Here is a 57671-nt window from a genome sequence, read left to right as displayed (position 1 = left end):
TATCATATTGCTTTAGATCAGGCCCGTGAGCTTGCTCGTGGTAAAAAAGCGATTGGTACGACTGGTCGTGGTATCGGTCCAGCTTATGAAGATAAAGTATCTCGTCGTGGTTTACGCGTTGGTGACTTATTCGATATGGCTTCTTTTGCTGAGAAGCTAAAAGAAGTAATGGAATATCATAATTTCCAATTGGTGAATTACTACAAAGTAGATGAAGTAAGCTACGAAGAAGTACTTGAACAAGCCAAAGGTTATGCAGATTTACTAACTTCTCTAGTGATTGATGTGACTGATGAGCTTGATGCAGCTCGCAAGCGTGGTGACAAAATCATGTTTGAAGGCGCTCAAGGTACATTGCTTGATATCGACCATGGTACTTACCCATATGTAACGTCTTCAAATACGACTGCTGGTGGCGTTGCTGCTGGTTCTGGTTTTGGTCCAAGTCATATTGGTTACATTCTCGGTATCGCAAAAGCATACTGTACTCGTGTTGGTTCAGGTCCATTTCCAACAGAGTTATATGATGGCTTAGATAAGCAAGATCCTATTGGTAAGCATTTAGGTACTGTTGGCCACGAATTTGGTGCAACTACAGGCCGCTTACGTCGTACTGGTTGGTTTGATGCTGTTGCGATGCGTCGCGCTGTTCAATTAAACTCAATAACTGGTTTTTGCTTAACGAAACTTGACGTTCTTGATGGTTTAGAAGAGTTAAAAATTTGTACTAGCTACCAAATGGAAGATGGTTCCGTTATGGAAGTTTCGCCATTAGCCGCTGATGCATTTGAAAAAGCGACTCCAGTTTATGAAACCATGCCAGGTTGGTCTGAAAATACTTTTGGTGCTAAATCAATCGATGCGCTTCCACAAGCTGCTCTTGATTACATTAAGCGTATTGAAGAGTTGACTGGTGTTCCGGTTGATATCGTATCAACTGGACCAGATCGTAATGAAACCATCGTCAAGGTTCACCCATTTAGCGTTTAATATGGCGTTAAAATGAAATATAAAAAAAGCCGACATCAACGTCGGCTTTTTTAGGTCTTGCATTTGTGAATTGAGCTGTAAGGTCAAGGAATATTAATGAATCTATTGCTCAATGTCTTATGCAAAATTAAAGTACTTTATGTGGTCCGAAGCATTCATAGTGAATACGATCTTCCATCACATTTAGCGCGATTAATTGCTTAGCAACATGTTGCATAAATACTACTGGACCACAAAGGTAGAAATCAGTCTCTAGCCATTTAACTTCATTTTGAATTTGTGATAAATCCATTAAACCAGAAAAATCGCCAGTATTCGTTTCTTCTTTATACCAAGTGTATTGATTTAGCAGGGTATTTGATTGTGTTAACTCATTAACACGAGCTTTAAAGCCATGGCGTTCTGTATTGTCAGATGCATGTAACCAATGGATTGGTGCTTGATGAGTAGTTTGAATACTTTCTAACATTGATAGCATTGGTGTTAGACCTACACCAGCCGAAATTAAAGCAATTGGTGTTTGTGGCAAAGTGGTAATAAAGAAGTCACCTGCTGGTGCTGCTAACTGAACCGTATCACCAATACTTACATGTGCATGTAAGTAATTAGATGCCACACCTTTATCTTCACGTTTTACTGAAATACGGTAAGTTTCACCATTTGGAGCATCAGATAAGCTGTACTGACGAATTTCTTGGAATTCTAATTTATCTGAATTTAAATAGATGCCGATATATTGGCCTGGATTGTAGCTGACAACCGCTTTACCATCAGTAGGCGCAAATACAAAGCTGGTGATTACATTGCTTTCTTGTATTTTCGCTATCACTTTAAATTCGCGAGTTCCACGCCATCCACCGACTTCTTGTTCTTTTTGCTGGTAAATTTCTTCTTCGCGATTAATAAATACATTTGCTAATAAACCATAAGCTTCAGCCCAAGCATCAAGTACTTCTTGCCCAGGGCTCATTAATTCATCAATAGTTGCTAGTAAGTGAGTACCAACAATTTGATATTGCTCTGGTGAAATATTAAAACTGGTATGCTTATGCGCAATCTTTTCTACCACAGGTAATAACACTTCAATATTGTCAATATTGGCAGCATAGCCATACACAGCATTAAATAATGCTTCTCTTTGGCTGCCTGTATCTTGGTGAGTTAAATTAAAGACGTTTTTTAATTCTGGATGATGTTTGAACATACGATCATAGAAATGAGCGGTAAGAGAGGGGCCAGCTTCGGCGATGAGAGGCGCGGTAGATTTGACGATATCAATAGTAGATTGACTTAACATAATAGTTACCTTTTAAAGTTGTATTTTAAATGCATGTTAACATTTTATCTAAAATTGAAATGTGAGTCAATGGAATATTTATTCTTATATACTCAAAAATACTTAATCCCTCAGTTTTAAAAGGTAAAATAGCGTTGGCAAGGAATCGAAAAATGTTAGCTTTCCGATAAATCTTATATACTATTTCTATTTTCGTGGAAACTTTGGCCCCAGTAAGGGCAGTATTCAATTTAGGAGCAGTGATGCAACTTACCTCATTTACCGATTATGGATTGCGAACGCTGATCTTTTTGGCGTCATTGCCTGAAGGACAGAGGACTAATGCACAAGTGGTAAGTGATCGTTTAGATATCCCTAAAAATCATTTAATCAAGATTATTCATAAATTGGCGTTACTAGGTTATGTGGAAGCGATTAGAGGTAAATATGGTGGGATTCTCCTTGGTATGCCAGCAGAGGATATTATTATTGGTAGTGTAGTCAGAGGCTTGGAGCCACTACAAATTGTGAACTGTGCTGAAAGCGCCTGTAATATGACATCGGCTTGTCGCTTAAAAGGTAAGCTGGCTGAAGCCAAGGAAGCATTTTTACAGCAATTAGATGATTGTACCATTGCCGATATGTTGACCGATAATAATGAACTTTTACTTCTTTTAACTCCAGCGTAATCATTAAGCTGCCACTTTCTTATATTTGTTTGAAGGCAGTTTATTAAACCATTTCTGTAGGTTAGCGCCTCACTCAGATATACTCATAGTTACACTTTGCGCATATAAGCAGGTTTGTCATGTCCGAACGTCCCGAAATTATTGATCCTTTTGCCAAACGAGAATCAGAAAAATATGAAAATCCGATTCCTAGTCGAGAGTTTATTTTAGCGCTCTTAACTAAGGCAAATGTGCCAATGAATCGTAATGATCTCTTTGAGGCGCTAAATTTAAAAGATGAAGAGGAATATGAAGGCCTACGACGTCGCTTACGTGCGATGGAGCGTGACGGTGAGCTGATTTTCACTCGTCGTCAATGTTACGCTTTACCTGAAAAAGTCGATTTGATTAAAGGTACGGTTATTGGCCATAAAGATGGTTTTGGCTGGGTTCGTCCTGATGGCAGTGTTGGTAAAGATAACGATGTCTTATTACCGTTTCACCAGATGAGAACCATCATCCACGGTGATTATGTTTTAGTTCAGCCAAATGGTGTGGATAAGCGTGGCCGTAAAGAAGGGCGCTTAGTTCGTATTCTGGAAGCTCGTGAAAGCAATTTAGTGGGTCGTTTCTTTATGGAAGATGGCCATGCTTATGTCGTACCAGATGATTCACGTATTAGCCAAGATATTCTGATCCCAGAAGAATTCCGTAGCGGTGCTCGTATGGGCAATGTCGTTATCGTGGAACTAACAGCTCGTGCTACGCGTTCTCGCGGTATGATGGGGAAAGTGCTGGAGGTGCTAGGCGAGAATATGGCACCTGGTATGGAAATTCAAATTGCAATTCATACTCATCAAATCCCCAATGAATGGCCTCTAGCTGTCGAAAAACAAGTTCAAAATTTAGCAGAAGAAGTTCCAGACGAAGCTAAAGAAAGGCGCGTTGATTTACGTGATTTACCTCTTGTCACCATTGATGGTGAAGATGCTCGTGATTTTGATGATGCCGTATATTGTGAAGCTAAAAAAGGTGGTGGCTGGCGTTTATGGGTGGCGATTGCGGATGTGAGTTATTATGTTCGTCCCAATACAGCACTTGATAAAGAGGCCATTAAGCGGGGTAATTCGGTTTACTTCCCTGCACAAGTGGTTCCTATGTTGCCGGAAGTATTATCGAATGGCTTATGTTCATTGAACCCACAAGTTGACCGTTTGTGCATGGTATGCGAAATGACGGTTTCTTCTTCTGGTAAGCTGTCAGGCTATAAACATTATGAAGCGGTGATGAATTCACATGCACGTCTTACCTATAATAAAGTAGGTGCGATATTAGACGGTAATGAAGAGCTGCGTGAACGCTATCAGAAAATGGTACCAGACCTTGAGCAGTTACATAAAATGTATCAAGTATTGAAAGTTGCACGTGAGCAACGTGGCGCGATTGAATTTGAAACGACTGAAACGAAATTTATCTTCAATGAATTACGTAAAATTGAACGTATCGAACCTGTAGTTCGCAATGATGCACATAAGATCATTGAAGAATGTATGATTCTTGCCAATATTGCTTCAGCCTCATTTGTTGAAAAAGCGAAAGAACCAGCGTTATATCGTGTCCATGATACGCCAGGTGAAGAGCGCCTTACTGGTTTCCGATCTTTCCTTGGCGAATTAGGATTAAGCTTAACGGGTGGGCTAGAGCCAACACCAACCGATTATGCCGCGCTCATTCAAGCCATTGGCGAACGTCCTGATAAAGAACTTATTCAGACGATGTTGCTACGCTCAATGAAGCAAGCGGTATATAACGCCGCTAATGGTGGTCACTTTGGTTTGGCGCTGCAGCGTTATGCCCACTTTACCTCGCCAATTCGTCGCTACCCTGATTTATTATTACACCGCGCGATTAAGTATCTTATTGCTAAAGATGCCGGTGTAAATACGGATCGTTCGACCCCTACGGGCGGCTATCATTATAATGTCGATGAAATGGACTTCTACGGTGAGCAATGCTCAACAACGGAGCGTCGCGCCGATGATGCAACTCGTGATGTGGCTGATTGGCTCAAATGTGAATACATGCAAGATCATGTAGGTGAAGAACTAGATGGTGTTATTGCCAATGTCACCGGCTTTGGGTTCTTTGTTCGTTTAAGTGATTTTCATATTGATGGTTTAGTCCATATTTCATCTTTGGCTAATGATTATTATCAATTTGATCCGATGGGGCAGAGATTAGTCGGCGAAAGTTCTGGTTTGATCTATCGTTTAGGTGATTCAGTTAAAGTTAAAGTCTTAGCGGTGAATCTAGATTCGCGCCAGATTGACTTCGAAATCGTAGGCTCAAGTCGCCCTGTTCGCGGTAAAGGAAAAACAGATAAAAAACGAGCTGCAAGTGCAGACAAGAAATCGACGACTCAAAAGAAGCAAGCAGTAAAAGAAAATAAGCCAGGTCAAAAAGCCAAACCATTAGTTGAACCAACGAAACGACCTGATGGCAGCGCCGATAAAGCTAAGAAGAAAAAGAAACGTAAGCCTAAAGCTGCGGAAGCGGGAAAGCCAGGAACAAAACCAAGGCGTAGTAAACCTTCTGCAGCAAAACGTGCGCAAAAATAAATCATAAAATTTAGGGTGAATAACCCCAAAAGGTAGACCATGAGTAACGAATTTATCTTTGGCATTCATGCCATTAATGCGGTGTTAGACAAAGACCCTGCACGTTTAATTGAAGCATTTGTTTTAAAAGGTCGTGAAGACGACAGATTATTACCTGTCATTAATCAACTGCAAAAATTTGGCGTTTCTGTACAACAAATGGGACGTAAAGCGCTAGATGACAAATCAGATGGTGCAAATCATCAAGGCATTATTGCAAAAGTAAAACCGGCAAAGCAGTTAAATGAGAATCACCTTGATGACATCTTAATTGCCTGTAAAGCTAAAGGTGAAACACCATTATTATTGGTATTGGATGGTGTTACTGACCCGCATAATCTTGGCGCATGTTTACGTAATGCTGATGCAGCTGGCGTTGCGGCGGTTATCGTACCAAAAGATAAGTCAGCTCCTTTAACCGGTACGGTAAGCAAAGTTGCTTGTGGCGCTGCAGAAACAGTACCATTTGTTCGTGTTACTAATCTGGCTCGGACTATGCGTGCATTACAAGAGCAAGGAGTATGGTTTGTTGGTACGGCTGGTGAAGCAACACATGACATCTATCAAGCTAAACTAACAGGTCCACTTGCTATTGTGATGGGAGCGGAAGGCGATGGTATGCGTCGGTTAACGCGTGAAACTTGTGATGGTTTAATTAAGATCCCAATGTCGGGCAGTGTATCAAGCTTGAATGTGTCAGTTGCTACTGGCGTTTGTTTGTTTGAAGCTGTGAGACAAAGACTGAGCTAAGTCTTAGTTCTATTGGTATGAGTTAATCGGTTCTAAATTAGTATTGAATAGATAAAGCGATCACTGAACAATGATCGCTTTTTATTTGTATGTTATTAAGCCACGAGTTTAACCCGCAAATTCGAATAAATCACAAACTGAATCGAATAACTGCTTAGTGGTGTAGGTTAAAGTTGGCGTAATGAAAAGAGTATCATCTCCTGCAACAACGCCTAAAATCCCTTCAGATTTTCCTAATGAATCTAAAAGGCGAGCGATTAGCTGTGCCGCCCCTGGACCGGTATGAATGACAACTAATGCATCATTATGACCAATATCCAGAACCAATTCGCGTAGCGAACTAGAGACCGTTGGAACGCCTAATTCTGCGGGTAAACAATACACCATCTCCATTTTTGCATTTCGTGTGCGGACAGCGCCAAATTTGGTCAGCATACGGGATACTTTGGATTGGTTAATATTATCAAAGCCTTCTTCTTTGAGCATATCAACAATCTCACCTTGTGAACCAAAACATTCTTCTTTCAATAATGCTTTGAATGAACGGATAAGCTGATCTTGTTTATCATTATTTCGCATGAGGGTTCGATCTTAAATATACATAGAATTGCATTATTTTCGCATAGATCGGCATTATGTACCAATAAGAAGTCGTCACTTTGTGTATTCAGCTAGAAATTAAATGTAACAACCGTTACTTGATGTTTTCTAAGGGACTCAATGCCATTAAGTTACAAAAATCAATATTAGATGAGGTGAGGATCTCAAAGCTGAGTTAATAAATTGTAATTAATTTGTGCATATTGTAATTTGGTTAAAGTCGTTATATTTACGTAAATCATAAAAATATTTTGTCAAAGGAGAAAGTTCATGAAAGTAGCTGTAATTGGTGCTGCAGGTGGTATTGGACAAGCATTGGCGCTATTGCTTAAAAACGGATTACCAGCAGGTTCAGATCTTGCGTTGTATGATATTGCACCTGTGACGCCAGGGGTTGCGGCTGATCTTAGCCATATACCAACACCTGTTTCTATCAAAGGTTATGCGGGTGTAGATCCAACTCCAGCCCTTGAAGGCGCTGATGTCGTTCTAATTTCAGCGGGTGTTGCTCGTAAACCTGGCATGGATCGTTCAGATCTTTTCAACGTTAACGCTGGGATTGTTAAATCATTAGCTGAAAAAATAGCGGTTACTTGCCCAACAGCTTGTATTGGTATTATTACGAACCCAGTGAATACAACGGTGCCGATCGCAGCTGAAGTACTAAAGAAAGCTGGCGTATATAATAAAAACCGTTTATTCGGTATTACAACGTTAGACGTTATTCGTTCTGAAACCTTTGTTGCTGAATTGAAAGGTGTTCCTCTTCAAGGTCTTGAAGTTCCAGTTATTGGTGGTCACTCTGGCGTAACGATTCTTCCTCTTCTTTCTCAAATTCAAGGGGTTGATTTTACCGCAGAAGAAACGGCTGCATTGACGAAACGTATTCAAAATGCCGGTACTGAAGTGGTCGAGGCAAAAGCGGGTGGCGGTTCAGCGACTCTTTCTATGGGTCAAGCCGCTTATCGTTTTGGTTTGTCTCTTGTGAAAGCATTGCAAGGTGAGCAAGGTATCGTTGAGTGCGCTTATGTAGAAGGCCCTGGTGACAATGCTCGTTTCTTTGCACAACCTATCCGTTTAGGTAAACAAGGAATTGAAGAAATATTAAGCTATGGCAAATTAAGTGATTTTGAGCAGCAAGCATTTGATAGCATGCTTGAAACGCTAAGAGGCGATATTGCTTTGGGTGAAGAGTTTGCTAAATAACAATTTACTAAGTAGCTTATTTGCTCAGTAGCTAAAAGCGAATCTGAATCAAATTAAAAACCCGTGGTTTGCTTAAAGCAATCACGGGTTTTATCTTTACTGGCAGTTCAATTAGTTTTTGTATGTTGAAATGAAACCGACTGAACTAGGAACAAATAGCGTTATTTTGTTCTTCTTACCGCCATGTGTGCCAATGTGATCAGTGCTTGCTTATATTCTGACTCTGGAATGATTGAAAGCTCTGCAATGGCTTTATCTGCTTCTTGCTCTGCACGTTCAGTGGTGTAGTCAAGTGAACCAGTTTCATGCATAGCCGCCATAATTGCATCGAGCTTTTCCATGCCATTTGAGTGTTCGATGGCTTCTCTAATCATAACGGCTTGTTCAGGTGTACCATTATGCATTGCATAAAGCAGTGGGAGCGTTGGTTTACCTTCTGCAAGGTCATCACCTACATTTTTACCCATCTCTTTACCATCAGAGGTATAGTCCATCACATCATCGATCAGTTGGAATGCTGTACCTAAATAACGACCATAGTTTTGTAGGGCAGTTTCTGTCTCTTTTGGAGCATCGACTAAAAGAGCACCAATTTGAGTGGCAGCTTCAAACAAACGGGCTGTTTTAGAGTAAATCACTTCCATGTAGCTTTCTTCGGTTGTATCTGGATTATTGCAATTCATTAACTGTTGCACTTCACCCTCAGCAATGACATTAACAGCGTCACTCATTAGTTTGAGAATTTTTAATGAGCCTAAACCTGTCATCATTTGAAATGAGCGAGTGTAGATATAATCACCAACTAGAACGCTAGCGGCATTACCAAATGCAGCATTAGCTGTTTCCTTACCACGGCGCATATCCGATTCATCAACGACATCATCATGTAGTAAAGTGGCTGTATGAATAAACTCAACAAAGGAAGCTGCAGTGATGTGATCTTGTCCCTGATAACCTAAAGCTTTAGCTGAGATAAGAGCAAGTAAAGGGCGTATACGTTTACCTCCACTGCTTACAATGTAAAACCCTAGTTGGTTGATTAGGCTGACATTAGAGTTAAGTTGTGCGTGAATAGTTTCATTCACTTTAGTCATGTCATCAGCGGTTAGCGCTTGGATAGCATTAAAATCCATGTTCATTCCAGCAAAGTTAATCATCACAATAAAAATATTATTGAATTCTACACTAAAAAATATTGATAAACACGGCTCTAAACGGCATCATTACACCACTTTTATTTGGCGATGATCTTTTCGCCATTTTCTTTAATATTTATCTTGTCAAAGGGTGAGCTCTCAAGTAGAATCTGCGCCCTATTGATGACAAGTTTAAGCGCACACCTGATATGTTTAAAATAACTAACATGATGCTGTGCGGAAAAAGCGGAGTAAAATATGTACGCTGTTTTCCAATCTGGTGGTAAACAACACCGTGTAAGCGAAGGTCAAACTCTTCGTTTAGAAAAATTGGACGTAGAAACTGGCGCAAACGTAGAGTTTGAATCAGTTCTTATGGTTGCTAATGGTGAGGAAATCACTATTGGTGCACCTCTAGTTGCTGGCGGTAAAGTAACTGCAGAAGTAGTTAAGCACGGTCGTGGCGATAAAGTTAAAATCGTTAAGTTCCGTCGTCGTAAGCATTCTCGTAAGCAAATGGGCCACCGTCAGTGGTTCACTGAAGTCAGAATTACTGGCATCAGCGCTTAATTAACATAACGGAGAAGCTAACACATGGCACATAAAAAAGCTGGTGGTTCTACTAATAACGGTCGCGATTCAGAAAGTAAACGCTTAGGTGTTAAACGTTTTGGTGGCGAATCTGTTCTAGCGGGTAACATCATTGTTCGTCAACGTGGTACTAAATTCCACGCTGGCACTAATGTTGGTATCGGTAAAGACCACACTCTATTTGCTTTATCTGAAGGTAAAGTTAAATTTGAAGTTAAAGGTCCTAAGAACCGTAAGTTCGTAAGTATCGAAACTGCATAAGTTTTTACTTACAACATGAATTCAAAGCCCTACCTTTATGGTGGGGTTTTTTATTTAGAACAAACAGATAAAGACCCTAGACCCTAGACCCTAGCCGTAATAGAAGAACTACTGGGATTTACAGTCTGTGGTCTACACTATAATAAACTTGCCAATATGCAGGTGGAGTAGCAAATGAAATTCGTTGATGAATCAACCATAAAAGTAGAAGCTGGCGACGGCGGTAATGGCGTAGTCAGTTTTTGGCGTGAAAAATTTGTAGAGAAAGGCGGACCTGACGGCGGTGATGGCGGCGATGGCGGTGATGTATATATGCAAGCCGATGAGAACCTAAATACACTTGTTGACTATCGTTTTGAGCGTTTCCATAAAGCTGAGCGTGGTAAAAATGGTAGCGGTGGTAACTGTACTGGTCGACGTGGCGCAGATAAAACCATTAAGGTTCCTGTTGGTACGCGTGCTGTTGATATTCATACCAACGAAGTGGTTGCTGAAGTAACTGAACATGGTAAAACGATCATGATCGCGAAAGGCGGTTGGCATGGTTTAGGTAACCAACGGTTTAAATCTTCAGTTAACCGTGCACCTCGTCAAAAAACGATGGGAACAAAAGGTGAAGTTCGAGAATTACGCCTAGAGTTATTGTTGTTGGCTGATGTCGGCATGTTAGGCTTACCTAATGCGGGTAAATCTACGTTTATTCGTGCTGTTTCTGCTGCCAAACCGAAAGTGGCGGATTATCCATTTACCACGTTGATTCCAAGTCTTGGTGTAGTTCGAGCCGGTGCTGAACGAAGTTTTGTTATTGCTGATATTCCAGGGCTAATTGAAGGTGCTGCGGATGGAGCTGGCTTAGGTATTCGCTTCTTAAAACACTTAGAAAGATGCCGAGTGCTATTGCACATGATCGATCTTCTTCCTATTGATGGTTCAGATCCGATAGTGAATGCATTAACTATTATTGATGAGCTTGAGCAATATAGTGAAAAAGTTTTTGCTAAACCGCGTTGGTTGATCTTCAATAAAGTCGATCTTATGACCGAAGATGAAGCGGATGAGAAGATCCAAGAGATCATCGATGCGCTGGGCTGGGAAGGGCATTACGCTAAAATTTCAGCGGTTAAAAAATTAGGCACCAAAGAGCTTAGTTTCCAGTTAGCCGAATTTATGGAAGGTTTACCAAAAGAAGAAGTTCAAGTTACTCTTGATGATGAGAAGGTTGACTTCAAGTGGGATGATTACCATAAAGATGCGATGAGCGGTAAGGATGTTATTACCGAAGAGTGGGACGACGAGGATTGGGATGACGACGAAGATGACGGCCATGTCATTTATGTTCGTGACTAATTCGGTCTGCTTTTAATTGCTTGATCACAAGAAAGCTGCAATTTCTCTTTGAGATTTTGCAGCTTTTTTATTTTAAATCATTCTTTTTGATAATGGAGTAAGGCAAACTTATATTACTTGGCCGGATGCCTAATGATTGTTCATTGTAAGGAAGAATGATTGTCATGGAAGCAAATCAGAAAAACATTACTCGATTTATTATTCATGCAGGGCAAATGCTATTAGCTCATGGAGCCGAAAGCACTTTGGTTTCAGATATTACTCGCCGCTTAGGTTTAGCTTGTGGTGTCGATGAAGTGGAAGTTTCATTATCTGCTAGTTCATTAATTGTAACCACTATTATGGATGGTAATTGTGTCACGACAGCAAGAAGAAGCCCTGACAAAGGTATCAATATGTCTGTCGTTACGGACATTCAGCGTGTTTGTATCATGGTTGAACGTCAAATATTAGATTTTTCGATGGCGCAGCGAAAACTAGAAAGAATTCAACCAACACGTTATAACCGTTGGCTTGTTGTGTTAATGATAGGTTTATCTTGCGCTGCTTTTTCTCATTTAGCTGGTGGGGATAAAATAGCTTTTGCCATTACCTTTATCGCTTCTTCAATTGGTATGATCGTTCGACAAGAGATTGGTCATCGGAATTTTAATCCGTTACTCAATTTTGCTGCTACGGCTTTTGTGACAACGCTTATTTCATCTCAAGCGGTGATTTATCAATTAGGCAGTCACCCATCCTTGCCAATGGCATCTTCTGTGTTAATGCTTGTTCCGGGGTTCCCTTTGATTAATGCTGTAGCAGATATGCTTAAAGGGTACATTAATATGGGAATTGCACGTTTTGTGATGGCTAGTTTACTTACCTTCGCAACGAGTATTGGGATAGTTGGGGCAATGACAATTACTGGAGCATGGGGATGGATACATTGATGTCACTTTTTCTTGCGCTACTCAATGATATGTTCTTTGCAGCAATTCCTGCTGTTGGTTTTGCTTTAGTCTTTAATGTTCCTGCTAATGCATTAAAATATTGTGCAATTGGAGGCGCTCTGGGTCATGGTTCTCGCTTCCTATTACTGCATTATGGTGTTGAGATTGAGTGGGCAACACTATTTTCAGCTACTTTTGTGGGAATGGTTGGTATCCATTGGTCTCATCGATTTTTGGCTCACCCGAAAGTGTTTACGGTTGCAGCCATGATTCCTATGATACCAGGCGTGTACGCTTTTAAAGCTATGATAGCGGTTGTGGAAATTAATCATATTGGCTACAACCCTGAATTATTTGCATTATTAATGGATAATTTTTTACAAGCTATGTTTATTATTGCTGGGCTTGCGATAGGGTTAGCGATGCCGGGCTTATTATTTTATCGCAGAAAATCAGTGATATAGTTTTATATTGTTATGAGTTAGGAGATTAACGTGAAAATTAGCATGATAGCCGCAATGGCAAAAAATCGAACGATTGGAAAAGACAATCAAATGCCGTGGCACTTACCTGCTGATTTTGCTTGGTTCAAACGTTGCACATTAGGAAAGCCGATTGTTATGGGCAGGAAAACCTATGAATCAATCGGTCGTCCACTACCAGGTAGGATGAATATTGTGCTTAGTCGTGATTCTAGTCTATTGATTGACGGTGTGACAGTAGTTAGCAATATTGATGAAGCTAAGCAAGTTACTGGTGATGCGGAAGAACTGATGATCATTGGTGGTGGCAGCATTTATGAAGCTTGCTTAGAGCAAGCTAATTGTTTGTACTTAACATTTATTGATGCTGAAATTGATGGTGATACTCAATTTCCTGATTGGCAAGAAGGCTGGACGGAAACTCACCATGATACTTATACCGCAGATGAGAAGAATAAATATGACATGGAATTTGTGATTTTAGAGCGTTAACTTATCTTTTCATTATCTGTATTTTAAGCAGAAGACGGACGTTTAGATCTTAGTCATCTGCTTAAATATGGGAAAATCACTGGATCGCTTGTTGAGTAAATAATTGCTTATCTTCCCATCTTAGCATTGATAAATACTCCCCCCACACGCAACCTGTATCGAGTCCTATTACATTAGCTTGCTGGTCATTGCACCCCATCAATGCTGCCCAATGACCAAAAATGACCGTTTTTTCTAATGAAATACGATTAGGTACTCGAAACCAAGGTAGTAGACCACTTGAATGAGCTTGTTCAGGAGGAAGTTTACATTCTAAATCTAATGTCCCATCACTAAGGCAAAATCGCATTCGAGTAAAAGCATTAATAGAATAACGATATAGTTCGATGCCTTGTAAAGACTCACTCCATTGAGTTGGTTGATTGGAGTACATATTCTCAACTAACCATTGCCAGTTATCGCTCTGTAAACATTGTTCAATATTTTTTGCTGCTTGGCGAGCGGTTGGAAGATCCCATTGCGGCGAAATACCGGCATGACACATTACAAATTCGGGATGTTCTGCGAGTAAAGGTTGTTGGCGTAACCAGTCCATCAGCTCATTTCTATCGGGGGCCGAAAATATATTAGCGGTTTTATCTTTTGGTTTACTGGTAAATAAGCCAAGGTGAACCGCAAGCAAATGCAAATCATGGTTGCCTAAAATACATTGAGCTGCATTTCCGAGAGATCGAACAAATCGAAGTGTTTCGAGTGATTTTGGCCCTCGGGCAACTAGATCACCAGCGAGCCAAAGAGTATCGTTTTGTGGATCAAATTGAACTTGATTGAGTAGCAACTGCAGCTCATCAAAACACCCTTGAATGTCACCTACAATATACGTTGCCACAATGCCTCCCTAATTAAGAATATTGGGAATAGCTAAACGAAAAGGGGATATCTCTGCGATAAAGGGGCTTCCTTGTTCATCCATCATCCCATAGTGTCCTTGCATGACGCCAACGGGGGTTTCAATCGCTGTACCACTGGTGTAAGTGTACTCTTGCATGGACTCAATCAAAGGCTGTTCACCAACCACTCCATCGCCTTCAATACTTAGTTGCTTGCCATTGGCATCGGTAATTAACCAACGACGCGTGAGAAGTTGAACCGAATGTTGGCTTAAATTACGGATGGTGATCGTATAGGCAAAGACATAGCGATGTTGTGCAGGTTGAGATTGTTCAGGAATATAGCGGGTTTGGACTTGGCATTTAATACAAGGGATGGTCTCGATTGACATAAGCGATCTCCTATCCTTAGGGGAAGACGATTAGCGCACCGTTTATGCTATAAAAATCGGTACGCTAATAGGTTTATTTAATCCTCAGACTCTGGTGAGGTCGATTTAGCATCAAGGTAATTAGCTAAATCAACAAATTGCACCAAGGTTAAGTTCTCAGGACGAACACCTGGGTTGATATTAAGTTGCTCTAATTCTTCAACGCTCGCGAGTGCTCTAAAGCAATTTCTTACAGTTTTACGGCGTTGGTTAAAACCTTCACGACACACTCGTTCAAGCCACTTTAAACTAGTTGCAGGATGAGGAAGAACCTCATAAGGCATTAGTCGTACCACGGCTGAATCCACTTTAGGTGGCGGGATAAAGGCGGTAGGTGGTACTTCCAACACCGGCATGACTTTACAATAATATTGCGCCATTACCGTTAAACGACCATAAGCTTTTGAGCCTGGCCCTGCCGCTAAGCGATTAACTACTTCTTTTTGAAGCATAAAATGCATATCTTGAATATCACTATGAAATTCAAATAAGTGAAACATCAATGGTGTTGATATGTTGTATGGTAAGTTACCAAAAATACGTAATTTATTGTTTGGCTTTACCAGTTGAGTGAAATCAAAACGCATAGCATCACCTTCATAAATGGTGAGTTTGCTCGCCAATTCAGGGTGATTACGTAAGCGATGTGCTAAATCCCTATCAAGTTCAATAACGGTTAGTTTGTCAACTTCACGTCCAACTGGTTCCGTGATAGCACCAAGACCAGGACCGATCTCAACTAAGTTTTGTCCTGGAAGTGGATTAATTGCCGATACAATACCATCGATAATGTAAGGATCATTAAGGAAATTTTGACCAAAACGTTTACGCGCTTTGTGACCTAAATGGACATCATTACTCATTATAATTTCTCATTTTATTAAATTAATACCGTATTGAATATAGGGTATTAATTGGTATTAGGATTCGAACTTTCAGCAAGCTCCAATGCATGGGTGATAGCAGTTAAGAAACTGCCTATGTCGGCTTTCCCTGTGCCAGCTAAATCAAGAGCAGTACCATGATCAACGGAGGTGCGTATAAAAGGCAAGCCTAAAGTGATGTTGACCGAATTCCCAAAGCCTTTGTATTTTAGTACAGGCAGCCCTTGGTCATGATACATAGCTAATACAGTGTCAGCTTGCTCTAAATATTTAGCATTAAAGATAGTGTCTGCTGGTAGCGGTCCAACAAGATTCATACCATCTTTTTGTCTTAACCTTTCCAATGTCGGCGTGATGGTTTCGATTTCTTCACGCCCTAAACATCCATCTTCCCCAGCGTGAGGATTGAGACCACAAACATAGATCGATGGATTTTCAATACCAAATTTATTGACTAAGTCAGTATGTAGAATATGAATAATACTTTCTAAACGTTCAGCGGTAACGGCTTGGCTGACATAGGCTAAAGGAATGTGAGTAGTCACTAATGCAACACGTAAACCTTCAGTCGCAAGCATCATGACCACCAATGGAGTCTCAGATTGCTCTGCAAAAAATTCGGTATGCCCGCTAAAGGCAACGCCCGCACGATTAATTACACCTTTATGAACAGGCCCTGTAACTAAAGCATCGAATTCTTTACTCATGCAACCTTCGCATGCACGTTTTAGCGTTTCTAGCACATAATGACCATTAGCTTCATTAAGCTGCCCGGCTACAACAGGAGAAGCTACATCGATATGCTCAACATACAATTGCCCTGCTTGTGAGGGCATCGCCTCTTGTTGCGCTTGGTATTCGATAAGTACAACATCAATATTAAGCTGCTCAGCACGCTGCATCAGCATGTTTTTATCCGCGCAGACGATCAATTGATGTGGCCAATCCTTTTGTGATAACGCTAAAACCAAATCAGGACCTATGCCTGCTGGTTCACCAGCGGTGATGACAATGCGTTTACTGCTTAGCATCGTCGTTTTCTCCGGTTGCATTATAATCTAATATTTCAACATAAGCACTGGCTCGGATTTCTTGTAGCCACGCGACTGCTTCATCATTAAATTTACGTTTAAATAGTATTTGGTAAGCTCTATTTTTCATTGATGATTCAGTTCTATCTACGGTTCTACGGTCAAGTACCTTGACAATATGCCAACCATAAGTCGTTTTGAAGGGCTCACTAATTTGACCAATAGCTAAATGATCAACTTGGTATTTAAATTCAGGTGCATATGAATCGGAGGTTTGATAACCCAGCTTTCCATCAGCAACAGCGGAGCCTGGATCTTGGCTATATTGTTGAGCTAGCTGGCCAAAAGTTCTTTTGCCTGATTTTATTTCGTCAATAAAACCATTTAGTTCTTCTTTTGCACCTTCATCACTTAATATTATCGATGGTTTGATTAAAATGTGTTGAGCATTAACTTCTGTAACGGCAACAGTTTTAAGGCCTTTCACATCTTCAATCATCATGATATGAAATCCTATACCACTACGAAATGGACCAATGATAGCGCCTTTTCCTTGAGTGGTGATTTGGTCAGCAAAAATAGTAGGCATTTCTTCTTTTCGCATCCAGCCCCAGTCACCACCTTCCAATGCTTTAGGTCCTTTTGAATAAGTATAGGCGAGTGTTGAAAAATCCTCTCCTTGTTTTAATCGTGCCACAAGTTCTTCTGCTTGCTTTTCAGTTGCTTGTTTATCATCACCAAACTTAAGTTGCAGTTGAGATATTTTATATTCAACGGTTGAGGTGCTTTGAGCGGCTAGTAGCCCTGATAAGGTTTCAACTTCTGAAGGTGATACGTTAATGCGACGGCGCACTTGAGCATTACGCGCTTCACTTATCGCCATCTCTTTACGGATCTGCTCACGAAAAATAGGATAAGTAAGCCCTTCACTTTTCACAGATGCAGTGAGTTCTTCTACGGTTTGATTATGATCTTTTGCTATGCCTTTTATCGCTTGTTCCAAGCGTTCATCATCAATCTGAATACCCATTTTTTTAGCTTCTTGAAGTTGAATCTCGTCAGTAATCAGCTTTTCTAATACTTGCTCTCGGAGTATTTTTTCATTAGGTAAACCTTTTTCACCTGCATTTGCTTTTACTGTTTTCATCGCGTTATCAACATCAGTTTGTAGAATCACACCTGTGTTAACAATAGCAATCACTCGGTTCAATTCTTGTGGCGCAGCTAAAGCTGAATGGCCGATGCCCAAAGTGAATAAGCTTAATATAGCTGGAATCCATTTTTTCATTATTGCGTCCAAAATAGTACTTAAGGAGAAGCCAGAAATTGAGATGCTGGCTTGTTCGTTTTATGCGTTCGATTGATTTTTAATTCAAGCTAAATGGTCTGCCATAGCTCAATGCATTACCACCGTCGCTATAGGTTAATCCTGTCGAAGTACCTAAACCTTTAATACCAAAGTTTATGCTAACCTTTCCTTCATATTCAGGCCCCGGCTCTGGGTAAATTTTTGTTACATCGCTTGAAGACATCATATGACGAGAATAAGTGACGCCTAAGAACCAGCAATCATCATTGTAAGTTAAGCCAACTAAGCCTTCTAACATTTGGTTTTCAGTTAAATCATGGTAATAGTTGGCATTGAAGTCCCAACGATCCGCTATTTTAAATTGAGTTAACATACCGAGTTGAGAAATACCATCACGTGTGTATGTATCTAGTCTAGATTCGGATATGTTTGGAGCATTATCTTGAATGTAGTCCTTTGAGGTATAACGGTAATTTAGCTGTGTGTAACCCGTTGGCATCTTATATTCAATAGTGCTATTGGCTTGCTGTAAGTCAGATAGGTTAGTGTCGTATTGAATACCACCTTTATATTGCCATTTATCACTAATATTCCATTCATTTTCTAACGCCCAAGCGGATAAATGGTCGTCTGAATCTTCATTTTCGTTAGGATCTAAATAGACAATCTGACCAACCGAAATATTAAAACGTTCTTTATAGTCTTGATCGTAAAAACGAGAGGTTGCACCATAACTTACTTGATTTGATGAGGCGATATAATCGACGCTGCTGTACTTCATATCACGGAATAAGCCGTAATAATCTTGCTGCATTAATGTCGTATCATAGCCGTGATAAATATCATCTTGATTCACTTTTGGGATGTATAAGTACTGTAATCTTGGCTCTATGGTTTGGGTATAATCACCAAAAAACTTCTCGTTACTGTCCATGAACAATGAGCCATTAATACGGAATTCTGGCACCACTCGTTGAGCACTTTCTTTTAAATCTGAATTGTAATTAGAAACGTCACCATCTTTTAAATCTTGATCATAATAGGTGTACATGACTTTAGCTTCAGAGGTTAATTGCCCCCAAGGCGCGGAAAATGGAAGAACGACACCTGGTTCTACGTGTACACGTGTTGCATCTGGTAATTCACTATTATCGGTCTCGAACTTACTGATATGGCTATCCCATTCAAAATCGACATTAGGTAGAACACTTGGGCGGTAATACTTAAAGCCAAGTTGCGGCATTAAACGGTAAGGTGTCGCACTTGTAAGCACTTGGAAGTTACGAACTTTCAATGTGGTATCAGAATAATCAGTACGGTAGCTTATCTCACCCATTTGATTTAATTGGCCGTCTTCACGTTCACCAATATTTGAATCTAAATCATCAAGATAAGTCTTGTCGCTGACTTTGGCGTAATCAACTGAAAATTTCCAATTACGATCGTAGATACCATCATGCTGCCAGTTAAGACCCCAACGGTGCCCTTTATCTGAATAGAGGTCATCTTGGTTTAAGTATTCGAAATCAACTGAGCCGGATCCAAAACCATCAGTAAGATAACGAAAATTATTATCTAATTGAGTGCCACGCTTTTGCATGTAGTTAACGGTGGTGGTGAGATCGTAATTTGGTGCAAGGTTAAAATAGATTGGAATATTGATTTCCAAGCCATTTTTAGTGTCGTAGGCTCCATTTGGATAAAGGAAACCAGTTTTACGTTTCTTACCAATTGGTACTGTAATATAGGGCCAGTAAAATACAGGAACGTCGAGTATCTCAAAGCGAGTATTATAAAATGTCGCTTCTTCTTCATTGTTATCAATATCAATATCGGTCGCTTTTACACGCCAAGATTTGTTATCTTCAGGACAAGTTGTTAGGGTGCCGTCTTGCATTGTGTAAATGGCTTGTCCGTCTTTTAATATATAAGCTGCATCACCACGAGCGCTTTGGCACAATAATTTAAATTGAGTGTCGTATAGCTCAATACGATTGCCAGTGAGATCGGAGTTAACTTTGTTTGATGTTGATTTTATTTGACCATCATTAGTATTAACATTGCCATCGGCGATAGCAGTATTGTTGGCTTGATTGATCGTGACTTTATCGGCTGTTATGGTTTTATGGCCTTGAGTGACAACCACATCACCAGAATATGTGGCTTGGCTTTGTCCTTGTGTGGTGACATTATCTGCTTGGATATTAACGGGAATATTAGATTGATCTTCTTTATTTGCATCGGGGGCGATGCACTGCTCTCCAGGGGCGATGATTTCTTCAGGCACACTGTCACTGCTGCTATCGTCAGCGAAAGCAGCAGGTAAGAAGGCAGCACTAATAAGAGTGGCAAGAAAAGTGCGAGAAATTCGAAACATTGAGTAAAATAATCCTGTGAAACTTTAGTTAATATTGTTTTTTTTTAGAAATTTTCAGAAATAAGACGAACTCTATAAAGATTTCTATATCATATATGTAAACGGCTTTAAGATACATTGTTCAACTAGATAAAAGACACGTTTATAACATTAAGATTGTAAGTTGAGTATAGAAAAGATTATCCCTAAAAGGGACTTTAAAGCTCATCGACACTATACAGACAATAGTTAAGAATAAAAATTCATAGTTTGGAGAATTAGGTAACTAGATGATAGGTAAATTACTGGGTATTTTGTTTGGTTCAATGATTGGTGCTATTCCCGGTGCCATTATTGGTTGTTTTATTGGGCATCAATTTGATAAAGCACGAAAAAATCAGCGCGGGTTCCAATCTGCATTTGGCTCTGGGGCATCACAAGCGGAAAGGCAAACGGAATTTTTCCAGGCCGCTTATGCGGTAATGGGACATGTTGCTAAAGCTAAAGGGCAGGTGACGCAGCAAGAAATCCAACTTGCGACGGTGATGATGGATCGAATGAATCTGTCTCCGGAACAAAAAAAGATCGCTCAAGAAGCTTTTCGTCAAGGCAAAGAGTCCGGATTTCCTTTGCATGATACGTTACGTAAAGTGCGTTTTTCAGCGGGTCGTCGACGTGATTTGTTGCAGTTTTTCCTTGAATTACAAATTTCAGCGGCTTTTGCCGATGGTGAATTACACCCTAGTGAAATACAAGTCCTGCAAACGGTAGCGCAAGAATTAGGATTTACGGCTCAATATTTACAACAGCGTTTGCGCATGCAAGAAGCTGCATTTCGTTTTCAGCAAGGTGGTGGTTTTGGTGGATATCAGCAGCAAGATCAGCAATCTGGTGGGCAGTGGCAACAACAAACGTCAGCATCACAACTTAATGATGCTTATGACCTATTAGGCGTTGATAAAGATGCAGATGCAAAAACCATTAAGCGTGCACACCGCAAATTAATGAATGAACATCACCCTGATAAATTGGTAGCCAAAGGTTTGCCTACGGAAATGATGGAAGTCGCTAAACAAAAAGCACAAGAAATTCAAAGTGCTTATGACCTTATCAAAAAAGAGAAAGGATTTAAGTAAAGAAATAGCACTTGGTAGTTCTATCTATTCTCGTTTAAAGCCCAGTTATAATAGTAGCTGGGCTTTTTGTTTATCTGCTTTATTTCGGGTTTAAAGTGAGATAAATAGTTCAAGACTCCTTTTTCTCCTCCAAAGTCAGCCGCATACCAATCATAAATTGAAGATAGGGTTAACCGGCCATTATTGGAAATAACGACACCTTTTTTACTATTGATGAACTCATGTTCTGACTGAGCTAACAAGGTCTCGGTATTTTTTGCAGTAAAAGCCTGACTGGATAAGTTCGGGCAACCTAAGCTGGCACAGTTCACCGCATAATGAATGCGTCGATCTTTCCAGATAGGGCGTAAGATTCGGTGTTCAATATCATTGAGTGTTAAAGGAACAGTATTGATTGATATGATCTTTTCATTCCAAGGACCAAATGAAAATAAGCCACCCAGCTTAGTGATCGATTCTATTGGATAATTATCAATAATAAGTTTTACAGTTAACGCATTGTATAGATTGACCCAATAGGCAAATTGTTCTTGCCTGTTCAGTTGGCGTGGATCTAACTTGGCCAAATATTGCAGGTATTGATTAAGTGTTTGCTTGTCTTCATCACTAATGGTGGCATAACGAAATAAGTGGTTTTCCCCCTTGATCACGAGGTTATGATCGAGAATATTTTGCCATGAGGAATGATCGATCACTTGAGTGCTGTTTTCGTTGATCGCATTCCAATAAGGCCAAAGTTCGGATTTTGGCGCCGAAAAAGAGCTAAAAGAAAAAAGAGAAAGTAGTAAAAGCGTGAGTCAGTACATGGTAAGTCTTCATTGATGATTACTGTAAAGATAGACCAATAAAGCGCAATGGATCTTTCATAAAAAATCCTAATATTTAATTAGTCAGTTAATGCTGATTTAAATACTAGGATTTTATAATGAGTACGACTTCTATTATCTCAAAAAGCTGGGAATGTTATTTTCAAATTCCGTGATTTTATCGGCGTGTTGCAAAGTTAAGCCGATATTATCCAAACCATTTAATAAACAATGGCGACGGAATTCGTCAATTTCAAACGAGTAGGTTTTTCCGTTAGCTGATACGCTCATAGCTTCTAAATCAACGGTGATTTGTGCACCTTCATTGGCTTCAACAAATTGAAATAGTTCATCAACTTCGCTTTCGCTTAATCTTACTGGCACAAGCTGATTATTGATCGAGTTACCATAAAAAATATCAGCAAAACTCGGTGCGATCATTACTTGAATACCATAATCCGCCAGCGCCCAAGGAGCATGCTCACGTGATGAACCACAACCAAAGTTTTCACGTGATAGCAGAATACTCGCGCCTTGATAGCGAGATTTGTTCATAATGAATTCAGGGTTTGGTTGTTGCCCAGCATCATCTAAGAAACGCCAATCATTGAATAGGTGTTGACCAAATCCAGTACGAGTCACTTTTTGTAGAAACTGTTTTGGAATGATCGCATCGGTATCAATATTAGCAATATCCAATGGAACCACTAGGCCGGTATGTTTTTGAAATCCTTGTGACATAGTGTGCTCCTTATTGTGCTTTTTCTGTTTGTGATGGTAAGTTGAATTGGCGAATATCAACAAAATGGCCAGCAATCGCGGCAGCAGCAGCCATGGCAGGGCTAACTAAGTGAGTACGGCCATCACGACCTTGGCGACCTTCAAAGTTACGATTGCTGGTGGAAGCACAACGCTCTTGAGGTCCTAAACGGTCATTGTTCATCGCAAGGCACATAGAGCAACCCGGCAAACGCCATTCAAAGCCAGCATCAATGAAAATTTTATCCAAACCTTCAGCTTCAGCTTGAGCTTTTACTTGTTCAGAACCTGGAACGATCAAAGCTTGTACATTAGCGGCTACTTTTTTGCCATTGGCGGCAGTTACTACTGCGGCGGCAGCGCGCATATCTTCAATGCGAGAATTAGTACAAGAGCCGACAAAGACTTTATCGACACTGTAATCAGATAATTTCTTACCGGCTTCTAATCCCATGTAAGCCAGTGCTTTTTTAGCCGAGCTCTGTTCTACTGGATCTGAGAAACTCTCTGGAGCAGGAATAATGCCATCGACCGACATTACTTGACCGGGGTTAGTACCCCAAGTTACTTGTGGAGTGATTTCGGATGCGTCTAATGTGACAACTGCATCAAATTTGGCATCGGCATCGGATGGAAGTGTTTTCCAATATTCAACAGCAGCATCAAATTCTGCGCCTTTTGGTGAGAATTTTTTACCTTGAACATAGTCAAATGTAGTTTGATCTGGTGCGATAAGACCTGCCTTTGCACCAAGCTCGATCGCCATGTTACAAACTGTCATGCGGCCTTCCATCGAAAGGTCGGTAATGGCTTCACCGCAGAATTCAACCACATAACCAGTACCGCCAGCAGCTGTGGTTTTTCCAATGATCGCGAGTACAATATCTTTCGCGGTAATGCCGTCGGCGACTTTGCCTTTAACTTCGATCTTCATGGTTTTGGCTTTCGCTTGTTTTAGCGTTTGAGTCGCCAAAACATGCTCAACTTCAGACGTTCCAATACCAAAAGCAAGCGATCCAAATGCGCCGTGGGTGGCGGTGTGAGAGTCACCACAAACAATTGTCATACCCGGTAGGGTGATCCCAAGCTCCGGTCCCATAACATGCACGATACCTTGGTACTTATGGTTTAAATCATAAAGGGTAACGCCAAATTCTAGGCAGTTCTGCATTAGGGTTTGCATTTGAATTCTTGCCATGTCACCTGATGCATTAATGTCTTTGGTGGTGGTGGACACGTTGTGATCCATCGTGGCAAAAGTTTTGCTTACTTGGCGCACTGGGCGGCCTTTCTCACGCAAACCATCAAAAGCTTGCGGTGAAGTGACTTCATGTACTAAATGGCGATCAATATACAGAATAGGCGTTTCACCTTCCGCAGCTACGGCCACATGAGCATCGTAGACTTTTTCGTATAGTGTTTTTGATAAAGACGTAGATTTTGACATTGCTTCTACCTGCTCGTGCTTATTGATTAGAATTAAGGATATATTGCGCGATTTTGTCACCCATTTCTGAAGTAGACAGCGCTGGTTTATCACCGGCTAAATCACCCGTTAGCTCTCCGGCTTCTAGGGCTTTAGATACTGCATTTTCGATATCTTGCGCAGCTGATTCTTCATTTAAGCTATAACGGAGCATTAACGCAGCGGATAGTATTTGCGCCACAGGGTTAGCAATGTTTTTACCTGCAATATCAGGTGCGCTGCCGCCTGCTGGTTCATACAAACCAAACTTGCTTTCATTTAGGCTGGCGGAAGGAAGCATACCCATCGAGCCTGTGATCATGGCGCATTCATCAGAAATAATGTCGCCAAAAATGTTAGAACAAAGCATCACATCAAACTGAGAAGGATCTTTGATAAGTTGCATAGTAGCGTTATCAATATAGATGTGTGACAACTCGACATCAGGGTAATCTTTGGCGATTTCTTCTACCACTTCACGCCATAAGATTGAGCTTTGTAGAACGTTGGCTTTATCGACAGAACAGACTTTTTTGCCACGTAAACGTGCCGATTCAAAGGCAATTTTCGCAATGCGTTCAATTTCGTAACGATGATAAATTTCAGTATCAAATGCTTTTTCTTCAGGACCTTCGCCTTCACGTCCCTTAGGTTGACCAAAGTAGATCCCGCCAGTTAATTCACGCACCACCACAATATCAAAACCACGCTCAGAAATATCCGCACGTAATGGTGAGAACTTTTCTAAACCTGCATGGATTTGTGCAGGGCGAAGATTACAAAATAATTGGAAGTGCTTACGTAGAGGAAGCAATGCACCGCGTTCTGGTTGATCGTTCGGTGGTAGATTTTCCCATTTAGGGCCGCCGACTGAACCAAATAAAACTGCATCCGATTCTTCACAAGCTTTTAGTGTGCTATTTGGAAGTGGTGTGCCGTGATTATCAATGGCAATTCCGCCGACATCATGTTGTTCACGTTCGAAAGTAATAGCGTGCTTTTTCTCTATCGCATCAAGGACTTTATGCGCTTGTTGCATCACTTCTGGGCCAATGCCATCACCGGGTAAAACTGCAATTTTGTACGTAGCTGCCATGGGGGTCTCTCTTCCTTAAAAATTAAACCTGTAAACTAGAGCAAGTGATGGTTATATCACTTGCTCTGAAAGTTGGGTTATACGGTTTCCATTCTTTTTGATTGTTTGATTTCTGCGATTTGATCGGCGCGATGAATGCTATTAATAACATGAAGCAGTGCTTGACCTGAAGCTTCAACGATATCGGTCGCTAAACCAGTACCATGATATTTGCGACCTTTGTAATTGGCAATAATATCGGCTTGGCCTAAACCATCTTCCCCTTCACCTTTAGCCGTTAGGTCGAATTTATCTAGCACGATGTCATAACCTGTTAACTTATATATGCACTGGTATAGAGCATCGACTGGACCATTACCGACAGCCGCTTCGCATTTTTCTTCATCACCACACAATAATTTAATGCTGGTGGTCGCCATCACGCTGCCAGATTGAACGCTTAAGTAGTTCAACTTAAAGTAGTCGTCTTCATCACGCAAATTGGCAAAGTGCATTAGAGATTCCAAGTCGTAATCAAATACTTGTCCTTTGCGATCCGCAAGTTTCAAAAAGTCTTCATACAAAGTATTTAGATTGTAATCTGAATCCTTGTAACCCATGGTATCCATGTGGCTTTTAACTGCCGCGCGACCCGAACGACTGGTTAGATTCAAGGCTTGGTTTTTAAGGCCAATTGATTCAGGTGTCATGATCTCATAGGTATTTTTATTTTTTAACATGCCATCTTGGTGAATACCAGAGGAGTGGCTAAAGGCATTGGCGCCCACAATCGCTTTGTTACTTTGAATCGGCATATTACAAAGCTGACTAACAAGCTTGCTAGTACGGTGAATTTCATCGTATTTAAGCCCTGTATTGACACCTAAGAAGTCACCACGAGTTTTAATGACCATGGCAATCTCTTCAAGTGCACAGTTACCGGCACGCTCACCAATTCCGTTAATCGTTCCTTCAACTTGTCGCGCACCTGCTTGAACCGCGGCCATTGAGTTTGCCACTGACATACCTAAGTCATCATGGCAATGGACTGAAATCACAGCTTTATCGATGTTTGGAACACGGTTAAATAAAGTGGCGATAATGCCGCCGAATTCGTTGGCTAGAGTGTAGCCGACTGTATCTGGAATATTGACTGTGGTTGCGCCTGCATTAATTGCAGCTTCAACAATGCGACATAGGTTGTCGATTGGTGTACGGCCAGCATCTTCACAAGAGAATTCGACATCATCGGTATATTTACGAGCTCGAGTAACAGAGCGAACTGCCATCTCGACTACATCATCATAACTACGGCGAAGTTTGTCTTGGACGTGAATGGTCGAGGTTGAAATAAAGGTATGAATTCGGAATGCTTCGGCGACTTTTAGAGCTTCTGCTGCGACATCGATATCTTTTTCTACGGCGCGAGATAAGGCACAAATACGACTGTTTTTGATATTTTTAGCGATCGTTTGAACAGATTCAAAATCACCAGGAGAAGAAATAGGGAAGCCAGCTTCAATTACATCAACACCTAAACGTTCCAGTGCATAAGCAATTTGCAGTTTTTCCTTCACCGTTAGGCTGGCTGAAAGTGCTTGTTCACCGTCACGTAGCGTGGTGTCGAATATAATTACTTGATCATTCATGGTGGCTTCCTTTTGATGTTAAGTACGCGATCCAACGCGATTTAAATATTTAGCTTTGGTGGGCTAAATGCAATAAAAAAGCCCGCATGATAATGCGGGCTTTTTTGGAATTCTTATGTGGTATGTTTCGTCCACTGCCTACCCGCGCGATTTGTTCACGATAAGGAGGAGGTTGAGTAGAGTTGAAACATTCTTAGTCATTTATTTTCTTCCACATAGTTAGTGTCTAAATTAGTACCGCATTTACCTTGGTGACGTCAAGGTTTTTTGATGAAAAAACATTCATTAATTTCTAGCTTGGCCACTTAATCATAAGTTTATTCGCTTCATCATACCGACAAATTAATGTCACTTATTTGTCATCGGATACTTTTACTTTAGAGCTAATACATTAGTGCAAAGGTATAAGGGGAAACAAAATGAGTCTAATACAACCAATAGCCAGATTTGATTTGGCCTTTTCTTTGTTTTGTTTACAGCATCGTTTTAATCAACCCGTTGCTCAGATGAGTAAAGCTATCTCTCATACAGGAGATGGACACTTGTATCTTCTGATTGGGGTACTTGCTTGGTGGGGTGATGCACAAATTGGTCGCTTGTTTTTTATGGTAGGACTTATTGCTTTCTTGATTGAATTACCTATTTATTGGGTATTAAAAAATAGCTTTAAACGCCGTCGTCCCGCTCAACTCTCTCAGAACCTTATTTCATTTATTACACCATCGGATAAATACAGCTTGCCATCTGGGCACACTGCCGCAGGTTTTGTCATTGCGACTTTGATGCAACATTTCTATCCAGATCTTACGGTCGCCGCTTACTTTTGGGCCGGGTTGATTGGCTTTTCTCGTATTCTACTTGGTGTGCATTTTCTGACTGATATTGTGTTAGGTGCGATATTAGGGGCGAGTGCAGCGTGGTTGGCTTTACAGATTTCAATAGGGATGAACATATGATGAAAATTCTTTATGGTGTTCAAGGGACTGGAAATGGGCATATTGCAAGGGCCCGAGCGATGGCAAATGCATTTCAGAAGCAAGATGTTGAAGTTGATTTTTTATTCTCAGGTAGAAAAGCAAAAGATTATTTCTCAATGGAAGATTTTGGTTCTTATCAAACTCGAAGAGGGTTAACGTTTCAGACTGAAAAAGGGAAAGTTAGTCATTTAAAAACTGCGATGAATACCAATATTGCCAGTTTGATGAGAGAAGTATCGCAATTGGACTTATCAGGTTATGACGTTGTGCTTAATGATTTTGAACCTATTACGGCATGGGCAGCTAAAAAGCAAAGTATACCAACAATTGGAATTAGCCATCAGAATGCATTTCGATATCCTGTGCCTAAAAAAGGAGCCGGTTGGATAGATCATACTGTTTTGCAACATTTTGCACCGACTCAGTTTCACTTAGGATTACATTGGTATCACTTTCAGCAACCTATTTTGCCGCCGATTGTCCATACACCGATAGTCTCTATTTATAGTAGCCATGATGCTCTTTTAGTTTATTTACCATTTGAAGATTTGAAAGAAGTAACGCAATTATTAATGCGCTTTTCTACTTATCAATTTATCTGTTATCACCCTGCAATTAAACATGCTTACCAGCAAGAGAATGTTAGTTTTCAACCACTTTCGTTTCAATCTTTTCAACATGATTTACAAGCCTGTCAGGGTGTTATTGCGAATGGTGGATTTGAGTTACCTTCAGAGGCACTTTCGTTAGGAAAAAAACTCTTACTTAAACCATTAGAGGGGCAATTTGAGCAATTAAGTAATGTTGCAACATTGGAATCTTTAGGCTTGGCTCAGTCCATGAACTGGCTAGACCCAAGTAGTGTTCGCTCTTGGTTAGAAGATCAACCAGCAGAAAAAGTGATTTACCCTGATGTAGCCCATGCTATTGCTGAATGGGTGGTAAATGGTGAATGGCAACATATTGAGCCTCTCTGGTCTCATTTATGGGAACAAGTAGATTTTCCTCATTACGCTTTGATCAATGAATAAACCTCAGAACAATGAATGAATTGAAGTTCAATAAATAAGCAGAAGGATAAAACCATAGATTGAGCCAATGATTTTACTTTTAGAAATATTTATATGTTTTATTTTTTTGTTTAATTTATTGTTTTTAATGGATATTTAAAGGTGTTCATGTAAATGATGTAATATTATATAAATATAGTTGTCATCAATATCTCTTGCATGGATAGTGCTCTCAAACCACGTGAAGGTGGCCTGAGTTTTATTATTACCTAATCCATCTTTTCTTAATGCTTGAATGGTGTAAATACCCAAAAGATCGAAGAATTGCAGAGGCAAACTAAATGACAAATATGAATCAACAAAACCAAACTGTCACCAATAACAGAACGGAATCTACTTTGCGTGGTGTTGATCTTAACCTATTAACTGTTTTTGATGCGGTCATGCAGGAACAAAATATTACTCGTGCTGCACAATATTTAGGGATGTCTCAGCCAGCGGTTAGTAATGCTGTTGCTCGATTAAAAGTTATGTTTAATGACGAATTATTTATGCGTCATGGACGTGGGATCCAGCCAACTCAACGTGCTCGTCAATTGTTTGGTCCGTTACGTCAAGCTCTACAATTAGTTCGAAATGAACTACCAAATTCAATTTTTCTTCCTGAAACTTCGGAACGCACATTTAAGCTGGCAGTATGCAGCCCATCGGATATCCGCTTTGCACCTCGAATAATGAGTGGTGTTGCAGAAAAAGCACCAAGCATTCAGCTTCACCTTGATGCTGAATGTGATAGTAATTTAACCGAAAAATTACGTTATCAAGAAGTTGATTTCGTGATTGATTATGCACGTTTCGATGCACCAGGGTATTCAAGTACTGAAATATTTAGCGATGAATTAGTGGTAGTTGTTTCTGCAAGCCATCCACGTATTGGTTCTGAAATAACAGAGCAAGAATTTCTAGCTGAAAAGCATGCAACATTATCAAAATTAAATGGTATCAGCAGTTTTTCTGAACGAGTGTATGGAACCGAAAGTGGATGCCAAGCCTCTTATCAAGGGACTGGATTAGCCAACGTTCTTTATGTCGTGAGCCAATCTGAATTAGTGACGGTTGTTCCTCGTTGGTTAATGGATATTATGCCAAACCGAGCAAATTATAAGATATTGCCATACCCGTTTGAAAATAATAAAGCTGCAGGATACTTAAGCTGGCATGAATCAAGTGAAAAAGATAAGGGTCATATTTGGATGCGTGATCAGTTGATGCTTATTTGTGGTGAGACTTTAGCTGAAAACATGTAATAGATTTAACTAACAATTAATTGAAATACAAAAAGCGCAGAATCTTCGGATCTGCGCTTTTTGTATTTCAGCTGAATGCCCGGTTAATGAAGTGTGATCTATGTAAAATAATGGCCAATATTTTACATTTGTTTTTTAATATTAAACGAGTGATTGAGGGCTATTTTTTATTAATTTATAGGTAATTATTCTTGTTGATAACGAAGATACCTATCAAAGTGAATTATGGCTGAATTTTACCCCGTAGACGAAGTAGGGGTATGAAGGTAAAGTAACTGAGTTGCGCTTTATCGCTCAGCAATGCACCTCCTTAGTCGATTATGATCGAATTAAGGGGTACATAGATAAGATGGTATTCATTTCGTTCCCCTCGTTGGTACAAGTTGTAGGATGATACGCATCTTCATTTAGGCTAAAAATAAGCCCTAACTATGTAAGATTTACCGAATGAACGAACGAGGCTACCTCATTGGGTGAGTTTAAATGGAGGCAACATGGAAATGTTATCCGGTGCGGACATGGTTGTTCGCTCTTTGATTGATGAAGGTGTTGAACACATCTTTGGCTACCCTGGTGGTTCAGTTCTCGATATCTACGATGCATTGCATGAGAAAAGTGATATTGAGCATGTATTAGTTCGCCATGAACAAGCCGCAACTCACATGGCTGATGGTTATGCCCGTGCAACAGGGAAAGTGGGGGTTGTTCTTGTGACATCTGGCCCTGGCGCGACCAATACCATTACAGGTATCGCGACCGCTTATATGGATTCGGCACCAATGGTGGTGATTTCTGGGCAAGTACCGAGTAATTTAATTGGTTATGATGCCTTTCAAGAATGCGATATGGTTGGAATCTCTCGCCCAGTTGTAAAACACAGCTTTTTAGTTCAAAAGGCTGAAGACATTCCCAAAGTAATTAAAAAAGCATTTTATCTTGCATCAACTGGCCGTCCTGGTCCTGTAGTGGTTGATCTACCTAAAAATGTACTTAATCCTCTTGAAAAATTCCCTTATCAATATCCTGATGATGTACAAATGCGCTCTTATAATCCGACGACATCGGGTCATAAGGGGCAAATTAAAAAAGGTTTGAAAGCATTACTTGAAGCCAAGAAACCCGTTTTATATGTTGGTGGCGGTGCAATCATTGCGGAAGCGAGTCAGCAACTTATTAAATTAGCGGAAGCGTTAAACTTACCAGTTGTGAGCACGTTGATGGGACTTGGCGCATTTCCCGCAACGCATAAGAACTCTTTAGGTATGCTCGGAATGCATGGTACCTATGAAGCCAATATGGCAATGCATAATGCGGATTTAATTTTTGGTGTCGGCGTTCGTTTTGACGACCGAACCACTAATAACGTTGAGAAATATTGCCCTAATGCCAAGATCATGCATATCGATATTGATCCATCGTCTATCTCGAAAACCATCCATGCAGATTTGCCGATTGTAGGGTCTGCTGATGAAGTGCTAAATAGCATGTTAAAGCAGTTAGTTGAAAAAGAGACAAAACAAGACAGTGAAGCGATTGAAACTTGGTGGTTAGAGTTGCAAGGTTGGAAGAATCGCAAATGTTTAGAGTTTGATCGCACCACCGATCGCATTAAACCTCAACAAGTTATCGAAACACTTTATAAGTTGACCAATGGTGATGCTTACGTTGCTTCCGATGTTGGTCAGCACCAAATGTTTGCTGCGCTTTATTATCCGTTTGATAAACCGCGTCGTTGGATTAATTCAGGTGGTTTGGGCACCATGGGATTTGGTTTACCAGCCGCTATGGGCGTTAAGTTTGCAATGCCTCAAGAAGAAGTAGTCTGTGTGACTGGTGATGGCAGTATTCAAATGAATATCCAAGAATTGTCCACTTGCTTGCAATACGATATTCCGGTGAAAATTGTTAACCTTAATAACCGATTTTTAGGCATGGTGAAACAGTGGCAAGATATTATTTATCAAGGTCGTCACTCTCATTCTTATATGGACTCCGTACCAGATTTTGCTGCGATTGCCGAAGCTTATGGGCATGTTGGTATTCGAATTGATAAACCTGAAGATCTTGAGGCAGGTTTGAAAAAAGCGCTGGATATGAAAGATCGCTTAGTCTTTATTGATATTAATGTTGATGAAACTGAGCATGTTTATCCAATGCAAGTGAAGGGTGAAAGTATGGATAAGATGTGGCTAAGCAAAACGGAGAGAACTTAACATGAGACATATCATTTCATTATTATTAGAGAACCAGGCTGGCTCTTTATCTCGTGTTGTTGGCTTGTTCTCACAGCGTGGTTATAACATTGAGTCTCTTACCGTTTCAGCCACCGATGATCCAACGCTATCGCGTTTAAACATAACGACCGCAAGTGATGCGCTTGAATTAGAGCAAATTGAAAAGCACTTACATAAGCTTGTTGATGTATTAAAGGTCCAAGAAGTGACAGAGCAAGCGTATGTTGAAAGAGAGCTGATGCTAGTAAAGGTCAAGGCTAGTGGTTTTGCTCGTTCTGAAGTTCATCGCTTATCCGAGGTGTTTCGAGGTCAAATAGTTGATGTTACGGCTTCTTTATTCACCATTCAATTAGCGGGCGATAGTGAGAAACTTGATGCTTTTATTAAAGCGGTATCAGAAATGACCGATGTGATTGAAGTTGCGCGTAGTGGCGTAGTGGGGATTGCCCGTGGTGAGAGAGCATTAAGAGCCTAACTAACCTGAACCCTGAATAATTTAAGCTAAACAACTTGTTCTTTTAGTGCCTAACTTCGTTAAAATTAATTCAATAGACTAGCTATTGACTCATAATTTTGCCTAGGTATGCATCTAAACAGTAAATGATAAAAAAGGAGACCATATCGGTCTCCTTTTTATTTGTTCTCTGTCCAGTCCTAAATAAGGTCGGGGCGCTCTAAATTAAAGAACGTGTACAGAAGAAGTGTTAGTTGTGCCTGATGGTACTAGAGCACCAGAAACCATAACAGCAATATCGCCTTTCTCGCCGTAGCCAATTTCAAGTGCTAAAGCCATACCTTGACGGTAGAAGTCTTCAGTATCATTAATTGCATCAACAACGATTGGTGTAACACCTTTAGACAAGCAAAGTTGCGCTGCAGTCTTAGTATTAGTCGTTACCGCAATGATTTTTGCTGTTGGGAAGTATTTACGTACAGAACGCGCAGATTTACCCGCTTCTGTTGCTACAACAATAACGGGCGCGGCAAGTTTCTCAGCGGTTTCTACTGCTGATTTACATACTGCTTCAGTGATGCGTAAACGTGGGCTGTCTAGACGAGAGCTTAACTCGGCTTTCAATGCGCGATCAGTACGGGCACAGATTTGAGCCATGATAGTTACTGCTTCAACAGGGTATTTACCTTTTGCAGACTCACCAGAAAGCATTACTGCATCTGTTCCATCCATGATTGCGTTCGCTACATCGCCCGCTTCTGCGCGAGTTGGACGTGGGTTTTTGATCATAGAATCAAGCATTTGAGTTGCAGTGATAACCACTTTACGTGCGCGGTTACATTTCTCGATCATCATTTTTTGAGCGAAGATTACTTCTTCAACTGGGATTTCAACACCTAGATCGCCACGAGCAACCATGATGCCGTCAGAGGCTTCAAGAATTTCGTCAAAGTTATCAACGCCTTCTTGGTTCTCAATTTTAGAGATGATTTGGATGTCTGCGCCACCGTTAGCCACTAGAAGCTCGCGGATTTCTTTAACATCATCAGCTTTACGGATGAAAGATGCAGCAACGAAATCGACGCCTTGCTCACAACCAAATTTAAGGTCAGCTTTATCTTTTTCTGCAAGTGCAGGAAGTTTTACTGAAACGCCAGGAAGGTTAACACCTTTGTTTTCACCTAGGTCACCGTTGTTAAGCACTTTACACTTAACTTCAGTTTCGGTAGTTGCAACAACAACCATCTCAATTAGGCCATCATCGACTAAGATTGTGTCACCAGCAGTAAGATCTTGAGCAAAGCCTGGGTAAGTTACCGCAACAGTATTAATGTTACCTACAACAGATGTATCGGTTGTGAAAGTAAACTCTTGGCCAGCAACTAGCGCAACATCGTCACCATTTTCTAGTTTGATGGTGCGAATCTCAGGACCTTTAGTATCAAGCAAAATAGCAAGTTGCTTACCTGTGTTTTTCATTACTTGGCGAAGATTATCAATACGAGCGCCATGTTCAGCAAAATCACCGTGTGAGAAGTTCAAACGCATTACGTTCATGCCTGCATTTGCAAGTTCAGTTAGTTTCTCAACAGATTCAGTTTTCGGGCCAATCGTACATACGATTTTGGTCTTTTTCATGTGGAAGTGCTCTCCGGTAAGTAATATTACAATTTTTAACTTTATGAGTTCAGATAACGCATTCAATTACCTCATGAAGATAATGTGATGTTCATCAAAACAGAAATGCTGACATACAGTGTAGCGGGTATTTGTTGGCTCGCTTGCGTAATAGCGATTATCTTTTCACTATCGTTCATTTGCAAGATTTAGATAAGCCTAAATACCTGTAATTAATTTTCTAAATTGAGGTAGGAATTTTACCAGTCTTTATCGGTAAGATCACGAATCTTACTTGTCTTAGGACAACCTTTTGTCAGAAATTATTATTTTAGACTGTGAAATAAATTCGGTAATGAAAAATTAGATCAAATCTAGATCGATCGTAACGAGAGGTAGCGTGGTTAAGAGGGGGTAATTTTTGGATGCTATTTGTGTAATTTTATTACATGTATCTTTGTTTTATGAATTTATAGTGAATTGCTGATGCTTTAATAATCTAATTTTAATCCATACGTTTTAAATTTGTGATCTATGTATCTATTTAATTTAAGTCGAAGTGCTTGTTTTTGTGACTTGTATCTTGTTTTTCATTGGGGTATTTATCATGAATTGGATGGATGTAATTTATATACGTTATTTTTGTGATTTTGATCTCTGTTGTCTTTTGTTTTATCAATGATTTTAGTGATATTGATCACTAATTATCGTTCGTACTGCACTTTGAAAATATTGTGTTAGATTTAAATAACTTCTTAATACAAATATTGGGCCTTGAAACCCAAATTAGAGACAACTGACGAGGTCATTTTATGATATCACCTGACGCTAAAATTAAGGTCCAGAACTTTGGTCGTTTTTTATCCAACATGGTTATGCCTAATATTGGGGCGTTCATTGCTTGGGGTTTTATTACTGCTTTATTCATACCAACTGGCTGGGTTCCAAATGAAACTTTAGCGTCAATGGTTGGCCCAATGATCACTTACTTATTGCCATTACTGATTGGTTATACCGGTGGTCGTATGATTGGTGGTGATCGAGGTGCGGTTGTAGGTGCAATTACCACAATGGGGGTCATTGTTGGTACTGATATTCCTATGTTCATGGGGGCTATGATCGTTGGTCCATTAGGCGGCCTCGCCATTAAGAAATTTGATGAAGCTGTTGATGGTAAAGTGAAGAGTGGGTTTGAGATGTTAGTGAATAACTTCTCAGCCGGTATTGTTGGTATGATTTGTGCCATCATCGCTTATATTGTTGTTGGTCCAGCGGTTAAGGTATTAACATCTGGCCTTGCTTCAGGAGTTCAATTCCTTGTTGATGCAGGTTTACTTCCACTGACTTCAATTTTTGTAGAACCTGCAAAAATCCTATTCTTAAACAACGCCATTAACCATGGAATCTTTACGCCACTCGGTGTGCAGCAAGCTCAAGAAACAGGGCGTTCAATTTTCTTCTTAATTGAGGCAAACCCTGGTCCAGGTCTTGGTCTTCTATTAGCTTACATGGTGTTTGGTAAAGGTAATGCGAAGCAATCGGCTGCTGGTGCATCTATTATTCATTTTTTTGGTGGCATACACGAAATTTACTTCCCATATGTATTAATGAATCCACGCCTTATCCTAGCTGTTATTGCTGGTGGTATGACAGGAGTATTCACTTTAACGCTATTTAATGCAGGTCTTATTTCTCCAGCGTCACCAGGCTCTATCTTTGCTGTTCTATTAATGACACCGAAAGCCTCAATTATTGGTGTTGTTCTATCCGTAATTGCTTCAACAGCGGTCTCTTTCTTTGTTGCATCACTATTGATGAAAACACAGAAGCAAACTGAAGATGATGATTCATTAGAGCTAGCTGCTGAAAAAATGAAAAATATGAAAGCTTCTTCAAAAGGCGGATCTTCAGCCACTATCAATATGGCGGCAGTGAAAAATATCATTGTTGCTTGTGATGCTGGTATGGGCTCAAGTGCAATGGGAGCGAGCTTACTGCGTAAAAAAGTTCAGGCTGCTGGTTTAGATATTTCAGTGACTAACGTGGCGATCAATAATTTACCTCAAGACGTCGATATTGTTATTACACATAAAGATCTAACGGATCGAGCGAAAGCCCATGCACAGAATGCATTGCACATTTCGTTAACGAATTTCTTAGAAGCCAGTGTTTATGACAATTTAGTCTCTGAATTACTTGCCGCTAATGATTCGAATCCAAATGTGGTCGAGGCTGCTGACGTTATTCCATCAACATCACCTTTCAAGCTAACGAAAGAAAGTATTTTTCTTGGAATGACAGAGACTAATCAAACCGACATCATTAAGTTTGTTGGTGAGCAATTGGTCAAGCAAGGCAATGTGTCTGAGGAGTATATTCAAGGCATGCTAGACCGTGAAAAACAAGTATCAACCTATCTCGGTGAATCTATTGCGGTTCCACATGGCGTAATAGATGCAAAAAAATATGTTAAGAATACCGGTATTGTGTTCTGTCAGTTCCCTGCAGGTGTTCAATGGGGAGAAGATGAAGATTCTATCGCCAAATTGGTCATCGGCATTGCAGCTAAAGGTGACGAGCATATCCATGTTATTACCGCGATTACAAATGCATTAGATGATGAAGAGGCGATTGAGACACTGAAATCAACCACTAATCCGAAAGATGTTCTTCGTATTCTTAATGGTCAATAAAATATAAATATTGACTGAAATTTGAAAGGCCTGTTTCGCAGGCCTTGATAGATCTAAATGAATTGAAAGTTAAGGTGAAAAATATGCAGGCTTTACATTTTGGTGCTGGAAATATCGGTCGTGGCTTTATTGGTAAATTATTATCTGACGCTGGAATCAAGGTTATTTTTGCTGATGTGAATGAGGCAGTTGTTGAAGCACTGGCTAAGCGTAATGAATACTCGGTGAAAGTAGTCGGTGAAAAGTGTGTTGTTGAAACGGTTAAAAATGTCACCGCTATTAATTCGACGAGTGATGAGATAATTGACGTTATTGCTAACGTTGATTTAATTACCACCGCCGTTGGTCCGACCGTTCTTAATATTATTTCAAAAACTATTGCGCTGGGTATTGAGAAGAGACTGAGTTTAGGTAATACCAAACCACTCAACATCATTGCCTGTGAGAATATGGTTCGCGGGACAACGCAACTCCGTAATGCTGTTTATTCTCATTTAAGCGAAGAGATTCAAGCTCAAGTTGACGTTTATGTTGGATTTGTTGATTCTGCGGTTGACCGTATTGTTCCACCTGCTGAAAAAGGTGAAACGGATATTCTAGCCGTAACGGTTGAAACCTTTAGTGAGTGGATTGTAGATCAAACTCAATTTAAAGGTAATATACCCAATATTCCAGGAATGGAATGTACCGACAATTTGATGGCATTTGTTGAGCGTAAATTATTTACCTTAAACACTGGGCATTTAATTACCGCTTATTTAGGTGTATTAGCTCATCATGAAACCATTATGGACTCTATTAATGATCCTGCGATTCGTGCTGAGGTAAAGGCAGCAATGCAAGAAAGTGGTGAAGTTCTGATCAGACGATATGGCTTTGATAAAGAAGCACATGCTGCTTATATCGAAAAAATCCTAGGTCGTTTTGCTAATCCATATCTTCGTGATGAGGTTGACCGTGTTGGTCGTCAACCAATCCGAAAATTAAGCCCACAAGATCGCTTGATTAAACCTCTTAATGGAACGTTAGAGTATGGTCTTCCGAATAAACATTTATTGAAAGGAATCGCGGCCGCATTCCATTATGAAAATGCGGATGATCCTCAAGCGGTTGAGCTACAACAAATGTTTAAAGCGAAAGGATTTGATGAAACATTAGCGCACTATTCAGAATTGGATAGAGAAGCTGAAGTTGTTAGAATAGCGCACGAAATTTATTTAGAACTGAAGTAACCCACGATTAAGTGAAGGTACAGCAGTTTTGTTGTACCTTGATTTTGGAAAAATATGTCAATTAATGTCCCACTAGAAAGTGATTTACTTGAAGCTCTAGCTGAGTCTAAAACTGCATCGGAATGTTTGATGGTGGCTTATGACGTCTTGGAAGATGGTATTGATTCATTATTAAAAAGTATCTTCTATAAAGATGATTACGCCGTTAAATATGTCGTTGAGCCATTACTGACTAGCAATGGACCTCTTTCTGATATTTTAATAAGAGGCAAGCTGCTGTTGGGGCTTGGAGTGATAAGCAAAGATTTTTATGACGATATCGATATTTTTGTTACGCTTAAAAAGTGGGTGAAAGTTCAAGACAATGATGTAAGCTTTTTAGAGGAAGACGTTATTTTTGAACTGAATAAAGTTCACGCGATACGGAAAATCATGCCAATTTATTTTGATAATAGCGTCATTGATGATCTTTCTGAATCTATGCATGATATGTATATTGATAACTACACTCAAAAAGTCATTTCAACCATCACATTAGCCGTTACCGATATGCTAACGTTGCTTGCCAAAAGTAATGCATTAACCTCATAAATGTAATATTTATACCCTTCTTACTTGTCACCTCACTGCAACTTCAATTCTGTTGGGTATACAACGACAAAAAAGTCGAACACATTTGTATGTGGTCGACTTTTTTAATAGTGTAAAATTATAGGCCTTTAATATTTTCAGCTTCTAATTCTGAGAAATATTTAACCGTTTTTACTTTTAATTCTTGTTGTGCTGGTTCATCAGCAATCAAGATAGCTTTACGATGTAATTGCAGTGTTGTAACTGTCCACATGTGGTTAACCGCACCTTCAATTGCCATTTGTAATGCTTGTGCTTTATTGTGACCAAGCGACAAAATCAGTACTTCTTCTGCATCAAGTAAAGTGGCAACACCAATCGTTAATGCGTATTTAGGCACTAGGTTTAGATCATCGTTAAAGAAACGAGAGTTCACGATGCGAGTTTCTTCTGTCAACGTTTTGATACGAGTACGAGAAGACAAAGAAGAACCTGGTTCATTAAAGGCAATATGCCCATCAACACCAACGCCACCCATGAATAAATTAATCTTACCGTATGAACGGATCTTGTCTTCATAAGCTTGGCAATGCGCATCGATATCTTCCGCTTTACCATCAAGTAGATTGATGTTTTCTTCTTGAACATCAACATGATTAAAGAAGTTGTTATACATAAATGAGCGGTAAGATTCAGGATGATTTGGATCGATACCAACGTATTCATCCATATTGAATGTTACAACATTTTTAAAGCTTACTTTGCCTTCTTTATAAGCTTCAATAAGATATTTATAAGTAGTTAAAGGAGTGCCGCCAGTAGGCAAGCCTAAAACAAATGGACGATCAGCGGTTGGATTGAAAGCATTGATACGACCAATGATATGGCGAGCTGTCCATTTACCTACTTGCTCTGCATTTACTAGTGGAATAAATCTCATGTTTTTATCCTTTTCAAATATGTTGTAATGGATGTTTTTTTTTATTGTAAATTAAGTTTAATCCTTTTCATAGACAATTTCTTTGTAGTATTGATCTGTCTCAATATCAACCAATCTGATTTATTTATCACCACACCTATCTTTTGATTTGAAACTTTAAAGTTCCGATTTGGTGTTTTTATTACTTTTAAATTGAAATGGCTATCAGTTTAAGTACAATGTCTTTCGATTCGAAACTTTAATCTTTCGTTATTTTGGGTTTATTAGGCTTTATGAGAAAAAGAAATACGCAATTACGTCGCCATGAAATTGTCCATTTATTGATGGAAAAAGGAGAGGTTAGTGTTGAGGAATTAGCGCTGACTTTTGAAACCTCAGAGGTGACGATCCGTAAAGATCTCAGTGCGCTAGAAACCAGTGGACAACTATTACGTCGTCATGGTGGAGCGATCTTATTGCCGAAAGAAGTGACCGATAGCATAGCAACAGAAGTCACTTCAAAACAAAAAGAAGCATTAGCAAAAGCTGCGTTAACGCTAATTCAAGATTATAACCGCATTGTGATTGATTACGGCACAACAACTGGCGCGTTGATCCCATTACTTGGGAATAAGCGTGGGTTAGTGGTTATGACTAACTCACTGGCACTGGCAAATTCAATTAATGAATTAGAAAACGAACCAACTTTGATTATGACTGGCGGTACTTGGGATACCAATTCGGAATCATTTCAAGGCAAGGTCGCTGAGTCGGTATTGCGATCTTACGACTTTGATCAGTTATTTATTGGTGCTGATGGGCTCGATTTAGAAAGAGGAACCACCACGTTTAATGAATTGATCGGGTTGAGTCAGGTGATGGCGGAAGTGTCTCGTGAAGTTATCGTGATGATCGAATCAGAAAAAATACACCGCAAAATGCCGAATCTAGAATTGGGTTGGGAGCGGATCGATATTCTGGTCACGGATAATCAATTAAACGACCACGATATGGCCATTATTGAATCTAAAGATGTCCGGGTAATACGGGCACATTATTAATATCCCTTGGCTTACATGAGGTTCTAACCTCGATTAGCTTGGGGAGAGCATTATTATTTTAACTCTTCTCTTTCTGCCTTTGCTTGCTGCGGATAAAGAAATAAAAAGGATACTTATTTATGTGTGGGATTGTTGGTGCAGTAGCACAACGTGATGTCGCTGAGATTTTAGTCGAAGGTTTACGCCGTTTGGAATATCGCGGTTATGACTCTGCTGGTGTTGCGGTGGTTGACTCGGATTCAAATATGACTCGTGTTCGCCGTTTAGGAAAAGTGCAAGAGTTAGCTGATGCCGTTGGAGCCACTCAAGTTTTGGGCGGCACAGGTATTGCTCATACTCGCTGGGCAACTCATGGTGAACCTTCTGAAATTAATGCTCATCCGCATGTTTCGGCTGATATTTCAGTGGTGCATAACGGCATTATTGAAAACCATGAATCATTACGTGAAATTTTACGTGAACGTGGCTATGTTTTTGAATCTCAAACCGATACCGAAGTCATTGCACACTTAGTTGAATGGGAGCATCGCAGCTCTAACACATTGGTTGAAGCGTTACAGAAAGCTGTGAAACAATTAGATGGCGCTTACGGCACAGTGGTATTTGATCGTAAAGATCCAAGCCGTGTTGTCGTGGCGCGTTCTGGCAGCCCGATTGTCATTGGCTTGGGAGTTGGTGAGAACTTTATCGCCTCTGATCAATTAGCATTATTAAGCGTCACTCGCCGATTCATGTATTTAGAAGAGGGTGATGTTGCAGAGGTGACTCGCCGAGAAGTTACGGTATTTGATAAAAGTGGCGAGCTGACAACTCGTGATATTACCGAATCTAATGCTGAACATGATGCGGGTGATAAAGGCCAATATCGTCATTTTATGCAAAAGGAAATCTTTGAGCAGCCAACGGCATTGATGAATACGATGGAAGCACGTTTAACCAAAGATACGGTTATCACTGAAAGTATTGGGGTGAATGCTGCTGAGATTTTATCCAAAGTTGAGCACGTGCAAATTATCGCTTGTGGGACATCTTACAATGCAGGCATGACCGCGCGTTACTGGTTTGAATCATTGGCAGGTGTGAGTTGTGATGTTGAAATTGCCTCTGAATTTCGTTATCGCAAATTTGTCACGCGCCCAAATAGTTTATTGATCACTTTATCTCAATCTGGTGAAACGGCGGATACTTTGGCTGCGCTTCGTTTAGCCAAAGAGAAAGGCTACATGGCGGCGATGACAATTTGTAACGTTGCAGGTTCTTCACTTGTTCGTGAGTCGGATTTTGCTTTTATGACTCGCGCGGGTACTGAAATTGGCGTGGCTTCAACCAAGGCTTTTACCACTCAACTTGCTTGCTTGTTAATGTTAGTGACCGCGATGGGAAAACAGCAAAACCGTATTGATGCCGTAAAAGAAGCTGAAATCGTCGAAGCGCTTCATGCATTACCGGCTCAAATCGAAGCAGCATTGGCTTATGACAAAGAGATTGAAGCGCTGGCACCTGATTTTGCAGATAAGCACCATACTTTATTTTTAGGGCGTGGGGAGTTTTACCCTATTGCGATGGAAGCGTCATTAAAGCTAAAAGAGATCTCTTATATTCACGCTGAAGCCTATGCGGCTGGTGAACTTAAACATGGTCCATTAGCCTTGATTGATGCCGATATGCCTGTAGTTGTCGTCGCTCCAAATAATGAACTACTTGAGAAACTTAAATCCAATGTTGAGGAAGTACGTGCGCGTGGCGGTTTACTATACGTATTTGCTGATGCAGCGGCCGGTTTTGAGGCCGATGACAGCATGAAGATCATTAATCTTCCGCATGTCAGTGAAATTACAGCGCCGATTTACTACACCATTCCGATGCAATTGTTGTCATATCATGTTGCTTTAATTAAAGGAACGGATGTGGATCAACCAAGGAACCTAGCCAAGGCTGTTACGGTGGAATGATTTTTAATAACAAGTGATTATATTTGTGAGAGTAGAATAAAGTTTCATACTAAGTAATAAAGATTCACACTGAGTATTAAAGTATCATACTAAAATGGCTGCGTTCACTTTGGTACGCTGCCATTTCTAAAGCGTTCATACCCTATTTTTTAACTTCATCATTTTTAAAAGCTTTGCAACTGAAAGCTTACCCGCCAGTACCATCTTAGGAAAGTGCAAATATAGATTGAAATCTCATTTTTTAGGCTATAAAAAATTAATGTGTAACAAAATATATAATAAAATTATATTCTATCGATGTTTCTTTAAGGATTTTATGATTAGGTCACAATACGTTTTAGGTGTGTTTTTATTATCATTTACTTTTCCTACGTGGTCTCAAAAAAATGATGATAGCTCAACGATGAATGAAATTGCTTCTCTAAAACCAACAAGCTTTTATATTGGTGGGCGACTAGGATGGAGCCATTTCCAAGACTCTTGTGGGAGTGATGCGCAACAGTGTCAAGACGATAAGGTTGGTGGTGGAGTGTATGGTGGTTATCAAATATATAATTGGTTAGCTGTCGAAGCTGGTTTGACAGATTATGGCAAAGCTGAAGCAAATTATATGACTGGTGATATTAGTGCACATACTTATGGTACTGAGCTGACAACTAAAATTTCGTATTCTCTATCTGAACGTTGGGAACTGTATACACGGTTAGGTGCATCCTATCAAAATATTACAAAAAAATCCGAATGGAGTGGAGAGCAAAAAGGTCAAGATTGGAATGCTATTATTGCTGGGGGCGTTGATTATAGAATTTCTCAACATTGGTCTCTGAGAGGCGAATATCAGTTTATTGATGGAATTGGAGATAGTAATCTTCTTCAATCTGATTTGCATTTTGCTTCATTAGGCTTAACTTACCATTTCACTCAAAATGAAATTGAACCAAATAAAGGGATTACAACTGACGTTGTGGTAACCTCACAAGTTAAAGCTGAACCTTATAAAATCACGCTTTGGGGACAAGCACAATTTGGGTTTGACTCTTATGACTTTAAAGCTACTGAAGAACAAAAACAGCTTATTAAGTCTCTGACAAAATATAATACAGGCATGATTAATATTACAGGGCACACCGATAGTCAAGGTGCTGCTATTTATAACCAAATATTATCTAAGCGTAGAGCCCAAGCAGTGGCAAATTACTTGGTGCAACAAGGCGTTAATCCTCATATGATAATAGTGATGGGAATGGGGGAGAAACAACCTTTAGCCGATAATACTACAGAAGTAGGACGAGCGAAAAATCGCCGAGTTGAAATCAATTTTAAAACTGAAAAATAAAAAATACGCGTTAATACCTAAATAATGATTAACTGAAAATATGGAACAACATGAAATATATCTTACTTTTTATATTCATATTATTAACTGCTTGTCACAATGGTGACAAAGGTTTACTTGATGGTCCGACAGGCGCAAATATAGTCAAGCTTGTGATAAGCCCTAAAAGCAGCAATATAGTTATTGGTATAACACAGCAGCTAAAGGCTGAACTTTTATATAACGATAACTCTTTAGATGATATTACTAATGGTGGTAATGTTATTTGGTCAACTTCTGATGAAAATATCGCAACAGTAAATGCTACAGGTGTTGTTAGCGGCATAAATATTGGTAAAGTAATGATCACTGCTTCTGTCAATAAAAATGGGCTTTTATACACTGATAGTGCAGTTGTTAATGTTACAGAAAAACAAATTGTAAAACTCACAGTTACACCTAAAAAAAGTAATTTGGTCATAGGTTTATCTGAGTGGCTAAAAGCGGAAGTTTTATTTGATGATAATTCAGTAATGGATGTGACTGAAAATAGTATTCTTACATGGGTTTCTTCAGATCCCACCATTGCTACGGTCAACAATAATGGTGAAGTCACAGGAATGGCTTCAGGTGATGTAAGTATTACTGTGTCAGCTGTTCATAATGGACAAAATTATTCTGATAGTGCCGCTGTCCATGTAACGGAGGCGACTCCTGTAAAATTAACAGTTTCTCCAACTTCGACAACGATAACAGTTACAGAAACATATCCATTTACTGCTACAGCCACTATGCCTGATGGTAGTGAAATTAATGTTACTAATCACCCTGCTGTTAACTGGTCAGTTAGTGACGCTAAGATTGCAACAATAAGTAATGATGGAAAAACCGATAAAGGGGTAGCTAAAGGTCTCAGTTTTGGTGAAACGAAAATTACTGCTACAGGTACAATAAATGGTATCGATTTGTCCGATAGTTCTACTCTGACCGTTGCATTATATGACGTTGTTGCTTGGGGGGCACAACGGGATGTTTCGGCAGTTCTTCCTGGAATTAAAACTATTGTTCCAAATGCCTACTCCTTTGCTGCGTTAACAGTAGATGGCGGAGTACAAACCTGGGGGATATCTTCTTGGGGAGGGGATAGCACCGCAGTTCAACCTCAATTGTTTGATATTAAATCTGTTTATAGTTCAGATACGGCTTTTGCAGCTCTCAAAAATGATGGAACAGTTGTGGTATGGGGAGACGAGACAAATGGCGGTGATAATTCTAATGTACAAAATTTATTAATAAATGTTAAGGCAATCTATGCAACAGGTTCAGCGTTTTCAGCATTGAAAGATGATGGAACTGTTGTGGTATGGGGAGACGAGACAAATGGCGGTGATAATTCAGATGTGCAAGCTGAGCTGACTGATGTAAATACAATTTTTACTAATAAGGGTGCTTTTGCTGCTTTGAAGAGTGATGGTAGTGTTGTAGATTGGGGCAATTATAGTGATAGCTCATCTGTTCAAGATAAATTATTCGATGTAAACACCATATCTAGCACGGAGAATGCGTTCGCTGCTTTAAAAAACGATGGCACAGTGGTTACATGGGGATATGCTAATGGTGGTGGTGATAGCTCAGAAATCGAAACTCAATTAGTTAATATTAAAGAAATATATGGAAGCTATAGTAGTTTTGCTGCTTTAAAAAACGATGGCACAGTGGTTACATGGGGGGATGCTACATATGGTGGCGATAGCTCACAAGTTCAAGATAAACTTACTGATGTTATAAAAATATTTAGTAATACCCATTCTTTCGCCGCTTTGAAAAAAGATGGATCTGTTGTGACATGGGGGAACCCGAATTACGGAGGAGATAGTTCATCAGTACAAGATCAACTAGTACATGTTAAGTCGATTACTGGATCTACATCGAAATATGGTTTGAGTGAAGCTTTTGCCGCATTAAAAGATGATGGCACTGTTGTTACATGGGGGCGAGCAGATACTGGAGGTGATAGTTCCACTGTACAATCGCAGCTAATAGATATTGAATCTATCTATGGAAGCGGTGCCTCTTTTGCAGCTTTAAAAGAGAATGGCACCGTTGTGACATGGGGCGATAGTTATGGGGGGGGAGATAGCAGTGCTGTACAAGGTAAGCTTATTGGAGTACAAAATATATACTCTAATTCTAATTCATACGCGGCATTAACGGTAGCTGAATAAATGAACTTTATAATTTGGGAAGCACTTTCTTCATATGAATATTAATACGTTAAACTTCAAAATTACCTTAACCTGTATATGACGAACCTGCATACTACACAATAACTTTTCAGTGGATATCTTTAGAGGACGAAGTTAAGAAGAAACTAAGAGTTTGCTTCTGCTCTAGCTGCATTGCTATTGCAAAATAATTCAACAAATTACGCCTCTATGTTTGCTTAATGAATCTGCCTGTGAGCCTCGTGCTTACGGGCTTTTTATTAACTAAGAATGACTGAAGGACATGTTTTTATTGATAATAAAAACATAAGCGGCTCATAATCGCCAAGGACGGTTTTAATATGAGAAAATCCAAATCAAAAGTGAGTTGGTATTAGGTAGTGGCATTGCCAGTTCTTTCATTCACTGAACCATGTAATCATAAATTATCAATCCGTTTGCTTTTGCTGTCTCGATAATGCTGTACAGCAAAGCACTAGCATCTGAGCCATTTTTATTGTTGGGAAATAACCAATTCTTTCTACCTATCACCAGCGATTTTATTGCACGCTCTGCTCGGTTATTATAGATAGATAAATTACTATCATCGATGTAACGAACCAGCTTAGGCCATTGGCCCAAGGTATACTTAATCGCTTTCCCCAAAGGGCTGGATTCGATAACTTTTTGCATAGTTAACCACGCATAGAATTTATCAAGCATAGGCCAGGCATGTTGTTGCCTCTCTACCCACCGATTTTCAACTATTCAGTTTTTAATCTTGACTCAAGTGCGTACAACTTCTGTATTTGAGCCAACGCCATATCTGCTTTGCTTGTCTTACCTTTGCCTTGAACCTTTTTCGCATCCATAAGTTTTCGACGAGCGAGAGTAAAGCAATCAACATGAACCACTTTGGATAAACCATCAAAAGCCCATAGACATCACGTTACTGATAACCAGAGTAATTCACTAAAAGTCCATAGGGCACGCTCTAGCTCGACTATTTTGATAGTCAAACAAGACGATATATCTTGTATCTGCCAATGTGGCTTGTGGGGAATCCGCTCCTGAGCAATACATGAAATATCAGTTGTTAGTTAAACTTGATACTTATTGATTATACTCAATAAGTAAAAACTGTGAGTAATAATATTGCATACTAAATTTGTTATGTTTATGCTTGTTTTATAAGCAAAATGTGGTGGTTTATATGGCAAGAAGCAAGTATGCACCCTCTGAAACGAAATACAAACGCTGGATAAAAGAAGGTCGTGGCAATGGCTATGGCTCTGATTATCTGCCTTGGATAACGGTCCGCGACGTTCCATCGGATGGTCGCTCTCATCGTGTCTTTGGTCATAAAAGCCAGCGTACTCATCATTTGCTATCTGATTTAGAACTTGCCGTATTCTTAACCCTCGAATGGAACTCCCAAACTACAGATATTCGAGAGCAGTTTCCCCTTAAGCGTGAAGAAACTCTTAATATTGCTCTTGATAATGGAATCAAGCATCCCGCCGAAGCAGGTGTGAAATTGTATATGTCATCCGATTTTTTGGTTGATGGTTTAGATCTCCAACTTCCACAGTATGTCATTCAAGCCAAGTACACTAATGCCTTAAAAGATCCCCGTGTTATTGAAAAACTGGAAATTGAACGCCGTTATTGGTTACTGAAAAAGGTTCCTTGGTTTCTGGTCACGGAAAATGATGTATCCCCAACGCTTGTCCAGAATATTAGCTGGATATACCCGGCTAAGCAGGATGAGATTGAGGATGAAGTCTTGTTAGACAGGACGGCCTACTACCGTGACCTTTTTCAGCAAAATCCCAATAAAACGGTTACTGATATCTGTAAGTTGACTGACCGTATTTACAATCAGACTGATGGTTCTTCTATTTATGAAATCAGGCAATTACTGGCTAATCGCTGTTTCTACTTTGATATGTTGTCCCAACCGTTCCATCTGCTAAAAGGTAAGGATTTCGTTGTTGAGAACATGGGGAACTTAATAGGAGCTCGTCATGTTTCGAATCAATGAGGTTCTGGAGTACGAGAACGAACGATTCCGGATTTTGAGCCGATTCGGAAACAATTTTGTTTGGATATCGATCGATAATAAAAGCGCTTTCCCCAGCATTATTGATTTATATTCGCTGGATTTAGCGATACAAGATGAATCGTTGCACCGAGTCGAAGATCCCTATTCCTATTTGATCATGCTCTCGCCTGAAGATGGCAGTACAGCTCAAGTAAAAAGAGACCAAAACTATAAACTGATAAGCCCTATCATCCATCTTGAAGAATACTATCAGCCGAAACAACGCGCTAAAGCCATTGATTTGGTTATGGCCAATCACAAAACAACCAAACAAACATTGTATCGCCTAATTCGCCAATACTGGCAGCGGGGGCAAATTGTTAACGCGCTTCTTCCTGATTACAAAAATTCCGGCGCAAAAGGCAAAAAGCGAATACCGGGAGAGGTAAAATTGGGGCGCCCCAGAAAGTATAACCCGGGCTCTGGTGTCAATGTTGACGAGTTCATCGAAAAGCTATTTAGAATTGCTATTCAGAAGTATTTGTTAACTGAAAAAGGTTATTCATTTCCCTATGCGCACCGGCGTTTTAAAGATATGTATGAAACTTATTTCCCTGATGTGCCCGAGGCAGAAATTCCAACCAATTGGCAGATGAAGCATTTCTATCAGCGTGAATACACTCAGGTAGAAAAAATAAAAAGCCGAGCAAGTCAAAATTCCTATAACAAAGATATTCGACCTTTGACCGGAACGGCGACTATGCATGCTTTGGGGCCGGGTTCCCGTTTTGAAATTGATGCCACCATCGCAGATATTTACGTGGTTTCTGATGTCAACCGAGGCTGGATTGTTGGACGTCCGGTTGTTTATATCGTTATCGACGTATTCAGTCGTCTGATAGTCGGATGTTACATTGGTTTTGAAAATCCCTCTTATGTAGCCGCTATGCAGGCTTTACAAGTTGCGTTGATTGATAAGGTCGAGCTATGCCATCAATATGGGATAGAAATCGAATCTCAAGATTGGCCCGCTATCGGATTTCCAGATGCTATTTTGGCTGACAGAGGTGAATTACTGGGCTATCAGATAGAAAATCTCGAAAAAAGTTTCTCGGTGCGAATTGAAAATACGCCTCCGTTTCGAGGCGACGCCAAGGGAATTGTTGAGCGTAATTTCAAGACGTTGCAAGCAGACTTTACTCCATTTGCTCCTGGTGTCGTGACGGGAACCATCGTTAAAAAACGTGGTGGTAAGGATTATCGTCTTGATGCCAAGTTATCTATTTCAGATTTTAAAGAAATTATCCTGTCCTCAATTCTTTATCACAATCAGTACCATGTGATGAAGACCTATGACAGATCAGCCGATATGCCGGTTGATTTGCCTTCTGTACCATTAGAACTGTGGAACTGGGGGATTCAACACCGTACTGGCCGCTTGCGCTCAGCTCCTGAAGAAGCAGTAAGATTAAGTTTACTTCCCAGAGCAGATGCAACGGTCTCTGATTTGGGGATATGCATTTTTGGTATCTACTACACCTGCCAAGAGGCGATTGTCGAAGGTTGGATGCATCGAGCCCAAGAAGTGACTCGTCCGCAAAAAGTTTTGGTGGCATATGATCCCAACCTTGCCGATGAAATTTACCTGTTTCCTAGTCGAAACAGTGCTGAGCACTGGGTTTGCAAACTATCAGAGCGCTCCAGGGAGTTTGTTAATTGCACTTTCTGGGAAGTGTGGCAGAGACAAGAGCAGAAAAAATTCACTTATGCTGAAAGTAAAGTCAGAGCTGATAAGCACAAACGAAAGCATGAACAGCGAGTGATTGACAAAATCAGACAAGCAGAAAAATTAAGTCCGGATACCTCAAGCATTCCGAATACTGAACGCATCGGTGGTATTCGGTCGAACCGAAAGGCGGAACTACAAATCGAACGCGACAGTAGAAAACCGAAAATACAACCAGATGTGAAAGACACGGCAGATATCATTCCTTTGCATGGTGTTCCAGAGGAAGATTATGACTACCCGAGTTATGTCGATGAGTTATTCGATGATGAGGATGATAACGAATGAGTTTGCCGAGTGAATATGTCACTGCCGTTTATCAGGATACCGGTAATCCTTCCTACAACGGGAATCCGTTTATCGAGGCGTTGCCGCCAATCATGGAAATTAAGCAATTAAAAGAAGGATTGGAAGGCAAAGTTACTTTCTCGTTAAATAACCTGCAAGACAAACCACGACAAAGGGCTCACATGGTTGCTGCGTTGCTTCATGATTTTTTTCAGCCTTTATCCCAGCATGTATTACTGGAAGAACGTATTTCAATCATGATGCGGCGTGGTTACGTTGGTCGAAACCTATTGGATGGATCACTTAATAAGCATCTGCAAAATGGTTACCAGAGAGTAATGAGTGGTGATCTACAAAGTTATAAATTCAGAGATGTGTCAACGACAGCGCTCTGTCTGTCTCTTATCGGATGCTCAGGTAGTGGTAAAAGTTCAACCCTTGAGCGTATTCTTGCTACCTACCCTCAGGTCATCTATCACGAACAACATAACTTTTTTCAACTCAGCTATCTGAAAATCGAATGCCCGAATAATGGGTCGCAACAAAGTTTGTGTTTGAATTTTTTCCGTGAGGTGGATAAACGGCTAGGTACCAATTATGAAAATACGCATGGTCGCAAACGTCACGGGGTGCCAACGTTACTGGCTCTAATGAGCCAGGTTGCGAATGAACGTGCTATAGGTGTCCTGGTTATTGATGAAATTCAACGCTTGAAAATTCGCAAGGCGGTTGGCCGAGAGCAAATGTTGGAGTTTTTCGTCGAACTGGTTAATACCGTCGGTATTCCGGTGATATTGGTTGGTACGCCGAAAGCTCGCCCTTTGTTTGAAGTCGAATTGCAGTCTGCAAGGCGAACTACCGGCATTGGCTCTGTTTATTGGCAACCTATGCCGCAATATCCGGAAAATCCGAACGCCAGAAGTGAATGGGTTGCTTTTACGAATAAGCTTTGGAAATACCAATGGCTTAATCGGCGTGATGAAGTGCTTACCGAGGAAATCAGAGATTGTTGGTATGAGTTATCTCAAGGGGTTTTGGATATCGTGGTTAAGTTGTTTGTCTTGGCTCAGCTACGAGCAATAGCGTCTAAACTGGAGCGTATCACGGTTAACGTTTTACGCTCTGTTTACGACGATGAACTTAAACCGGTACACCCTATGCTGAATGCTATTCGCCGGGGTAACCCAACCTTGATAGCTAAATACTCCGATCTCCGAGTAGAAGATATCGACAAACGACTGCTTAGCCTCCACCAAAAAATCAATCAGATCCCTGATGAGCCGGAATTACCTTTCAGTAATAACGAACAAGCGATGCGGCTTTATAAGCTACTCGTACAAACTGATTGTCAGTCTGAAATTCTCATTCCGTTGGTTGAAAAAATTTTCCGTGAACAGCCCAAACTGACGATGCGCGAAATGATGCCGGTCATACTTGATTGGTATGACGAAAGTAAGCAGTTTGTCGATCAGCAAACGAAAGCACCAAAAGCGACTGTAGTTAAACGTGCTGATTGGTCAAACCTTGAAACTAGCGATTTGCGATTTGTGTATTCACAACTGACCAAGAAAGAAGATATGTACAGTGCGCTTAAGGCCAATAAACTTATCTTGGATTTGAAAAAGGTCAGTTAAATGCTCGGTTTCCCGGTTCCGTATCCAAATGAGTTGATTTACAGCTTGGTTGCCAGGGCTGGGGTTCATAGTGGAACCATATCGCCTAAGCAGCTATTGGATGAGGTTTATGGAGACCGCAAGGTTATCGCTACGGTTGACCTACCGAGTCACCTGGCTCAAATTTCCGGGCAATATCCATCGGCTTTAAATATTACGACGGCTTCACTGATATACCAGCACACGCTTTTCCCTATTTACGCGCCTTTTATTGAAGAAAGAAAAAGACTGGCTGGCATACGCTGGATGGCAAATCAATCCAAAGGGCTCATACACTTGGTTTTCGGAATTGCTGCTTCAATTGTTAAGCAGCCGAAGCTACTCAGATATTGTCCTCAGTGTTTTGAAGAGCAATTAGGCCAATATGGTGAGAGGTATTGGATGCGTAGCTGGCAAGTGTCCGGGTCTACGTGGTGTTCAAAGCACTCAACCCCTTTGTGTGAGTTTTCTATTCAGCCACATTACGAACATCGCCATGAATTTCATGCGGCAGACACAACACCGGATGACAGGCCAATCCGGCATCATAAAAGGGAAGCTTTACGCATCAGCCACGTTGTCGAACAACTTTTGCAAGTGGAACCACAAAAATCGCCCACATTTTATCAGTGGAGTTGCTATTACCATGATTTGGTTGTACTAGCCGGTTGTAACAGAGGTTCTAATGTAAAACATGATGAAGTTCGGGAGCGAATCCATTCGTTCTGGAGTAGAGGTTGGTTGACGGATAACCAACTCACACTGACGAAGCGAGATACCTGCTGGGCCAGAACTATTTTACGAAAGCACCGAAAAACCTTCAGTTTTATGCAACACCTGATCATTCAGTCCAGTTTACTAGATCAAGATACTTCACCATCTGACATTTTATCTAACGTAAAGCGTTACCCGCAAAAGCAAAGAAATGTCCATCCAGTGGTTTTGCCAAAGCAGATTAATAGAGACAAAAGAACTCAATGGCTGAAGTTGTTGAAAGAGCGCGGGTGCAAACACGCTCGATTACATGGCTCGCAAGGTTTGTACATGTGGTTGTACCGACATGATTATGAGTGGTTGATGAAAATTAACCGACGCTATGAGCATCCGGTCATATATGAAGATAGGCGAGTCGATTGGCCTAAGCGAGATCGTACGCTCGTTCGTCGATTATTTCAGTTGCAACGGGAGTGTGAGCAAGATGATTTTTGTCCCCGTATGACGAGTACTTTTTTGCTGTCAAAACTAAAGCTAGGTGCAATGCCAGAGAGGAAATTTCGGTATCTACCTTTAACTAAGCAATTTCTTGCCAAGTATTCTGAATCGGTTGCTCAATACCAAATTCGACGATTGAGCAATCAGTACATCTCACTCTATTTACAAAATATTCAGATTGAACGGTGGCGTTTACTGCGAGGCTCTGGACTGAGTAAAGAGCGTTTAACTCCACTGGCTAGATGTTTTTTAACAGGAATAACGGAAGGTATATGGGTGATTACAGATTTAAGCACATCCCAGAAGATGCGTTAGTGTTGGGCGTTGGTTCGCTGTTTAAGAAAAATAGCAATGTGTTTTGGGGAATTAATCTCAGCTTTTCCAAAAAACTTGATCGCCCATCAATACCCATTGCTGGTGTTCCATTGATTCGACGCTATAAATCATTGAGTGCCAATCAGTCTAATCAGCTAAAAGGAAGACAGTTAACTTTTACCATTAGAGATGCTCAGCTGTGGGGAAGAAAGCGTTTAAGGGACTGCCCTGCTTTTCGTTCAATGGGGAATGGGCACAATTCTGAACAGTGGTGCTTTGAATTTGATGTGCCTGATGGTCCAACTGTTTTCCTACCTCAGCTTGAATTGGCACGTGTTCTTTTTCTACATGATAACTATATGTCCAGAATCTGTTTGGAACACGGAAAACTGTCATCAGATTTCAATATCACCAATATAAACGGGCATTGGCAGATTGATGTGATGCCAAGTTCTAGCTATCCGATTGCCGCTTTTAATGATGAACGTTCACGACGATTCTTAAGTTGGATATTGATGGACCCTGAGGCTCGAACTTCATTTGAAAGTATTCACCAGACAATGATGAGAGAACATACATCCAGTGGGCAGTATAAATTTTGGGATTTCTCTTTTACACCTCCTCGCTTAAGTAGAACAAAACTAGAAGTGTCAGGGTGGCACGATTGGAACAGTAATAGCTTTTTTGTTTGGGAAATTAGAAGGGTGGAAGGCTTGCCATCGAGTATGCCTGATGAACTAGATTTTTATCATCCTGATTTCAAAAGGCAGGTAACAGGCCAAGGTGGCGGAGCTAATTCAGGTAGACCTAAACGTCCAGAAGAGCACGAACTTGATGATGAGGAAGAGGCTGATCCTGATAAAAAACGTGTTGTTTTAGATACAGAATCAGTTGGCTTGTCATTTCGTAAGCCATTCAAGACTAATCGAGTAACTGATAAAACTCGGAAGGCTAATAGCGGTAAGCCTGATGATAGTGAATCTAATGAACAACTTCCCAATAAGTTATCTCCGAATGGTGATAATGCTACAGGTACAATTGCCGGTGCTGATTATGACGTTTTGAATGACGAAAGTGACGATTCATATTTATATGAAAGTAAATTTAATAGCTTTCTTGAGATGATCGAGCGATTGGAGATTAATCACAGGTGCAATACGTATCGTCATCCGTTAAGAAAGTTGCCTAAACTTTCCCGATGCACAAAACATATGATGGCGGATGATGCAAACCCGAGATGTTTGGCTGTCGTAGAGCTGAATTATCAAGGGCAAATATACCACCTTGTTGAGGTGGATACTTCTGATGCGAAAAATTCAATATCGACCATGCTTATGAAGCTAAAAGATACCAGTGGTCTTTTTGATCAAATTGCAGAGTTGGAAATCCGACTGCTTAAAAAGTCATTAGCATGGCCTCGTGACTATATAGAAATGATTTGTGGTGAAGGTAACTTTGATGGGGTTTCACATCCGCCTAGTAAACACAAAGGGTTAATTGATCCTGCTGATATCGATAGGTGGGCGGAGCGGGTTATTGGGTGGTTGGAGAGTTAGAAATATTTCACAATATCACTCCATTTATAATATTGATCTACCGAGCTATTATCATTCGCAAATTTTAGTTATTTCGCAAACAATTCTGGAATAGATAACTTGACAAAACTTGACCTACTCATATACTCATCACATGCAAAAAACACTCAATATAGAAAACGCTGCTGAAGCGATGGAAAAGAAAGGACTGACACAGACTGCTGTGGCAGATAGTCTCTCTGTATCCAAAGAAGCGGTTTCACAATGGTTAAATGCCAAGTCATTCCCACGTCCGAATAAGTTACTTCAGCTAGGAAAACTGTTGGGACTGGCTTTTGACCAGCTTGTTATCAAAGAAGAACTCAACACTCCCAAAGTCGCATTCCGTAAAAAGGCTGCTGCTAAAACAAAAATCCATCATGTAGAGAAAGCACAGGAAATGGGGCGCTTTTTGCGACACCTTGTGCCGTACCTACCATTTGACACTTTTGAAATGCCTCCTGTGCTTAAGTCGCCAAATTGTGATTATGATTATTTGCGTAAAGTGACAGCAAAAGTGCGTGAAGATATCAATGTAGGGGCGACTGATAAGGTTGATTTTAAACATCTTATTCACCGTTTTGTCGATTTGCAGGCGGTTGTTATTCCTGTTTTATGGGGCACTAAACAACGGCATGAGAATGCGATTCACATCTATTTGCCTGACTCTCAAAGTACTTGGGTTTATTTGAATCTTGATACCAATATTCATGATTTCAAGTTTTGGATGGCGCATGAATTGGGACACTGTATGTCACCTGGATTAGAAGGCGATGAGGCTGAAGATTTTGCTGACGCGTTTGCTGGAAGTCTACTTTATCCTGATGAGCTGGCAGAACGAGCTTACCATTCGATTAAGGGGAAACCATCCTCACCGAGCCAAATCACCCATGTAATAGAGTTGGCTGATGAACTTACTATATCTCCATATACCGTGCTGGGACAGGTTAACAAATATGCTGAGTATGCCGGTTTGCCTATTGTTGAATTGAGTAAAAGAGCTTTTCCGGGAGCAGTAACCAACTTCAATAAAAAGTACCCAAACCTGAGCGAAGCTCTGTTGAGCCGAACGGGTCTTGATGAGCAAGGAAAACCCAAAGCAAGAGCATACCTTGACCTTGCCAAGGAAGAAGGTTTTGAAACGCCGATATTTGAGCTTTTGAAAGCCTATATAAAAGAGCACAATAAAGGACCAGGATTTGTGCAAACTGTGCTGGATATGCCATTGCTTGATGCCCGGAGTATCCACACAGAGCTAACCTAATGCCCCAATCCAAAATTCTTGTTGATACAAATGCCTACCTCAGATTAGCAAAAACGATACGGCCTCTATTATTTGTCCCTTTTGGGGACGATGGATATTGTTTGTATATATTGCCAGAACTAAACGAGGAGCTATCTAATCGAAAATTGCAAAGTAAGTTTCCTTGGACTGAAGAAGATGAGTTCATAGAAAATCGCAAATATTTTCCAAGTATTAGCAAGAAGCAGAAAAAATCTATCAATCAGACGTTTGAGTATGTTTGGGATCATGTACAAACTGAACTTCCTGGCCCATCTAGAGTTGATGCTTGGTATATTACATATGCCTTGGAGTTAGGCGTTCCTGTTGTAACAGATGATCAGGATATGAGTGAGCTTGCTCGAGCTTTTGACGCTGATGTTATGTCAACACTTGAACTGCTAAAAATAATGCTGGACAGCGGACATACTGATAAGAAAACGATTGGTGCCTTATGCAATTATTGGAAGCATATAGCAGATTTACCAGCTAAATTTAATCATGATTATCAACGCCTTTTTGGAGAGCTATAACCCCCCGGCTATTAGCTACGCATTACAAGTCTCTTTTTCCATAGCATTAATGGTATCAAACAAAGACCATCTATAATTTGAGGTGGTAGAAGTATGTCTAAACTTAGTATGAAACTTTATTACCTGAATTTTAAAACTGAATGGGCATGAATACACAATTAGTTGTCAACACCAGTTGAAATCTGATCCACTTTTTTAAAAATTCACCGTTTTAATATTGATCCACTTATTTGCTCAGCTATTGCTAATTTCTAATATTCC

At 40.3% G+C, this 57671-nt stretch carries 46 protein-coding genes and 2 pseudogenes (1 of these 48 running past the window's edge); 31 read left to right on the top strand and 17 right to left on the bottom strand.

What is annotated here, in order from left to right:
• Positions 1 to 990, top strand: partial view of an adenylosuccinate synthase gene (locus tag HC725_RS07985; protein ID WP_190331302.1) — the 3' portion only. It extends 327 nt beyond the left edge of the window; only the last 990 of its 1317 coding nucleotides appear in the window; its start codon lies beyond the left edge, outside the window; it ends in the stop codon at positions 988 to 990.
• A 127-nt stretch (positions 991 to 1117) separates the two neighbouring features.
• On the opposite strand, the gene hmpA is transcribed toward HC725_RS07985, so the two are convergent.
• A complete protein-coding gene (gene hmpA / locus HC725_RS07980; protein ID WP_190331301.1) occupies positions 1118 to 2287 on the bottom strand; it encodes an NO-inducible flavohemoprotein in 1170 nt (389 codons plus the stop codon).
• A 242-nt stretch (positions 2288 to 2529) separates the two neighbouring features.
• On the opposite strand from hmpA, the gene nsrR reads away from it, so the two are divergent.
• The 3 genes from nsrR to rlmB all read left to right on the top strand — a co-directional run bounded on the left by nsrR (position 2530) and on the right by rlmB (position 6341).
• A complete protein-coding gene (gene nsrR, locus HC725_RS07975; RefSeq protein WP_190331300.1) occupies positions 2530 to 2955 on the top strand; it encodes a nitric oxide-sensing transcriptional repressor NsrR in 426 nt (141 codons plus the stop codon).
• Between the two features lie 119 nt (positions 2956 to 3074).
• Positions 3075 to 5552 (top strand): ribonuclease R, encoded by a 2478-nt coding sequence (gene rnr, locus HC725_RS07970; RefSeq protein ID WP_190331299.1) that lies wholly within the window; start codon positions 3075 to 3077, stop codon positions 5550 to 5552.
• 39 nt (positions 5553 to 5591) lie between these two features.
• On the top strand, positions 5592 to 6341 hold the full coding sequence (rlmB, locus tag HC725_RS07965; RefSeq protein ID WP_190331298.1) for a 23S rRNA (guanosine(2251)-2'-O)-methyltransferase RlmB: 750 nt from the start codon (positions 5592 to 5594) through the stop codon (positions 6339 to 6341).
• A gap of 108 nt (positions 6342 to 6449) precedes the next feature.
• Here the strand turns inward: rlmB and argR are convergent, their stop codons facing one another.
• On the bottom strand, positions 6450 to 6920 hold the full coding sequence (argR, locus tag HC725_RS07960) for a transcriptional regulator ArgR (RefSeq protein WP_190331297.1): 471 nt from the start codon (positions 6918 to 6920) through the stop codon (positions 6450 to 6452).
• Positions 6921 to 7211: 291 nt separating this feature from the next.
• Here argR and mdh point away from each other — a divergent pair, with 291 nt between their 5' ends.
• Positions 7212 to 8147: a malate dehydrogenase gene (gene mdh / locus HC725_RS07955; protein WP_190331296.1), complete on the top strand. Its 936-nt coding sequence runs from the start codon at positions 7212 to 7214 to the stop codon at positions 8145 to 8147.
• 161 nt (positions 8148 to 8308) lie between these two features.
• Here the strand turns inward: mdh and ispB are convergent, their stop codons facing one another.
• The gene (gene ispB / locus HC725_RS07950) at positions 8309 to 9280 is read right to left on the bottom strand and encodes an octaprenyl diphosphate synthase (RefSeq protein WP_190331295.1); all 972 of its coding nucleotides are present in this window, start codon (positions 9278 to 9280) and stop codon (positions 8309 to 8311) included.
• 261 nt (positions 9281 to 9541) lie between these two features.
• Between ispB and rplU the strand changes: the two genes are divergently transcribed.
• From rplU to folA, 6 genes are all read left to right on the top strand, one after another.
• A complete protein-coding gene (rplU, locus tag HC725_RS07945; protein WP_190331294.1) occupies positions 9542 to 9853 on the top strand; it encodes a 50S ribosomal protein L21 in 312 nt (103 codons plus the stop codon).
• A 24-nt stretch (positions 9854 to 9877) separates the two neighbouring features.
• A complete protein-coding gene (gene rpmA / locus HC725_RS07940) occupies positions 9878 to 10135 on the top strand; it encodes a 50S ribosomal protein L27 (protein WP_017026335.1) in 258 nt (85 codons plus the stop codon).
• Positions 10136 to 10309: 174 nt separating this feature from the next.
• On the top strand, positions 10310 to 11482 hold the full coding sequence (gene cgtA / locus HC725_RS07935) for an Obg family GTPase CgtA (protein ID WP_190331293.1): 1173 nt from the start codon (positions 10310 to 10312) through the stop codon (positions 11480 to 11482).
• Positions 11483 to 11646: 164 nt separating this feature from the next.
• Positions 11647 to 12414, top strand: coding sequence for a threonine/serine ThrE exporter family protein (locus HC725_RS07930; RefSeq protein WP_190331292.1), 768 nt, complete (start codon positions 11647 to 11649; stop codon positions 12412 to 12414).
• A complete protein-coding gene (locus HC725_RS07925) occupies positions 12402 to 12878 on the top strand; it encodes a threonine/serine exporter family protein (protein WP_446751357.1) in 477 nt (158 codons plus the stop codon). Before HC725_RS07930 ends, HC725_RS07925 begins: the two co-directional genes overlap by 13 nt.
• 30 nt (positions 12879 to 12908) lie before the next feature.
• Positions 12909 to 13388 carry a type 3 dihydrofolate reductase gene (gene folA, locus HC725_RS07920; RefSeq protein WP_190331290.1) on the top strand — a complete coding sequence of 160 codons (480 nt, stop codon included), beginning with the start codon at positions 12909 to 12911 and terminating at the stop codon, positions 13386 to 13388.
• 76 nt (positions 13389 to 13464) lie between these two features.
• Here the strand turns inward: folA and apaH are convergent, their stop codons facing one another.
• The 6 genes from apaH to lptD form a co-directional block, all read right to left on the bottom strand.
• Positions 13465 to 14277: a bis(5'-nucleosyl)-tetraphosphatase (symmetrical) ApaH gene (gene apaH, locus HC725_RS07915; protein WP_190331289.1), complete on the bottom strand. Its 813-nt coding sequence runs from the start codon at positions 14275 to 14277 to the stop codon at positions 13465 to 13467.
• A gap of 9 nt (positions 14278 to 14286) precedes the next feature.
• Positions 14287 to 14670: a Co2+/Mg2+ efflux protein ApaG gene (apaG, locus tag HC725_RS07910; protein ID WP_190331288.1), complete on the bottom strand. Its 384-nt coding sequence runs from the start codon at positions 14668 to 14670 to the stop codon at positions 14287 to 14289.
• A gap of 77 nt (positions 14671 to 14747) precedes the next feature.
• The gene (gene rsmA, locus HC725_RS07905; RefSeq protein WP_190331287.1) at positions 14748 to 15572 is read right to left on the bottom strand and encodes a 16S rRNA (adenine(1518)-N(6)/adenine(1519)-N(6))-dimethyltransferase RsmA; all 825 of its coding nucleotides are present in this window, start codon (positions 15570 to 15572) and stop codon (positions 14748 to 14750) included.
• Between the two features lie 47 nt (positions 15573 to 15619).
• Positions 15620 to 16624: a 4-hydroxythreonine-4-phosphate dehydrogenase PdxA gene (pdxA, locus tag HC725_RS07900; protein ID WP_190331286.1), complete on the bottom strand. Its 1005-nt coding sequence runs from the start codon at positions 16622 to 16624 to the stop codon at positions 15620 to 15622.
• Positions 16611 to 17912, bottom strand: coding sequence for a peptidylprolyl isomerase SurA (gene surA, locus HC725_RS07895; RefSeq protein ID WP_190331285.1), 1302 nt, complete (start codon positions 17910 to 17912; stop codon positions 16611 to 16613). Before surA ends, pdxA begins: the two co-directional genes overlap by 14 nt.
• A gap of 79 nt (positions 17913 to 17991) precedes the next feature.
• The gene (gene lptD, locus HC725_RS07890) at positions 17992 to 20310 is read right to left on the bottom strand and encodes an LPS assembly protein LptD (RefSeq protein ID WP_190331284.1); all 2319 of its coding nucleotides are present in this window, start codon (positions 20308 to 20310) and stop codon (positions 17992 to 17994) included.
• A gap of 269 nt (positions 20311 to 20579) precedes the next feature.
• Here lptD and djlA point away from each other — a divergent pair, with 269 nt between their 5' ends.
• On the top strand, positions 20580 to 21425 hold the full coding sequence (gene djlA, locus HC725_RS07885; protein WP_190331283.1) for a co-chaperone DjlA: 846 nt from the start codon (positions 20580 to 20582) through the stop codon (positions 21423 to 21425).
• A gap of 20 nt (positions 21426 to 21445) precedes the next feature.
• Here the strand turns inward: djlA and HC725_RS07880 are convergent.
• The 5 genes and pseudogenes from HC725_RS07880 to leuA form a co-directional block, all read right to left on the bottom strand.
• Positions 21446 to 22201, bottom strand: a pseudogene (locus HC725_RS07880) (DUF547 domain-containing protein); the annotation flags it as partial.
• A gap of 165 nt (positions 22202 to 22366) precedes the next feature.
• A complete protein-coding gene (gene leuD, locus HC725_RS07875) occupies positions 22367 to 22972 on the bottom strand; it encodes a 3-isopropylmalate dehydratase small subunit (RefSeq protein ID WP_190331282.1) in 606 nt (201 codons plus the stop codon).
• A 10-nt stretch (positions 22973 to 22982) separates the two neighbouring features.
• Positions 22983 to 24437 (bottom strand): 3-isopropylmalate dehydratase large subunit, encoded by a 1455-nt coding sequence (leuC, locus tag HC725_RS07870; protein WP_190331281.1) that lies wholly within the window; start codon positions 24435 to 24437, stop codon positions 22983 to 22985.
• A gap of 19 nt (positions 24438 to 24456) precedes the next feature.
• Positions 24457 to 25551, bottom strand: coding sequence for a 3-isopropylmalate dehydrogenase (gene leuB / locus HC725_RS07865; protein WP_190331280.1), 1095 nt, complete (start codon positions 25549 to 25551; stop codon positions 24457 to 24459).
• Positions 25552 to 25628: 77 nt separating this feature from the next.
• Positions 25629 to 27179 (bottom strand): 2-isopropylmalate synthase, encoded by a 1551-nt coding sequence (leuA, locus tag HC725_RS07860; RefSeq protein ID WP_190331279.1) that lies wholly within the window; start codon positions 27177 to 27179, stop codon positions 25629 to 25631.
• 419 nt (positions 27180 to 27598) lie between these two features.
• Here leuA and HC725_RS07855 point away from each other — a divergent pair, with 419 nt between their 5' ends.
• The 5 genes from HC725_RS07855 (at position 27599) to ilvN (ending at position 33182) form a co-directional block, all read left to right on the top strand.
• Positions 27599 to 28135, top strand: a complete 537-nt coding sequence (locus HC725_RS07855) for a phosphatase PAP2 family protein (protein WP_190331278.1) — start codon at positions 27599 to 27601, stop codon at positions 28133 to 28135.
• The gene (locus tag HC725_RS07850) at positions 28135 to 29187 is read left to right on the top strand and encodes an MJ1255/VC2487 family glycosyltransferase (protein ID WP_190331374.1); all 1053 of its coding nucleotides are present in this window, start codon (positions 28135 to 28137) and stop codon (positions 29185 to 29187) included. Before HC725_RS07855 ends, HC725_RS07850 begins: the two co-directional genes overlap by 1 nt.
• A 320-nt stretch (positions 29188 to 29507) precedes the next feature.
• Positions 29508 to 30473, top strand: coding sequence for a transcriptional regulator LeuO (leuO, locus tag HC725_RS07845; RefSeq protein ID WP_190331277.1), 966 nt, complete (start codon positions 29508 to 29510; stop codon positions 30471 to 30473).
• 494 nt (positions 30474 to 30967) lie between these two features.
• The gene (locus HC725_RS07840; protein ID WP_190331276.1) at positions 30968 to 32686 is read left to right on the top strand and encodes an acetolactate synthase 3 large subunit; all 1719 of its coding nucleotides are present in this window, start codon (positions 30968 to 30970) and stop codon (positions 32684 to 32686) included.
• A 1-nt stretch (position 32687) separates the two neighbouring features.
• Complete coding sequence (ilvN, locus tag HC725_RS07835; protein WP_190331275.1) at positions 32688 to 33182, top strand: acetolactate synthase small subunit; 495 nt, start codon at positions 32688 to 32690, stop codon at positions 33180 to 33182.
• A gap of 204 nt (positions 33183 to 33386) precedes the next feature.
• Here ilvN and pykF read toward each other — a convergent pair whose 3' ends face one another.
• The gene (gene pykF, locus HC725_RS07830; RefSeq protein WP_190331274.1) at positions 33387 to 34799 is read right to left on the bottom strand and encodes a pyruvate kinase PykF; all 1413 of its coding nucleotides are present in this window, start codon (positions 34797 to 34799) and stop codon (positions 33387 to 33389) included.
• Positions 34800 to 35590: 791 nt separating this feature from the next.
• On the opposite strand from pykF, the gene HC725_RS07825 reads away from it, so the two are divergent.
• From HC725_RS07825 to HC725_RS07815, 3 genes are all read left to right on the top strand, one after another.
• The gene (locus tag HC725_RS07825; protein ID WP_190331273.1) at positions 35591 to 37471 is read left to right on the top strand and encodes a PTS mannitol transporter subunit IICBA; all 1881 of its coding nucleotides are present in this window, start codon (positions 35591 to 35593) and stop codon (positions 37469 to 37471) included.
• Between the two features lie 83 nt (positions 37472 to 37554).
• The gene (locus tag HC725_RS07820; protein ID WP_190331272.1) at positions 37555 to 38703 is read left to right on the top strand and encodes a mannitol-1-phosphate 5-dehydrogenase; all 1149 of its coding nucleotides are present in this window, start codon (positions 37555 to 37557) and stop codon (positions 38701 to 38703) included.
• Between the two features lie 54 nt (positions 38704 to 38757).
• Complete coding sequence (locus tag HC725_RS07815) at positions 38758 to 39294, top strand: MltR family transcriptional regulator (RefSeq protein ID WP_190331271.1); 537 nt, start codon at positions 38758 to 38760, stop codon at positions 39292 to 39294.
• A gap of 118 nt (positions 39295 to 39412) precedes the next feature.
• Here the strand turns inward: HC725_RS07815 and nagB are convergent, their stop codons facing one another.
• On the bottom strand, positions 39413 to 40213 hold the full coding sequence (nagB, locus tag HC725_RS07810; RefSeq protein ID WP_190331270.1) for a glucosamine-6-phosphate deaminase: 801 nt from the start codon (positions 40211 to 40213) through the stop codon (positions 39413 to 39415).
• Between the two features lie 272 nt (positions 40214 to 40485).
• Between nagB and HC725_RS07805 the strand changes: the two genes are divergently transcribed.
• The 4 genes from HC725_RS07805 (at position 40486) to HC725_RS07790 (ending at position 46745) form a co-directional block, all read left to right on the top strand.
• Entirely contained in the window at positions 40486 to 41253 is a 768-nt protein-coding gene (locus tag HC725_RS07805; protein ID WP_190331269.1) for a DeoR/GlpR family DNA-binding transcription regulator, read from the top strand.
• 119 nt (positions 41254 to 41372) lie between these two features.
• The gene (gene glmS, locus HC725_RS07800) at positions 41373 to 43205 is read left to right on the top strand and encodes a glutamine--fructose-6-phosphate transaminase (isomerizing) (protein ID WP_190331268.1); all 1833 of its coding nucleotides are present in this window, start codon (positions 41373 to 41375) and stop codon (positions 43203 to 43205) included.
• A gap of 226 nt (positions 43206 to 43431) precedes the next feature.
• Positions 43432 to 44541: an OmpA family protein gene (locus tag HC725_RS07795; RefSeq protein ID WP_190331267.1), complete on the top strand. Its 1110-nt coding sequence runs from the start codon at positions 43432 to 43434 to the stop codon at positions 44539 to 44541.
• Positions 44542 to 44591: 50 nt separating this feature from the next.
• Entirely contained in the window at positions 44592 to 46745 is a 2154-nt protein-coding gene (locus HC725_RS07790; RefSeq protein ID WP_190331266.1) for an Ig-like domain-containing protein, read from the top strand.
• Positions 46746 to 47081: 336 nt separating this feature from the next.
• On the opposite strand, the pseudogene tnpC reads toward HC725_RS07790, so the two are convergent.
• Positions 47082 to 47810: pseudogene (gene tnpC / locus HC725_RS07785) on the bottom strand (IS66 family transposase); the annotation flags it as partial.
• A 127-nt stretch (positions 47811 to 47937) separates the two neighbouring features.
• Here tnpC and HC725_RS07780 point away from each other — a divergent pair.
• The 7 genes from HC725_RS07780 (at position 47938) to HC725_RS07750 (ending at position 57410) form a co-directional block, all read left to right on the top strand.
• The gene (locus HC725_RS07780) at positions 47938 to 48768 is read left to right on the top strand and encodes a TnsA endonuclease N-terminal domain-containing protein (RefSeq protein WP_190331265.1); all 831 of its coding nucleotides are present in this window, start codon (positions 47938 to 47940) and stop codon (positions 48766 to 48768) included.
• Positions 48752 to 50842: a Mu transposase C-terminal domain-containing protein gene (locus HC725_RS07775; protein WP_190331264.1), complete on the top strand. Its 2091-nt coding sequence runs from the start codon at positions 48752 to 48754 to the stop codon at positions 50840 to 50842. The genes HC725_RS07780 and HC725_RS07775 overlap by 17 nt, the downstream gene beginning before the upstream one ends.
• Entirely contained in the window at positions 50839 to 52476 is a 1638-nt protein-coding gene (locus HC725_RS07770; RefSeq protein ID WP_190331263.1) for an AAA family ATPase, read from the top strand. Before HC725_RS07775 ends, HC725_RS07770 begins: the two co-directional genes overlap by 4 nt.
• Positions 52477 to 54021: a TnsD family Tn7-like transposition protein gene (locus tag HC725_RS07765; protein ID WP_190331262.1), complete on the top strand. Its 1545-nt coding sequence runs from the start codon at positions 52477 to 52479 to the stop codon at positions 54019 to 54021.
• Entirely contained in the window at positions 53979 to 55577 is a 1599-nt protein-coding gene (locus tag HC725_RS07760) for a Tn7-like element transposition protein TnsE (RefSeq protein ID WP_190331261.1), read from the top strand. Before HC725_RS07765 ends, HC725_RS07760 begins: the two co-directional genes overlap by 43 nt.
• 133 nt (positions 55578 to 55710) lie before the next feature.
• Complete coding sequence (locus HC725_RS07755) at positions 55711 to 56859, top strand: ImmA/IrrE family metallo-endopeptidase (RefSeq protein ID WP_190331260.1); 1149 nt, start codon at positions 55711 to 55713, stop codon at positions 56857 to 56859.
• The gene (locus HC725_RS07750) at positions 56859 to 57410 is read left to right on the top strand and encodes a DNA-binding protein (RefSeq protein WP_190331259.1); all 552 of its coding nucleotides are present in this window, start codon (positions 56859 to 56861) and stop codon (positions 57408 to 57410) included. The genes HC725_RS07755 and HC725_RS07750 overlap by 1 nt, the downstream gene beginning before the upstream one ends.
• The last annotated feature ends 261 nt before the right edge of the window (positions 57411 to 57671 follow it).

The organism is Vibrio sp. S17_S38 (assembly GCF_014694375.1).
GTDB lineage: Bacteria > Pseudomonadota > Gammaproteobacteria > Enterobacterales > Vibrionaceae > Vibrio.
Note: the sequence above shows the minus strand (reverse complement) of the source record. Positions and strands in the feature narration are given on the sequence as shown.

Coding starts and splice junctions, on each gene's coding strand:
- rpmA (WP_017026335.1), top strand. CDS start 9,878: ATGGCACATAAAAAAGCTGGTGGTTCTACTAATAACGGTCGCGATTCA.
- HC725_RS07930 (WP_190331292.1), top strand. CDS start 11,647: ATGGAAGCAAATCAGAAAAACATTACTCGATTTATTATTCATGCAGGG.
- HC725_RS07750 (WP_190331259.1), top strand. CDS start 56,859: ATGCCCCAATCCAAAATTCTTGTTGATACAAATGCCTACCTCAGATTA.
- rplU (WP_190331294.1), top strand. CDS start 9,542: ATGTACGCTGTTTTCCAATCTGGTGGTAAACAACACCGTGTAAGCGAA.
- ilvN (WP_190331275.1), top strand. CDS start 32,688: ATGAGACATATCATTTCATTATTATTAGAGAACCAGGCTGGCTCTTTA.
- nagB (WP_190331270.1), bottom strand. CDS start 40,213: ATGAGATTTATTCCACTAGTAAATGCAGAGCAAGTAGGTAAATGGACA.
- HC725_RS07925 (WP_446751357.1), top strand. CDS start 12,402: ATGGATACATTGATGTCACTTTTTCTTGCGCTACTCAATGATATGTTC.
- pykF (WP_190331274.1), bottom strand. CDS start 34,799: ATGAAAAAGACCAAAATCGTATGTACGATTGGCCCGAAAACTGAATCT.
- leuO (WP_190331277.1), top strand. CDS start 29,508: ATGACAAATATGAATCAACAAAACCAAACTGTCACCAATAACAGAACG.
- HC725_RS07780 (WP_190331265.1), top strand. CDS start 47,938: ATGGCAAGAAGCAAGTATGCACCCTCTGAAACGAAATACAAACGCTGG.
- hmpA (WP_190331301.1), bottom strand. CDS start 2,287: ATGTTAAGTCAATCTACTATTGATATCGTCAAATCTACCGCGCCTCTC.
- leuB (WP_190331280.1), bottom strand. CDS start 25,551: ATGGCAGCTACGTACAAAATTGCAGTTTTACCCGGTGATGGCATTGGC.
- HC725_RS07840 (WP_190331276.1), top strand. CDS start 30,968: ATGGAAATGTTATCCGGTGCGGACATGGTTGTTCGCTCTTTGATTGAT.
- mdh (WP_190331296.1), top strand. CDS start 7,212: ATGAAAGTAGCTGTAATTGGTGCTGCAGGTGGTATTGGACAAGCATTG.
- HC725_RS07815 (WP_190331271.1), top strand. CDS start 38,758: ATGTCAATTAATGTCCCACTAGAAAGTGATTTACTTGAAGCTCTAGCT.
- argR (WP_190331297.1), bottom strand. CDS start 6,920: ATGCGAAATAATGATAAACAAGATCAGCTTATCCGTTCATTCAAAGCA.
- rlmB (WP_190331298.1), top strand. CDS start 5,592: ATGAGTAACGAATTTATCTTTGGCATTCATGCCATTAATGCGGTGTTA.
- HC725_RS07765 (WP_190331262.1), top strand. CDS start 52,477: ATGCTCGGTTTCCCGGTTCCGTATCCAAATGAGTTGATTTACAGCTTG.
- HC725_RS07775 (WP_190331264.1), top strand. CDS start 48,752: ATGTTTCGAATCAATGAGGTTCTGGAGTACGAGAACGAACGATTCCGG.
- HC725_RS07855 (WP_190331278.1), top strand. CDS start 27,599: ATGAGTCTAATACAACCAATAGCCAGATTTGATTTGGCCTTTTCTTTG.
- ispB (WP_190331295.1), bottom strand. CDS start 9,280: ATGGATTTTAATGCTATCCAAGCGCTAACCGCTGATGACATGACTAAA.
- HC725_RS07760 (WP_190331261.1), top strand. CDS start 53,979: ATGGGTGATTACAGATTTAAGCACATCCCAGAAGATGCGTTAGTGTTG.
- HC725_RS07850 (WP_190331374.1), top strand. CDS start 28,135: ATGAAAATTCTTTATGGTGTTCAAGGGACTGGAAATGGGCATATTGCA.
- apaG (WP_190331288.1), bottom strand. CDS start 14,670: ATGTCAATCGAGACCATCCCTTGTATTAAATGCCAAGTCCAAACCCGC.
- rnr (WP_190331299.1), top strand. CDS start 3,075: ATGTCCGAACGTCCCGAAATTATTGATCCTTTTGCCAAACGAGAATCA.
- rsmA (WP_190331287.1), bottom strand. CDS start 15,572: ATGAGTAATGATGTCCATTTAGGTCACAAAGCGCGTAAACGTTTTGGT.
- HC725_RS07790 (WP_190331266.1), top strand. CDS start 44,592: ATGAAATATATCTTACTTTTTATATTCATATTATTAACTGCTTGTCAC.
- HC725_RS07805 (WP_190331269.1), top strand. CDS start 40,486: ATGAGAAAAAGAAATACGCAATTACGTCGCCATGAAATTGTCCATTTA.
- pdxA (WP_190331286.1), bottom strand. CDS start 16,624: ATGCTAAGCAGTAAACGCATTGTCATCACCGCTGGTGAACCAGCAGGC.
- cgtA (WP_190331293.1), top strand. CDS start 10,310: ATGAAATTCGTTGATGAATCAACCATAAAAGTAGAAGCTGGCGACGGC.
- lptD (WP_190331284.1), bottom strand. CDS start 20,310: ATGTTTCGAATTTCTCGCACTTTTCTTGCCACTCTTATTAGTGCTGCC.
- surA (WP_190331285.1), bottom strand. CDS start 17,912: ATGAAAAAATGGATTCCAGCTATATTAAGCTTATTCACTTTGGGCATC.
- djlA (WP_190331283.1), top strand. CDS start 20,580: ATGATAGGTAAATTACTGGGTATTTTGTTTGGTTCAATGATTGGTGCT.
- glmS (WP_190331268.1), top strand. CDS start 41,373: ATGTGTGGGATTGTTGGTGCAGTAGCACAACGTGATGTCGCTGAGATT.
- HC725_RS07825 (WP_190331273.1), top strand. CDS start 35,591: ATGATATCACCTGACGCTAAAATTAAGGTCCAGAACTTTGGTCGTTTT.
- HC725_RS07755 (WP_190331260.1), top strand. CDS start 55,711: ATGCAAAAAACACTCAATATAGAAAACGCTGCTGAAGCGATGGAAAAG.
- leuA (WP_190331279.1), bottom strand. CDS start 27,179: ATGAATGATCAAGTAATTATATTCGACACCACGCTACGTGACGGTGAA.
- nsrR (WP_190331300.1), top strand. CDS start 2,530: ATGCAACTTACCTCATTTACCGATTATGGATTGCGAACGCTGATCTTT.
- leuC (WP_190331281.1), bottom strand. CDS start 24,437: ATGTCAAAATCTACGTCTTTATCAAAAACACTATACGAAAAAGTCTAC.
- HC725_RS07770 (WP_190331263.1), top strand. CDS start 50,839: ATGAGTTTGCCGAGTGAATATGTCACTGCCGTTTATCAGGATACCGGT.
- HC725_RS07820 (WP_190331272.1), top strand. CDS start 37,555: ATGCAGGCTTTACATTTTGGTGCTGGAAATATCGGTCGTGGCTTTATT.
- leuD (WP_190331282.1), bottom strand. CDS start 22,972: ATGTCACAAGGATTTCAAAAACATACCGGCCTAGTGGTTCCATTGGAT.